Consider the following 57,671-nt stretch of genomic DNA (forward strand, 5'->3'; position numbering starts at 1 on the left):
CCCCTGCGCTGTACAAATCAAATTTTCCTGTACAAGCAGGGATTTGTGAATTTATTCCCAATTCTCAGTAAGATGGAACAACAATTTTTTAACCTGGCATTAAAGATCGGCAGCCCTTTCCGGCCATGCAATCGGCGAGACACCTCCTAAAGATGGACGGGCGAACAGATAGCCCTGGAACTGACTGATACCGGCTGATTCCAGCCACATCCACTCTTCCGCCTTTTCGACGCCAACCGCAGAAATCGCTATTTCCAGCGACGAGCAGCATTTGACGATCGCTTGTACAATGGCCTGCCGGGGCCCGCTTTTGTGGACATCCATAATGAGCTCCCGGTTAATTTTTATGCGATCCGGCTGGAACTGCGACAGCAATAACAAGCCCGCAGACCCGGCGCCAAAGTGGTCAATCGCCACGCTAATTCCGGCACTTTTGAGTAGTCTGACAGAGGCGGTAAATTGCTCAAGCCCCGAGATCACTTCGCGTTCTGTGAATTCAACCGTCACTTGTTCCGGCACCAGGCCGGAACGCTCAATGGCGTCCAGCAACGTTTGTACCGCGTGGGGAATATTGACCAGCGTCATAGGCAACACATTCACCGACAGTGAATATCGCTGCAAATTCAGCCTGCCCGCCAGCGCAAAGGCCTGTGTTTTACTGTGCAGATCCGCTTCGTAAAGTGCCGTCCCGGTAAGCCCGGCGAAATAACGTTCTGGCCCCTGTCCGTCTGGCGTTCGCAGCAAGGCTTCCAGCGCGACAATCTCCCGGGCGAAAGGATCGATTAATGGTTGAAAGGCAAAGCAACATTCTGCGTGGGTATCTTCTTGCACACTCTTTTCCCTGCTTACACCTTCGGCAATAAATTCCCAGGTATTTGCCGGTGGAATGGCAAAATAATTTTCCTTTTCGGTCGCTTCTATAAAAGTGCGAAAGAATTTCAGCGGTCGGTCGTTAAACGCCAATTGATACCGGGTGGTACCTTTATCGAGTACGTGTTGCAAAACGTCATTTTTGGCAAATTCGCGCAGGTCGAAAAGCTCCATTCCCACTTTACCAAAGCGGCGTGACGGCCCATAGTCACGCAATAACTCTACCAGATTATGATGCCTCTCATCGTTGATGATGTGTTGATAGATCTGCTGAACGCCCTCCTCTGGCCCTTCAAGCAGTTGAAAAAAATGTTTTCCGTTAAACAACAGGATCCCGGTGACGTTGGCCTGTTCGTTTTTTACCTTTGCTGCTGCCACCATTTTTTCAAGAGAGATTAGAGAAAAAGTGTCGCAAATATGACTACGGTAGATAACCGTTGTGAGCATGATGAGTCCAGATATACAGGAGGGAACATAAATACCCTACCAGAACCGTGCCTTCCCGTCTCCAGAAAACTCACTTTACGCTAACAATATGTTCACAAAGGAAAATGTTACATTCCTGTTGTCTATATATTGGCATAATTTACCCGATTCCCGCCTAAAAATGTTGTACAGCTATTGATAGCTTAAATTGTAAATTATTGATTTTAATTTATTGATTTTAAACAATTAGCACAAAAAGCTAAAAATTAGTATGCTATTTTGTACGCATTCTATGTACACATTTTCTATATTTGTATAACTTAAATTACAACTTTGTAGATTATTGAAACAAATGGGAGTCACACATGCATCACAACATCAACATGTCCGATTCAGCGAATGCGATTGCCCAGTACTTCAATAAAGCTAGCCTGCCGACTCAGCAGGAAACCCTGGGTCAACTTGTGGTGGAAATCCTCACCGACGGCAAGAGCCTGAACAGGAAGTCGCTTTGTACTAAATTGCTGAGCCGCCTTGAAAAAGCGAATAGCGAAGCGGAGGAACACCACTATCACACGCTGATTGGTCTGCTGTTTGATCGTTAGTGGAGGTTAACGCCAACGCCAGTGTCAGCGTTGGCAACCAGAGATGCGGTTATGAACAGAAGTGAAGAATATGAACGACTGACGGATGAAATCATCGGTGAAGCGGTATTAACGCTGCTGAAAAGCCATGGTCCCATTAGCACCCAGGCACTGATCGTGACGCTGGGAAATATGAAGGCCAACGCGGGAGACAGTAAACGACAAGAGGCCATACAAAGCGTCATTACTGAAGTCACCGCCATGGCGGCCAGAAAGCGTCAACGCGCGCGCCGACCAGATTCACATGCAGGACGACGGGGCAACGTGCTTGAGCTGTTTGGCAGTCGCCAGTCAGACAGCACAAAAAAAATGCACTAACCAACGCCATTTTACAACTTAACGGTGAAAGCACATGAGACAAGCGATGCTTAAGCAGACCGATTTTTACGCAGTTCTTCCAGATACAGCAATGTCCGAATTTTTCCGCAACGCAGGCGCCCGTCTTGCCGAGGAGTCAGCGGTACTGGCGACCGCTATCAGCAGCATTATGGCTTCTGATGGGCATATCACCAATAAAGCGATTATTTTATGGCTGGTCCAGGCACTGGAAACTACGGACAGCGTGGTACAGGCTGATGTGTTACGGAAAACATTGGAAATTGTCGTTGGCTACACCATGGATGATATTTAAGGTTTACCCTCTGTCTTTCTGGCCCATCCTGACACGCTGTCCCGTTGCAGGATGGGCTGTGAACATTACGGCTTTTGTTGATTTTGCTCAGCCTTACCAAAAGAGCGCGTCATGCCATGACCATGCTCCCCCGCGCCGCTGACCCTTTTTAACTGTATCACTTGCCCTTTCTCCCAGGCGTTGGCGCCTTGTGCTACCGGATGCGCCACAATATCCCGCCGCTGTTGTTTAATTTCTTGCGTATTAATACCCAGTCGACGGTCCCGATCGGCTAATAGCGCCGGGTCCAACTGCCCGTCGCCGGTAAAGCCCATCATCAACGCGGGGATCCCCATTGGAAGTGTTTTATCGCGATCGGTATGCCACGTATGCCAGGTTTTGCCGTAGGTGTTGACGATTTTGCTCATCAACGCTTTGTCCGCGACGGCGGGAAGACCCGGCGCCACCAGGCTGCCGGACTTCACTTCATACTGATGGCTGTGCCAGAGTTTTTTTTCCTCTGGCGGCAGCGTATTGAATAACCGCTCGCTAATGATGTATTCAACGCCCATCAGACGCGCGTCTTTGGTATTCCCGTCGTAGATCACCGCCTGCATCACTTCATCATTAAGTACAGTGACATAATGATGCGCTTCCATCTGGCCATTTTTATCGCCACTGTAGAAATGGAAGCCATCCAGATAGGCGCTGATGGCCTCGATCGGCGGCCGGGACTGTATCACTTCCGCCCCGGCTTCCAGCGTACGCAGGCTTGCAGACGTTTCTTTACCGGGTATCGGCGTCTTCGGCGGGGTCGTGTTCGCCCCGCAGGCCGTTAATAACGCAACCGATGCTGCAATGCATAACCCTTTTTTCACTTATGGCCTCCTGAATAATGCGATGCTGCGTCCGGCAAGTTCATAATCCGTTTCATTTTCGATAATCAGTCCCTGTTCAGGGTCATTAGCCGTGTTCAGTTCCAGTACCCAACCGCCATCCCCCGTTTGCGGGATGCTGAACGGCACGCTACATTCGAAGGGATTCAACAGAAGCAGAACCTCGTGCCAGATCCCGTCTTCGGTCTCGAGATCGGGACGACCGATATACACGCCAAGCGTGGAGCCTTCATCCCACTGCTCCGGCTGCTGTAGCCCGCCCCCGGCATTAAACCACTGGATAACCATGCCATCGCGCCAGTTTTCCCGACGCAACAGCGGCTGCTGTTTCCGCAGTTCAATAAGGTGGCGCGTAAATTCCCGCAATTGTTGCGCCGACTCCGGCAAACTTTCCCAGTGGACCCAGGAAATGTCGCTGTCCTGGCAGTAGCCGTTGTTATTCCCGTTCTGGCTGCGGCCAAACTCATCACCGGCCAGCAGCATCGGCGTACCGTGGGACAGCAGCAGCGTGGCGAGGAAATTACGCTTTTGCTGTTCGCGCGTGGCGTTAATGACGGCATCATCCGTGGGACCTTCCGCGCCATAATTGCATGACCGGTTATCGTTATGTCCGTCGTTATTGTCCTCGCCATTCGCCTCGTTGTGCTTCTCGTTATAGGACACCAGATCGTTCAGGGTGAAACCGTCATGCGCGGTAACAAAATTGACGCTCGCCCATGGCCGCCGCCCTCGCAGGTCATAGAGATCGCCGGAGCCAAGCAGACGTGCGGCAAAATCGGTAGAAACGTTGTCGCCCTTCCAGTATTCGCGCACTGTATCGCGGTATTTATCATTCCATTCTCCCCACCCTGGCGGGAAACCGCCTACCTGATACCCGCCCGGTCCAATGTCCCAGGGTTCACCGATCAGCTTGAGTTTCGACAGCACCGGATCCTGCATCATCGCGTCAAAGAAGCCGCCGCGCTGATCAAAACCCTCCGGTTCGCGACCGAGGATCGTCCCGAGATCAAAACGGAAACCATCGACGTGCATCGCTTCCGCCCAATAGCGCAGCGAGTCCATCACCATCTGCAGCACGCGGGGATGAGAGGTATTAACGGTATTCCCCGTCCCCGTGTCATTAATATAATAACGATGCTGATCCGCCAGCGTGCGGTAATAGGAGAAGTTATCAATACCCTTAAATGACAGCGTCGGCCCCAGCTCGTTACCTTCCGCGGTGTGGTTATACACCACATCCAGAATGACCTCGATACCCGCATCATGATAGGCGCGCACCATGTCGCGAAAGCCTTGTATGCCGCGCGGACCGTAGTAGCGCGTCGCCGGAGCGAAAAAGCCCAGCGTGTTATATCCCCAGAAGTTTTTCAGACCTTTGTCCAGCAGATGCTGATCGTCCGGAAACCAGTGAACCGGCAGCAGTTCGACGGAGGTAATGCCAAGACTTTTAATGTAATCCACGCTTGCCGCATGGCCCATCCCTTCAAACGTGCCGCGCAATTCTTGCGGTATCGCGGGATTCAGCCAGGTGAAACCTTTGACGTGAGTTTCATAGACAATGGCGCTGGGCCAGGGAATATCCGGGCGACGGTGATCCTGCCAGTCGAACGCATTCGGGTCGACAACCTTACATTTTGGCGTAAACGGGGCGCTGTCGCGGGTGTCAAAGCTAAGATCCTTTTCTTCGCTTTCCAGATCGTAAGCGAAATGCGCCTCATTCCAGGCGATATCCCCCACCAGTTCCCGGGCATAAGGGTCTATCAACAATTTATGGGGATTGAAACGGTGCCCGTTCTCTGGATCAAAAGGCCCGTGAACCCGATAGCCGTACAGCGCCCCGGGTTCCAGACCCGGCACGTAGCCGTGCCAGATCTCATGCGTAAATTCCGGTAAGGTCAGGCGGGCAATTTCGTTTTGTCCGCTCGGATCATACAGGCACAGTTCTACGCGCTCGGCATGGGCGGAGAAAAGCGCAAAATTAACCCCCTGTCCGTCGTAGTTTGCCCCTAACTGCTGGCTGTGCCCTGCTGTGATATCAAATTGTTTACCTTTTGCTTTTGCCATTATCCATTTTCCCTTTCTGCACTCGTCTGTTCAGACGGGTGTTCGCGTAAAACAGCAATAAGTGGATGACCGGGGAGTTGCGCGACGTCAAGCGTGGCGCCGACATCGACCGTCTCGTGATGAAAGACGTCTTCATACTGACGATTCGCCAGCCGTGCGGGCAACGCGATACGGGTATCTGCCCACAGCGTGCCGCCAGCAGAGGAGAGTTCGCCCTCTATGCGATGGAATACCCAGCGTGGCGCCACCACCACCAGCGCGTTTTTTTCATCTGCTCTGGCATAAGCAATGACGTGCTCCGCGTTGTCCCCCTCGGCGTCGAGCGGCAGATAGTCGCCCTTGCGAAACAGCGTGGGAAACCTTTGTCGCAGATGCAGCAGAACGGCGGTCACATACTGATTCACCTGACCATTCATCCAACACGCTTCCTGCGTAAATACGCGGCTGTCTGCTTGTGCGAGCTGGCGGGCCAACAGGGCAAAGTCCGGCAGGCGACGATTATCCGGGTCAACCAGACTGAAATTGAGCGCCTCGCTGCCCTGGTAGATATCCGGCACGCCGGGGGCGGTCAGTTTAATCAACGTCTGGGTCAGGCTATTCACCAATCCGGCACGAATAAACGGCTGCAACGCAGCGTGAAAATCCTGCAAAAACAGCGTGTTTTCTGGTGACAGCATATGCCGGGCATAATCCAGAACCGCCGTTTCGTAGGCCTCGTTAGTATCCACCCAGTCCGTCCGCAGCTTGGCTTCGCGTAGCGCTTTTTCCACAAATTCAAGGAATCGCTCCTCAAGCGCCTGCAAACCGTTCGCGTCATCCGGACGGAATACCGCGGGCCATACCCCCGCCAGCGCCTGATAGAGCATCCAGGTATCCGCCGCTTTGGGCGCGGTGCCGTCATTGAGAAACCGGACATGGGTCTGGTTCATTTGCCGCCATCGCGCCAGATGCTCCGCCCAACGCGCCGGCGCCTCGGTCAACGTGTATAACCGGGCGCGGGCGTCTTCGCCGCGTTTGGTGTCGTGAGTCGACGTGCTGGACAGCGCATCCGGCTGTAGCCGCATACGGGACTGCATCTCCTGATGAAAGCGCGTGAGTGAGAAAAAGCGTTGAACGGGCTCTGCGCCAACTTCATTTAGCGCCAGATCCATGTTCTGGCGAAAGAACAATGTGTCCTCTACCGATTTGGCCATTAGCGGGCCGGTGAGCTGCTGGAAGCGCGTGCGGAAGGTCGCCGCCGTGGTCGTCAGGCAGGCGTCATCGGCACCGACCAACAACCGAGAGAAAAAACCAAGCGCCTGAGCGTCCGGGGCAAACTCACTGGCGCTCAGCTGTGCGGTGACATGTCGCAGCAGCTCGCGATCCGCCGTGCTGAATCCCTGCGCGGTGCCATACGTTCTGTACACCGGAAAGGCAATCAGCAGTTCTCGCAGCGCGCCGCGCAGCGTCTCGTCATCAATATCGACGCGCTGTTGACGGGCCAGTTCGCTTGCCAGTTTCAACAAGCGGGCAAATTCGCCGGCAAAATTACGCTCTATCATCAGGACCCGCGCCTTACGCAGTTCAGCGCGCATATCCACCTGCTGACCGACTGCATCCTGCCAGACGCGTCGGAGATCGCCCAGCGCGCGATCGTCCACCAGCACTTCGGCCAGAGCCGCAATAAACTCATAGCCGGTGGTACCCGAAATCGGCCATTCCTGCGGTAATTCCTCCCCGCGGGCAAGAATTTTTTCAACGGTGATATAGCACGCCTCACCGACCTTTTGACGTAAACGCTGAAGATAGGCCTGCGGATCGGCAAGGCCGTCAATATGGTCGATACGCAATCCGTCCACAGCGCCGTTTGCCACCAGTTCAAGGATCAGTTGATGGGTGTCATCAAATACCCGATTGTCCTCCACGCGAACGCCAACCAGTCCAGTGACTTCAAAGAAACGGCGATAGCTCAGATTTGTCGCGGCCTCGCGCCAGGACATCAACCGCCAGGGTTGCCGTTGGTGCAAGTCGGCAATAGCCTGTTTATCGGTCATCGCCAGCACATCCGCTTCATTTCCCTGCCAGGTTGACGGATCCAGTGGGTAAAAGGCGTCATAATAGGCCAGCGTCGGTTTACCCGTTTGCGGATCCGCTTTGATGCTGATCTCCCCTTTTTCCAGGACTTTCTCAAAAGTGTCGCCAAGGAACGGTAATGTCAGTCGCTGTGTCCAGTCGATATCGAAATGGCTGGCGTAAGCGCTTTTCTCTCCGTGTTCAATAACGTCACGCCACCAGCGATTTTCCAGCGAACTGGCCATATGGTTAGGGACGATATCGAGGATCAGACCCATTTGCGCAGCGTGAAGCGCTTGCACCATGCGATCAAATCCTTCCCGCCCGCCGATGGTAGGATCGATCTCATTACAGTCTGTGACGTCATAACCGTGGGTCGAGCCCGCTGTCGCCGTAAAAATTGGCGAGGCATATAAATGGCTGATCCCGAGCTTTTTCAGGTACGGTATCCGTTCGCTAACGGCGTCAAAAGTCATGCCGTTGCGAAACTGAATTCGGTAGGTCGATGAAGGGATCATGGTAAAGTTTCTCCCTGTGCGAATCGGACGACAATGGCATTTGGATTAAGACGCTCGCTGGCTTCCGGCCAGGCGAAAACCGTTTTCCCCGGCATTTCCGGCAGCACCACTGGCACATCGCCAATATTGAACGCCAGCGACAAAACGCCTGTCGGGAAACGCCAGCGCACAGCAACAAAACCAGGGGCAGTCTGCACCACTTCGCCTTCACCGCCGCGTGCGGTTTTCAGCAGCGGGACGATAACGCGCCGGCGTCTGCTCAACAGATCCCGGGTGAAGGTCAGCCACGCTTTTCCTTCTTCATGCTGCATTTTTTGCCAGTCGAGTTTCGCGCGCTGGAACGTCTCAGGCGCATTGGGATCTGGTACGTTCTCGCCTTCATGTCCGGCGTGTCCGGCAAATTCCTTCGCCCTGCCTTCACGCACCGCGCGCGCAAGATCGCCATGGAAATCCGTAAAAAATAAAAAGGGATGCGTTTCGCCGTATTCCTCGCCCATAAACAGCAGCGGAATATGTGGCGACATCAGGAGCGTGGCAAGCAGTACCCGTGTTTTCTCGGCTCCCGCCAGCGTAATCAGCCGTTCGCCCTGCGCACGGTTACCAATCTGATCGTGATTCTGAATAAAATCGACAAAGGTAGTCGGTGGCTGCTGTCGACTGCTAACGCCGCGCGCTTCTCCGCTAACGGCGGACATTTCCCCTTGCCAGGCGAACCCTTCGCTCAGTACGCGGGCAACATAGCGTTCGGGCTGAGTGGCGAAGTCGGCGTAATACCCGTGATTTTCCCCGGTCGCCATGACGTGAATGGCGTTATGGAAATCGTCGTTCCACTCACCGGAAAAGAGTGGCGTCGCGCCATCTTCAGAACGCGGATGTAAAAACAAGACATTACGGTTGTCTTCGGTGGTGAGATGTATCGGCCGGTCGCTAATCTCACGACGGATACGTTCGGCTATCTCTACCAGCAGATGCGGTTGCGCGTCATCTTTGATCTGATCGATGGCGTCAAAGCGCAATCCGTCAAGCTGATACTCCACCAGCCAGTACAGCGGCGCGTCAGCAATATAGCGGCGTACCGCGTCGTTTTCATAGGCGATGCCGTTACCCCACGGCGTCATGCGCGCGGCGTCGAAAAAGTTCTCAGATAACAGCGGCAGGTAGTTACCTTCCGGCCCAAAGTGGTTGAGCACGATATCAAGAACCACCGACAAACCGTAACCGTGTGCGGCATCAACAAAGGCTTTAAAATCGTCTGGTGAACCGTAGGCGGAATGCGGCGCATACAGCAACGTGCCGTCATAACCCCAGCCGCGTTGACCGCCAAACTGCGAAACCGGCATCAGTTCAATGACGGTAACGCCCAGTTCCGCGAGATACGGAAGTCTGGCGATTGCCGCCTGGAATGTCCCTTCAGGCGTAAAGGCGCCGAGATGCAGCTCATAGAACACCGCTTCTTCCCAGCGACATCCCTGCCAGTCAGTGTGTTGCCAGCAATAGGCCTCGGGATCGACGACGCGCGACGCGCCGTTCACATCGTCACACTGCGCACGCGAGGCCGGATCGGGAATTGCCGTCCCGTTGTTCAATACAAACTGATAAGGCGTTCCCGCCTTGACGCCGTTAACCTGGCACTCAAACCATCCCTCTCCGCTGGCCGTCATTTCATGGTTTCGATCGTGAATACGGAGATACATCTTTTCCTGACTCGTCGCCCAAATGCGAAAGCGAACGACATCCGCGGCCACAAATTCACACCCCCAACTTCTAATAAAGGATTTTGAACTCATACTGTCGCCCCATTAGACCCGTTTCATCCTCGGGTGAGTTTTATGCAGCAAATACCCCTACCGTTGCTGTATGAAACAGCATACGCAGAACAAGCATAGACCAGCTCTGACGATTGCGAGGTGACAGTGTCACGTATGAAGCGTTTTTTCTGACTCGCGCCCCCCTGAAAAGCGGATCGATAAACGGGGTTTACGCAGGTGTTTGATATTTCTTTCAATGAATAATGACGAACGTTATTTCCTGAAATCAATACGCGAGGGATAGACTAAAATAAATACGTATAAACCATGATGGCTTTTGGTTTTCATTTTGTCTTTTATTCACGCAGGCGCAAAAGGTTATTCATCTAAAAACAGACTAAAAGAACGGGCTTTTTATTGCTTATGGTGATAACGCCGGATTTTCAGGCTTTGCCTGCAGATTTGTATAAAAATATCCCTTAAGTCATGACACTCTTTCTTTCATATGATGATGCTACATTACAGGTGTGACGTATTATTTAATTCGATCTACTATCCATAAAACTGCGAAGACGCCTGTCCCGTGTCTTTCGCGAACGACCGTAAGGATCTGCCTGATGGAGATGTATCTTAAAAGAATGAAAGACGAATGGGTCGCGTTGGTTGAACAAACGGATCCGCATATTCGTAAACTGGCTTCTGAGATTGCGATTCACCACGCGCACACCCTGAGCATCGAGTTTTATCGTATTGTGCTTGCCGACCCACATGCTGAAGAATTTTTAAGTAATGAACAGGTGGAGCGGCAGCTAAAACACGCGCTGGAAAAGTGGATTGTCGATGTGCTCTCCTGCACTAGCGGTGACGTTGATGAGTTAATCAAAGTGCAACATACGGTCGCTGAAGTTCATGCCCGAATCGGGATTCCCGTCGAACTGGTGGAAATGGGTTTTCGGGTTCTGAAAAAATTGCTCTACCCGATCATCATAGACAGTCACCATGAGGCGACAGAGAAACTCCTGATCTACCATTTTTCTATTAACAGCATCGATCTGGCGATGGAAGTCATGTCCCGGGCCTTCTCTTTTAGCGAAAGCAGCGCGGCAAAAGAAGATGAAAACTATCGTATTTTTTCCCTGCTGGAAAATGCCGAAGAAGAAAAAGAGCGCCAGATTGCCTCACTGCTCGCCTGGGAAATGGATATTATCTATAAAATTATGCTCGACGCCGACTTTGGCAACAGTCTGCCGTTAAGTCAGGCGGATTTTGGGTTGTGGTTTAACCATAAAGGGCGTCACTATTTTAGCGGCATCGCTGAAGTGGGCCATATTTCCCGACTGATCCAGGATTTTGACGGCCTGTTTCATCAAACCCGGGGAACCGCAAAAGCGCTGAACAATAAAGCCTCGCGGGTAAAGTTCCTTCTGCAAATCCGCAATACCGTTTCGCAAATCATCACTCTGCTTCGCGAACTGTTTGAAGAAGTTTCGCGCCATGAAGTGGGAATGGATGTATTGACGAAGCTACTCAATCGCCGGTTTCTGCCCACCATTTTTAAACGCGAAATCGCCCACGCCAATCGTGCCGGAACGCCGCTTTCCATTCTGATTATTGATGTGGATAAATTTAAAGAGATTAATGACACTTGGGGACACAATACCGGTGACGAGATCCTGCGGCGCGTTTCCCAGGCCTTTTACGACAACGTGCGCAGCAGTGACTATGTTTTTCGCTACGGCGGCGATGAATTTATTATTGTGCTGACCGAAGCCACCCAGACCGATACCCTGCGCATCGCGGAGCGTATTCGCAGCCGCGTTGAGAAAACCAAAATTAAGTCTCCTGATGGTGAAGCGATCCCGCTTTCGCTTTCCATTGGCGCGGCGATGTTTAACGGCCACCCCGATTATGAACGCTTAATTCAGATTGCTGACGAGGCGTTATACATTGCGAAAAGGCACGGCAGAAACCGTGTTGAACTCTGGAAACCAGGCGCCTGAGTGTTTTCCGGACGCAGAGGTAACACATGAAGCTAACCGACGTTAAAAGCACCGGAGACAGCATTTTCATTCCCGCGCTTGAGCAAAGCATGATGGGCGCCGTGCTGATCAACGACAACGACGAAGTGCTGTTTTTTAATCCGGCGGCGGAAAAGCTGTGGGGGTACAGCCGTGATGAAGTGCTCGGGAAAGGCATTTCGATGCTTATTCCCCGGGATTTGCGCGCGGTGCATCCGGACTATATTCGCCATAACCGCGAAGGCGGGCAGCCGCGCGTCGTCGGCATGAGCCGGGAACTGCTGCTGGAACGCAAAGACGGCAGCAAAGTGTGGACCCGCTTTGCGCTGTCGAAAATTAGCGTGGAGGGCCGGATCTTTTATCTGGCGTTTGCCCGTGACGCCAGCGTAGAAATGGAACAAAAGGAGCAAACGCGTCTGCTGCTGTTAGCCGTCGACCACCTTGATCGTCCCGTTATCGTTCTTGACCATGAGCGGCGCATCGTCCAGTGCAATCGCGCCTTCAGCGAAATGTTCGGATACAACATTCAGGAGGCGTCAGGCCAGTTGCCGGACAGCCTGCTCCACATTCCCGAAACGCCGTCAGATAATCGTCTGCGGCTGCAACAGTTGCTCTGGAAAACCACCCGCGACCAGGACGAGTTCCTGGTCATTACCCGTTCCGGCGAGGAAATCTGGATCAAAGCCTCCATCAGCCCGGTATATGGCAAAGAAACCGATCTGCCCAATCTGGTGATGACCTTCTCTGACGTCACGGAAGAACGGCAAATTCGCCAACTGGAAGGCAATATTCTTGCGGCGATGTGCGCCAGCCCGCCGTTCCAGGAAATGGGAGAAATCATCTGCCGCAATATTGAAGCCGTTCTCAGAGACACCCACGTCTCGCTGTATGCGCTAAAAGATAGCGCCCGGCATTTCTGGGCCTCATCTTCTGGAAAAGCGGCGCGCAAAAACCTCGACGTCTGGTCGTTGACGATCCGCCAGCGCGACGGCTCCCCCGCCGGTACGCTGTTAATTAAAACCGTTAAAGGAAAAGAGACCAGCGCCTTCATCCAGCGGGTTGCCGATATCAGCCAGCATCTGGCCGCGCTGGCGCTTGAGCAGGAAAAAAGCCGACAGCAGATTGAGCATTTGCTGCAGTTTGACCCGTTCACCGGTCTGCCTAATCGTAACCATCTGCATGCTTATCTCGATGAAACCACCTGCGAAGAGCCTCTGCGCTCGCCGGTGGTTTTTCTGATAGGCGTGGATCATTTTCAGGACGTGATAGACAGCCTGGGCTACGCCGTGGCCGACCAGGTGCTATTGCAGATCATCAATAAGATCCGTGAACGGCTAAGACCCGACCAGTACCTCAGCCGAATTGAAGGCACCCAGTTTGTGCTGGTCAGCCATGACAGTGAAATGAGCAACATTACGCACTTCGCCGACGAGCTTATTAGCATTGGTAATGAAGCGACGCTGTTTGACGATAAGCCCTTCCCGTTGACGTTTAGTATTGGCATCAGCTATGAAGCGGGTAAAAACCGTGATTACCTGCTGTCGACGGCGCACAATGCAATGGACTTTATCCGCAAGGCAGGCGGTAACGGCTGGCAATTCTTTGACCCGGAGATGAACCGCGCGGTTAGAGAACGCCTGCGGATGGGCGCAGCGTTAAAAAGCGCCATTGCCAACAACCATCTGCGTCTGGTCTATCAGCCGCAGATTTTCGCCGAAACCGGTGAGCTTTACGGTTTCGAGGCGCTGGCCCGCTGGAGCGACCCGAAGCACGGGAATGTTCCTCCAGGCCGCTTTATTCCGCTGGCGGAAGAAATTGGGGAAATCGAAAACATCGGACGCTGGGTGGTTCGGGAAGCCTGCCGTCAGTTGGCCGAATGGCGCGCGCAGTCGCTGACCATTCCCACCTTATCGGTTAACCTCTCGGCCCTGCATTTTCGCAGCAATCAATTGCCCAACCAGGTGTCGGAAGCGATGCTGGAATTCGCCATACCGGGCGAACAGCTGACGGTGGAAATCACGGAAAGCATGATGATGGAGCAGGATGAAGAGATCCTCAAACGCATCACGGTGCTACGTGATATGGGCGTTGGGCTGTCGGTCGATGATTTTGGCACCGGCTTTTCCGGTCTGTCACGGTTGGTCAGTCTGCCCGTGACCGAGCTGAAAATTGATAAATCGTTTGTTGACCGCTGCCTGACGGAAACACGGATCCAGTCGCTGCTGGAAGCCATTACCCGTATCGGACAAAGTTTAAATCTGGTGGTGATCGCGGAAGGGGTGGAAACCAAAGAACAGTTTGAATTTTTACGTTCGGTCAGATGCCCAGTGATTCAGGGATATTACTTCTCGCGTCCGGTTGCGGCAGAGGAGATCCCAGGGTGGATGAACAGTACGCTTCCCGTCAGCCTCTGATGCGACCCGGCGGCACGTTTTCCGCCGGGCCTGAAGCACTGCCATAGATTTAAGGCAGCGTAAAAGAAGAGACCTGCTTCGCCAGTTGATCCGCCTCAGCTTTCAGAATTTGAGTACGCGCGGCGGCATCGTCAATCAGCGACGCGTTTTGCTGCACGGTTCCGTCCATTTCGGTCACCGCCAGCGTCACTTCCGCCACGCCCTTACGCTGTTCTTCCCCGGCCACACGAATTTCGCCCATCAACTGACGAACCTGACGGACGTGCCCCACCAGCTCCTGTAGCCGATCTCCCGCGTGATGGATTTGCTGGCTACTGCTGTCAACATGTGAAACCGACTCGTCTATCAAGGCTTTGATCTCCTGAGCCGCCGTTGCGCTACGCTGTGCCAGCGTGCGAACTTCCGAGGCAACGACGGCAAAGCCCCGTCCCGCATCCCCGGCTCTCGCCGCTTCCACCGCCGCATTGAGCGCCAGAATATTGGTCTGGAAAGCGATACTGTCGATTACCGACACAATTTCTACCATCCGCCCGGACGACGCGCTGACGTTATCCATAGTGGAAATCACCTCGTGCATCACATCGCCACAGCGGTTGGCGGTCTGCGCGGTATTTTCCGAAAGCTCATCCGCCAGTGCGGTATTGGCGGCATTCTGCTGTACCGTGGCGTTAAGCTGCTCCATTGCGGCAGCGCTCTCTTCCAGCGCCGCCGCCTGTTGCGTGACGCGGGTGGACAGTTCGGTGTTGCTGTCAGCGAGGCTTGTGGCTGTACTGGCGACCACTTCGCTGCTTCCGCGTACCGTGACCAGGATTGCGGCGATTTTATCGACAAAGAGATTAAAGGCTTCAGCGATAGCGGAAATCTCGTCTTTACCTTTTACCGCCAGACGACGCGTAAGATCGCCTTCCCCTTGCGCAATATCATCCAGCGCTTTGCGGGTATCATCCAGACGGGCAATCAACCGGCGCACCAGCAGCCACGCGCCCAACAGCAGCAACGCCATCAGCGGGATCAATACCACCAGAACGTCACGCATCATTTCCTTTGCCAACCCGACAATCCGTGCTTCTGGCGTAACCAGTCCGACCACCCAGCCGGTATCCGCCATTGGAAACAGCATGACCCGCGAAGCGGCGTTAAGAATGCCGTCGTGCTCCAGCGCGACGGACGCAGTGCTGGTCTTCGCTACGCTGAGCGAGCGTAACTGGCTGGCGACAGGCGCGAGCCATGGCGAGGCGTTGACCAGCTCACTGACGGTTTTAAATTGTTGCTGCTCGATCGGTGGGAAATAGAGGATCTGCCCCTGCTTATCCACTACAAAGGCATAACCACCGGTGTGACCGCCCTCTTTCTGCATAAAGCGGGCGACGTTATCAAGGCGTATATCCGTGGTGGCAACCCCGGCGAACTGACCCGACAGCAGATAAGGCACACTGCAGGTCACCATGTTAATCCCGGAAATGGCGTCCTGATAAACGTCAGACCACAGGCAGTTTTCCGCAGAGCGTCCTTTCGCCTGTTGATACCAGCTTTCGTTATGGTACCCATTACCGGTAGCAGCGTTATATTCATCCGAATACACCAGCTTATTATCGGTATTACGCGCCCAGAAAAAACTGCGTCGCTCCAGGCCAGGCGTAAAAGCGTTCGGCTCCGGCCAGATACCGCCTCCGGTAATAATGCTGTCGCTGTCGATGCCCAGTAACTGCGGAGCAACGGTGCGATACAGTGTTTCATCATTGGGCAAGACCTCTGCCAGACGCGCCAGGCTGACAGTTTCCCCCTCTACCCGTGACAGGACGGTACTGAGCTGGCGCGTCAGGCCATGTCCTGTCTGCTCTATTAGCGCAGTGTTAATCTCCACAACGCGAGGCTGACCTCGCCAGAGCATAATCACCACAATCACCAGCGTCGTAACAATCAGCAGCACGATCCCGCCGAGCGTCAGGCGCGTGGAAATACGTGACGGATACCAGTCCATACAAACTTCCTTATCATTCAGGCTAATTTGTATTCAGTATCGGCACGCCGGAGAAGAGCTTTATTATTTATTTCCGGGATGAAGATGATTGACATGTGACGTTGTCACAAATAACAAAACCCAGCACTCTGGCTGGGTTTAAATAACGACTCAGATTTATTTGCTTAATTCTTTTTTGATTTCGTCTTTGATTTTTGTTAATTCGCTCTGAGGATGTTTTTTGCATATTTCGACAGCAAGCGGCACCGCCGTGGTGACGGTTTCGTCAAAGGTCACGTAATCCCCGCCTTTAAAATCTTCATCTTCGTTCAATACCCAGAAAGCCACGGGCGCCATGGTTTGCGGGTTCAGGTCAACAAACTCCTGGCAGCTCATCCCCCTGGGGGTAACGTCTGTTTTTGTGTTACTGGTCGCCGCATTGACGCTGAGACTGGTTAACAGCGCTGCCGCTAAAATACCTGCTGTCGCGAAGGAAAATGTGTTCATTATTCTTACTCCATTTATGAGATCAATAATCTCTACATGCGCGCTTAAACCGTTAATGTAGAACGAAAGAAATAATACCCTTCACGAACATGAAATAAATATGCGCTCTGATGTTATGGCTATTTTTTATATTTTTGGATGCTAATCCTGCTGTTTGCAAAGAGGCGGCTCTCCGTGAACTACCCCGCCGGGCAACCGGGACTAACCTGACGCTTAACTATATGCCTTCTTCAACGTATCTAACAATGCCTGGGCGGCGGTAGAGAGCTTATGATGGGCCGATCGCAGCACGCCCACTCTGCGTTCGATCACCGGACCGTCCAGTTCCAGGCACACCGCGCCAAGCTCGGTCATCTGCGTACGGCAGAGCGCGGGCACCGCGCTACCGCCGAGGCCGTTTGCCACCAGACGCCCCACGGTAACCAGTTGATGACTTTCCAGCGCCACCTCCAGCGGGCGGCCGCTTTGCGCCAGTTGTTCTTCCAGCATCAGACGCACAGCCGAAGGACGCTGGAGAGCGATAAAATCCAGGCTCAACAGCTCGCGCCAGCAAAGCCGTTCCCGCGTCGCGAGGCGGGAATCCGGCGGGACTATCGCCACAAAGCGGTCCAGACCGAGCGGGGTAAAGTGCAGATGCCCGGAATAATCCGGTTCGAAGGCAATCCCCATTTCCACCCGCCCTTCACTTACCATTTCAATCACCTGTTCATTGATCACATCATGAACGGTAACGTTGATCCCGGCGTAGCGGTCACGAAAGGCTTTCAGCACCGGCGGCAGGACGTTCGCCGCAAAGGACGGCATCGCCGCTACCGACACTTTTCCCCGCTGGAGTGTAAAGCGCTGGCGCATGGCTTCTTCAGTGTTATCCCAGTCGGCAATAAGCTGACGCGCCATCGTCAGCAACGTTTCCCCTTCCTGGGTCAGCGTGACTCTCCGCGTTGTTCGCAACAGTAATGGTCCCCCCAGCGATTCCTCCAGACCTTTGATCGTCAAACTCAGCGCGGGCTGGGATATATTCAGCCGTTCGCTGGCGTGGGCGAAATTCAGAGTGTGAGCTACCGCTAAAAATGCGCGTAACTGTTTGATGCTCATTCTCATTTTGCGCCCCATTAACTGTTTGAATACATTTAATTAACATCAAATTGATAAAAAAACCAAATGAGTGAGTCACAAATTTAAAATTAACAAATCATTTTCCGCCCCTAATGATGTCGGCAAGGACAACTGGAGGGGCAATGATATGTCTGGACTGGATAAACGCGTCGCTACGTATCAAGAGGCGCTGGACGGGATCACCGACAACATGACGCTGCTGGCGGGCGGCTTTGGACTCTGTGGTATACCGGAAAACCTGATTGCCGAGGTTCGCCGTCGCGGGGTTCAGGGACTGACAGTGGTGTCAAACAATTGCGGCGTCGATGGCTTCGGTCTGGGCGTACTGCTGGAAACACGCCAGGTACGCAAAGTGGTGGCCTCTTACGTCGGTGAAAACGCCCTCTTTGAACAACAGGTACTGAGCGGCGAACTGGAAGCGACGCTGACGCCCCAGGGCACGCTTGCGGAACAGTTACGCGCAGGCGGCGCGGGGATCCCTGCTTTCTTCACCGCCACCGGTTACGGTACGCCAGTGGCCGAGGGTAAAGACGTGCGGGAGTTCAACGGTCGCCCGTACATTATGGAACGCGCGATTACCGGTGATTTCGCGCTGGTTAAAGGCTGGAAGGCCGACTGGTACGGTAACGTTATCTATCGCCATACCGCGCAGAATTTCAATCCGCTAATGGCTGCCGCCGGACGCATCACGGTCGTCGAAGTCGAAGAAATCGTCCCCCCTGGCGAACTTGATCCTGCCGCGATTCATACCCCTGGCATCTTCGTCGATCGCCTGATTCAAGGCCATTTCGAAAAACGCATTGAGCAACGCACATTACGCCGCTAAGGAGACAGAACATGTTAACCCGCGAACAAATGGCTATGCGCGTCGCCCGGGAACTGCGCGACGGCTATTACGTCAACCTGGGGATTGGCATCCCCACCCTTGTCGCCAACTACATCCCCGAGGGCATGGACGTGATGCTGCAATCGGAAAATGGACTGCTGGGAATGGGGGCGTTCCCGACGGAGGACGAACTGGATGCCGATATGATCAACGCCGGAAAACAGACCGTCACCGCACGCAAGGGCGCGGCGATTTTCGACTCAGCGCAGTCGTTCGCCATGATCCGCGGCGGACACGTTGACCTGACCGTGCTGGGCGCGTTTGAAGTTGACGTTAACGGCAACATCGCCTCATGGATGATCCCCGGCAAGATGGTGAAAGGGATGGGCGGCGCGATGGATCTGGTCGCGGGGGCGGAAAACATCATCGTGGTCATGACCCACGCGTCTAAAAGCGGCGAATCCAAGCTGCTTCCGGCCTGCACATTACCGCTCACCGGCGTCAGTTGTATCAAACGTGTCCTCACCGACCTGGCGCTGCTGGACATTGCCGATGGCCGCTTCATCCTGCGCGAACGTGCGCCAGGCGTGAGCGTCGAGGAGATCGTCGCGAAAACCGCCGGCAAGCTGGTTGTGGCGGAAAACGTGCCTGAAATGCAGTTCACCTGAGGAGATGACCATGCAGGATGTTGTTATCGTTGCGGCCACCCGCACGCCCATTGGCAGCTTTCACGGCGCTTTAGCCCCGCTCCCGGCGGTAGAACTCGGCGCGTGCGTCATTCGCGCATTGCTGGAGAAAACCGCCCTGCCAGCCGATGCGATCGACGAAGTCATTTTCGGGCAGGTACTGACCGCAGGCTGTGGACAAAACCCGGCGCGGCAAACAGCCCTCCGCGCCGGACTGCCGGTCACGACGCCGGCGGTGACGCTGAATCTGGTTTGTGGATCGGGATTAAAAGCGGTGCTGCAAGCGGCTCAGGCCATTCGCTGCGGTGATGCGGAGATTGTTATTGCAGGCGGACAGGAAAGTATGAGCAACGCCCCCTACCTTCTGGACGGCGCACGGACGGGGCTGCGCCTCGGCCACGCCAGCATGAAGGACAGCGTGGTACATGACGGCCTTTGGGACGCGTTTAATGACTACCACATGGGCATCACTGCCGAGAATCTGGCAGAGAGGTTTGTCATTAGCCGTGAGCAACAGGATGCGTTTGCCCTTCGCTCACAGCGAAAAGCGACGCTGGCGCTCGAGGCTGGTTACTTTAGCGCCGAAATCACACCGCTAAACGTTCCGCAGGGTAAGAAACCGCCGCGACGGGTTGAGCGAGACGAACAGCCGCGTGCGGACACACAGGCTGAGAAACTGGCCCAACTAAAACCGGCCTTTCGTCCGGGAGACGGGACGGTTACCGCCGGGAACGCCTCGTCGATTAACGATGGCGCCGCCGCCGTGATGCTGATGAGCGCCAGCCGCGCCGCGGCGCTGAATTTACCGGCGCTGGCGCGCATTGCTGGCTACGCCGTTTCTGGCGTCGATCCGGCGGTCATGGGGATCGGTCCTGTTGAGGCCTCGCAGCAATGCCTGCAACGCGCGGGCTGGACGCTGGCGCAAGTCGATCTGATCGAAGCGAACGAGGCCTTTGCCGCACAGGCGCTGGCGGTCGGTCAAGCACTCGACTGGGACGAAAGCAAAGTTAACGTTAACGGCGGCGCTATCGCGCTCGGTCATCCGATTGGCGCGTCCGGCTGCCGCATTCTGGTCACATTGCTGCACGAGATGGCGCGACGCAACGTCGGCAAAGGACTCGCAACCTTGTGCGTCGGCGGTGGTCAGGGTGTGGCGCTGGCGGTGGAACGCACCAGAGGGGATCGCCATGCAAACTAACCGTTTCGCTGTCCTGGGCGCAGGACTGATGGGCGTAGGTATCGCCTGCCATTTTGCCCGTTCCGGGCATGAGATTTGGCTGTACGACACCGACAGAGCACGTACTGCGGAAATAACGTCCGTTGCTGGCGAGATCCTGGAGGAATTGATCGCGGCCGGGCAGTTTTCCGCGGCAGATAAAGCCACTGTCCTGTCCCGGCTGCAGGGGACCACATCGCTTGCCGATATTGCCGCTTCATCGCTGCTGATCGAAGCCATTCCCGAGCGCCTTGAACTTAAGCACGCGCTGTATGCGCAGCTGGAGCAGGTTATCGATCCGCAGGCCATCATCGCCAGCAATACCAGCGGGTTGCCGCCGGACGCGCTGGCGGAAAAGCTTCGCCATCCACAGCGCTTATTGATCGCCCACTTCTGGCATCCGCCGCATTTTATCCCGCTGGTTGAGATTGTACCGGGCAGCGCAACTGCGCCACGGTATATGCAGGAGGTTCAGGCGCTGCTGAGCGGTATGCAACTGGAAGCCGTGATCCTCGATCGCGCCGCGCCGGGCTTTGTCGGCAACCGTCTGCAGTTTGCGCTGTTGCGCGAAGCGCTGCATATCGTCAAAAGCGGCATCGCCAGCCCGGACGTGGTGGATCGGGTGATGCGCGCCTCATTGGGTCGACGTTATGGCATGGTCGGCCCGCTGGAAGCGGCGGACATGACCGGACTCAACACCGTTCAGGATATCTGCCGCCATCTGCTGCCGGAACTGGCTAGCGGCAGCGACATGATGTCGCTGGTCGCGGATATCGTCGCCAACGGTGACACCGGGATGCGCAGCGGCCAGGGGTTTTACCGTTGGGACGAGACGCGAAAAGACAGTATCCGCGAACGCAGACGGCATCAGCTGCGTTTTGCCCTGAAACCGTAACTTCTCTTTCTGTACCCCACAATAACAACGATACCGAGGAGTCATGATGAGTGTGTTAATTGCCCTGGCCGCGTTGGGTCTGCTGATGCTGGCAGCCTATCGCGGTTACAGCGTTATCCTGTTTGCGCCTATCGCGGCATTAGGGGCGGTCTTACTGACCGAGCCTGCCGCTGTCGGCCCGGCCTTTACGGGCCTGTTTATGGAAAAGATGGTTGGCTTTGTAAAGCTGTATTTCCCCGTTTTCTTACTGGGGGCGGTGTTTGGCAAGCTGATTGAACTGTCCGGTTTTTCGCGTTCAATCGTTGCCGCGGCGATCAATCTGCTTGGACGGCGTCATGCGATCCCGGTGATTGTGCTGGTCTGCGCCCTGCTGACCTACGGCGGCGTGTCGCTGTTTGTGGTGGCTTTCGCCGTGTATCCTTTTGCCGCCGAACTGTTTCGCCAGAGCCAGATACCCAAGCGACTGATCCCCGCGACGGTGGCGCTGGGCGCATTCTCTTTCACCATGGACGCGCTGCCGGGAACGCCGCAGATCCAGAACATCATTCCGACCAGCTTTTTTGGCACCAATGCCTGGGCCGCGCCGTGGCTTGGGTTGATCGGCTCCCTGTTTATCATTTTTGTCGGGCTTTTGTACCTTGAGCGCCAGCGGCGAAAAGCGCTAGCCAGGAATGAAGGTTATGGTACCGAGCTGCAAAACGAACCGGAAACACCGGACAATATCAATTTGCCCAATCCCTTCGTCGCCATTTCACCGCTGATCCTGGTGGGCGTGCTCAATCTGCTGTTTACCCGCTGGATCCCGGTCTGGTACGGCAGCACTCACCAGCTTGACCTGCCCGGACTGGCTACGCCGGTGACGACCGAAATCAGCAAGATAACCGCCATCTGGGCCGTTGAGGCGGCGCTGGTCTCAGGGATCCTGATGGTGGTGATTTTCGGCTATCGCAATATACAGGGGCGTCTGGCGGAAGGCAGCCGAACCGCAGTAGGCGGCGCGATCCTGGCGGCCATGAACACCGCGTCCGAATATGGCTTTGGCGCGGTGATCGCCGCCCTTCCCGGTTTTCTGGTGCTGTCTAACGCGCTGGCGGCCATCCCCGATCCGCTGTTGAATGAGGCAATCAGCATCACCACCCTCGCCGGGATTACCGGTTCCGCTTCCGGCGGGATGAGTATTGCGCTGGCGGCGATGTCAGATACCTTTATTGCGGCGGCAAACGCCGCCAACATTCCGCTGGAAGTGCTTCACCGCGTGGCGTCAATGGCCAGCGGCGGAATGGACACCCTGCCGCACAATGGCGCGGTCATTACCCTGCTCGCCATTACCGGGCTGAGCCACCGTCAGGCCTACGGCGGAATATTCGCCATTACGATCATCAAAAGCCTGGCGGTACTGTTTGTGATTGGTGTGTTCTATACCACCGGAATTGTCTGAGGAGAATGCGATGACTTTGAACGGAAAAACGGCGCTGATTACCGGCTCCACCAGCGGCATCGGGTTGGGCATTGCGCAGAGCCTGGCAAAAGCCGGGGCACGGATTATCCTGAACGGCTTTGGTGATGTTGAGGCCGCCAAAGACGCCATTGACGCCTGTGGCGTCAGCGCGGGCTACCACGGCGCAGATCTCAGCAATGCCGGACAAATTGAAGAGATGATGCGCTACGCCGAACGGGAATTCGGCGGCGTGGATATCCTGATTAACAACGCCGGGATCCAGCACGTCTCGCCGATTGAACATTTTCCCGTAGAGAAGTGGAATGCGATTCTCGCCATTAACCTCTCCTCGGTTTTTCACACCACGCGTCTGGCGTTACCCTCTATGCGCGCCCGAAACTGGGGCCGCATCATCAATATCGCCTCGGTGCATGGGCTGGTGGCCTCAAAAGACAAAGCGGCCTACGTCGCGGCCAAGCACGGCGTGGTGGGGTTCACGAAGACCACCGCTCTGGAAACCGCGCAGACCGGCATAACCTGTAACGCGCTCTGTCCAGGATGGGTGCTGACTCCGCTGGTACAACAGCAGATCGACAAACGCATCGCGGAAGGCGCAGACCCCAGTGACGCGCGGGAAGCGTTATTAGCGGAAAAACAACCCTCGCGGGCGTTTGTCACACCCGAGCAATTAGGGGAACTGGCTCTGTTTTTATGTTCCGAAGGCGCGGCCCAGGTTCGCGGCGCGGCGTGGAATATGGATGGAGGGTGGGTGGCGCAGTAATGCGGTTTGGCGTCGCCCGGAGACGTTTTGTTTACCGGGTGACGCCCCGTCACCCGGTAACAGGGCTTGTCAGGCTTTCAGCTGATAATCGAGGGTGATTTCCGCTTTCAGCACCTGAGACACCGGGCATCCCGCTTTGGCTTTCTGGATAATGCCGTCAAAAGTTTCCGCATCAATCCCTGGCACGCGCACTTCGCTGTGCAACGCGATTTTGGTAATTGCAAACCCGTTATCCACTTTGTCCAGTGACACATCGGCAGTGGTATCAATCGCCTCTGGCGTAAAGCCCGCTTCACCCAGCATCAACGAAAGCGCCATAGAAAAGCACGCCGCATGCGCCGCGCCAATCAGCTCCTCCGGATTCGTGCCCTTTGCGCCTTCAAAACGGGTATTGAAGCCATAAGGCTGTTGATTCAGGACACCGCTTTCGGTAGAAACAGTGCCTTTTCCACGTTTAATGTCGCCTTCCCAGTGTGCCTGACCTTTTTTATGGATTGTCATTGCTGCTCTCCTGTTGGCTCAAAAATGCAAGTATAGACCATGGCTGGCAGGTCTGATGGACTATTCAATAAAATTCAGAATACGATTAAAATGAAAAATAACGCTTGCCCCAATACCATATAGATTATATTTACAGGCATATTAAATATATATTAAAGCGTGATGAACGCGAATTAAAACCCTTTTAAACACCGGCAAATCAGAGAGTTAAAATAGTTTTATTATCTTCCAGGACTTTTCTGAGCTACAGCGATAAAAATATTTGCCATTCTGAATGTGAATTAAATTTCTGCGAGCCGTACTTATAAATACACCGACACGGAGGCATCCTATGTTTACTTATTACTCAGCAAATACCTCAAACGCACAACCGGCTTTGGTTCATGCTATTGAGCAAGGTCTCCGCGCAGAACATGGCGCTGTCACCGAAGATGACATTTTAATGGAACTGACCAAATGGGTGGAAGCCACCGACAATGACATCCTCAGTGACATCTACCAGCAAACGATCAATTATGTGGTCAGCGGCCAGCACGCTTCTGCATAAGGTGCTATGCTGATACCGCAACCTAAGGGGTTACGTTTCTTTCGCATTGGCGAATTTGTCCTTAAAACTTGGAACAGGATTGAGGAGTTAAAATGAAATCGAACCGTCAGGCCCGTCATATTCTTGGACTGGACCATAAAATTTCCAATCAGCGCAAACTGGTGACGGAAGGCGACACGTCCAGCGTGGTGAACAACCCTACCGGCAGAAAGCGTCGTCCGGATAGCAAAAAGTAACCGCGTAGTCAGAATCTGATGATAAACACCATCGCAAAAGCGATGGTGTTTTTGTTTCCAGGGGGCATGATGCTTTATACTCGGTGTCCGATGCCCTGGTTGAACGGCACAGTATTATAAAAGGAGCCAGGGACGGAAATTCAAAAAAGAGTGAGTGACATGGAAACCAAAAGCAAAAAAATGCGTTCCCTTTATATTCCTTACGCTGGCCCGGTACTGCTGGAGTTCCCCCTGTTAAATAAAGGGAGTGCTTTCAGCATGGAAGAACGTCGTAACTTCAACCTGCTGGGGTTACTGCCGGAAGTGGTCGAGACGATCGAAGAACAGGCTGAACGCGCGTGGATCCAGTATCAGGGATTCAAAACCGAAATCGACAAGCACATCTACCTGCGCAACATTCAGGATACCAACGAAACCCTATTCTACCGCCTGGTAAACAATCATCTTGATGAGATGATGCCGGTTATTTATACCCCGACAGTCGGCGCGGCATGTGAACGCTTTTCCGAGATTTACCGTCGCGCCCGCGGCGTTTTTATCTCGTACCAGAACCGTCACAACATGGACGACATCCTGCAAAACGTACCAAACCACAATATCAAAGTTATCGTGGTGACCGACGGCGAGCGGATTCTGGGCCTGGGTGACCAGGGGATCGGAGGGATGGGCATTCCTATCGGTAAGCTGTCGCTGTACACCGCCTGCGGCGGCATCAGTCCGGCGTATACCCTGCCTGTTGTGCTTGATGTGGGTACCAACAACCCGCAGTTGCTCAACGATCCGCTGTATATGGGCTGGCGTAACCCACGCATCACCGACGATGACTATTATGAATTTGTCGACGAATTCATCCAGGCCGTTAAGCACCGCTGGCCGGATGTGCTGTTGCAGTTTGAGGATTTCGCGCAGAAAAACGCAATGCCGCTGCTGAACCGCTATCGTAATGAAATATGTTCCTTTAACGACGACATTCAGGGTACTGCGGCGGTGACCGTCGGGACGCTGATTGCCGCCAGCCGTGCGGCAGGCAGCCAGCTCAGCGAACAGAAAATCGTCTTTCTCGGCGCAGGCTCCGCCGGTTGCGGCATTGCCGAGCAGATCATTGCCCAGACTCAGCGCGAAGGCCTTAGCGAAGAAGCCGCGCGGCAGAAAGTGTTTATGGTGGATCGTTTTGGTCTGCTTACCGATCAGATGCCGAACCTGCTCTCCTTCCAGACCAAACTGGTGCAGAAGCGTGAGAATCTGAAGACGTGGGACACCGACAGTGAAGTGCTGTCGCTGCTGGATGTGGTGCGTAACGTTAAACCGGATATTCTGATTGGCGTCTCCGGGCAAACCGGTCTGTTTACCGAAGAGATCATTCGCGAGATGCACAAGCACTGTCCGCGCCCCATCGTCATGCCGCTGTCAAACCCGACTTCACGGGTGGAAGCCACGCCGCAGGACATCATTACGTGGACCGAAGGTAACGCGCTGGTCGCGACCGGCAGTCCGTTCGCGCCGGTCGTCTGGAAAGATAAAGTCTTCCCTATCGCCCAGTGCAACAACGCTTATATCTTCCCGGGCATTGGTCTGGGGGTTATCGCCTCAGGCGCGTCGCGTATTACCGATGAAATGCTGATGTCGGCCAGCGAGACGTTGGCGCAGTACTCGCCGCTGGTGCTTAACGGTGAAGGTCTGGTGCTGCCGGAACTCAAAGATATCCAGACGGTATCCCGCGCCATCGCTTTTGCTGTCGGCAAAATGGCGCAGCAGCAAGGCGTGGCGGTGAAAACCTCTGCCGAAGCGCTGCAACAGGCTATCGACGACAATTTCTGGCGCGCGGAATACCGCGACTATCGCCGCACCTCTATCTGATGTTTTGCCCGGTGGCGCTTGCGCTTACCGGGCCTACGCTTTTGCCTTCAGAAATTTTCTACAGATAAAAAAAGGCGCGACCGCAGTCACGCCTGTTGGACTATGAGGGGATTAACGTAACCCTTCCTCACTCTCTTTTTTCGCTTCGGCTTTCTCGATCTGGCGATACCAGCGCGGATGGTGTTTCTTCGCCCAGCGACGACTCACCTTTCCTTCAATCATCCCCTTGATCGACCCTTTCACCCAAAATGCCATATACATATGGATAAGGATCGCGTGCATCAGGATGATGCCGGCAGCGGCATGGATCAGCAGACTGTAACGCACTACCTGCATCGGGAAATACTGCGCGAAGTACGGGCGCCAGATGATCACGCCGGTGACCAGCAGCACAAAAATCATGCTCATGATCGACCAGAACATCATCTTCTGCCCGGCGTTGTATTTGCCGACATCCGCCACTTTGTGTTCGTTGCCTTTCAGCACTTCCACAATGTTTTTCAGCCACGGAATGTCTTTCTTATCCGGAATGTTGTGGTGGACAAAACGCACAAACATGAACATCAGGACGATAAAGATCGCCACGCCGAAGAACGGGTGCAGAATGCGTCCCATCTGCGGCGTCCCGAAGGTCTGCGTCAGCCATTGCAGGGTCGGAAAGAAAAACGAAATCCCCGACAGCGCCACCAGGAAGAAGCAAATGACCACCGTCCAGTGACAGGCGCGGTCGATAAACTTCGTGCGCACAATCATTTTCGACTTACTCATGATGCTCCTCCTCGTCATCGTCCACTTCTTTGTTCGGGCCAATACCAATGTAGTGATAGATAAGCCCGGCAAAGGTGGCGATAAAGCCAGCGGCAGCTAACGGTTTCAGCGCCCCTTTCCACAGATTGATTGAGGTGTCGACCTTCGGCTCATTCGGCAGACCATGATACAGCTCCGGCTGGTTCGCGTGGTGCAGCACGTACATTACGTGCGTCCCGCCGACGCCCTGCGGATTGTAGACGCCTGCGTGTTCATAGCCGCGCGCTTTCAGCTTCTCGACGCGCTGCTCGCCCAGCTCCAGCATCTCTTTCTTGGTGCCGAAGTGGATTGCCCCGGTCGGACAGGTTTTCACACAGGCCGGTTCCTGACCCACGCTCACCCGATCGACGCAAAGCGTACATTTATAGACGCGGTTATCCTCTTTATTGAGGCGCGGCACATTAAATGGACACCCGGCGATGCAGTAGCCACAGCCGATGCAGTGCTCTGACTGGAAATCGACGATCCCGTTGGCGTACTGGATGATCGCGCCGGCAGACGGGCACGCCTTCAGACAGCCCGGATCTTCACAGTGCATACAGCCGTCTTTGCGGATCAGCCATTCCAGTTTGCCGTTCTGCTCGGTTTCGCTAAAGCGCATCACCGTCCACGACTTGGCGCTGAGATCGGCGGGGTTGTCGTACACCCCGACGCAATGGCCCACCTCATCACGAATGTCGTTCCACTCTGAACACGCCACCTGGCAGGCTTTACAGCCTACGCAGGAGGAGACATCAATGAGCTTGGCGACTTCAGCCTTGTAATCACGCGCCCGTGGGGGCGGCGTGATGGAGTTGGTTGCGGACTGTTTGATAATGTCCTGCGTTTCCAAAGACATATGCTAGCCCCCTTACGCCTTCTCGATGTTAACTAAAAACGCTTTGTATTCCGGCGTTTGCGAGTTTGAATCACCGACGTTTGGCGTCAGGGTATTGGCGATATAACCTTTACGCGCCACCCCTTCAAAGCCCCAGTGCAGTGGGATCCCAACGGTTTCAACCTGCTGACCGTTCACGTTCAGCGTACGCAGGCGGCGGGTAACAACCGCTACCGCACGGATAAACCCACGCTTGCTGCTCACCGTAACGCGATCGCCATTGGCGATGCCTTTGGCCGCCGCCAGCGTTTCGCTGATCTCCACGAACTGTTCCGGCTGCGCGATGGCATTCAGCAGCGCGTGTTTGGTCCAGGTGTGGAAGTGTTCGGTCAGACGATAGGTTGTTCCCACATACGGGAATTTATCCTTCTTGCCTAAGCGCAGTACGTCGTCTTCATAGATGCGAACCACCGGGCTGGAAACCACGTTCGGATGCAGCGGGTTGGTCCCCAGCGGCGTTTCCATTGGCTCGTAGTGTTCCGGGAACGGCCCTTCCGCCAGTTTATCCAGCGCGAACAGACGCCCAACGCCCTCCGGCTGCATAATGAACGGACCGGTTTTGCTTCCCGGCGGCGCGGTGTTGAAGTCCGGGATATCGTTCCCCGTCCACTTCGTCCCGTTCCACTGGATCAGCATTCGCTTCGGATCCCACGGTTTACCGTTGATGTCCGCCGATGCGCGGTTATACAGTACGCGGCGGTTCAGCGGCCACGCCCATGCCCAGCCCAACGTATTACCCAACCCGGACGGATCGGCGTTATCGCGGTTGGCCATCTGGTTGCCCTGCTCGGTCCAGCTACCGGTGTAGATCCAGCAGGAGGAAGACGTGGTGCCGTCGTCACGCAACTGCGCGAAACTGCTCAACAGTTGCCCTTTCTTCGCAATCAGCGCGCCGTTGGCGTCATAGAGATCGGCCAGCGCGTAGCCGTTGTTCTCTTTCGCCACTTCTTCCGATTCCGGATGATCCGGCTGTTTGTAGCTCCAGCGCATTTTGAGCAGCGGTTCTGCGCCTTTACCGCCTTCTGTGCGATACATCTCGCGCAGACGGTGGTAAATACCCGCCAGAATTTCGCCGTCGTTACGCGCTTCACCCGGCGCGTCCTGCCCTTTCCAGTGCCACTGCAGCCAGCGACCGGAGTTGGCAATCGAACCATCTTCTTCTGCAAAGCAGGTGGATGGCAAACGGAACACTTCAGTCTGAATCGCTGCCGGATCGACGTCGTTCGACTCGCCGTGGTTCTGCCAGAAAGTCGAGGTTTCGGTCACCAGCGGATCGATCACCACCATGTACTTCAGCTTGCTCAGGCTGCGGACCACTTTGTTTTTGTCCGGGAAGGACGCAACCGGGTTAAAGCCCTGGCAAATGTAGCCGGTGACTTTTCCGCTATCCATCATATTGAAATATTTGATAACGTCATAAGCTTGGTCCCACTTCGGCAACCAGTCGAAGCCCCAGTTATTCTCTTTTTGCGCGTCGTCGCCATAGAATGCTTTCATCAGACTGACGGCAAACTTCGGATAGTTGCTCCAGTAGTTCACCTGATCGGCCTGGGTCGCTTTAGGCGTGTTGGCGTCAAGCCAGCTCTGCCAGTCGCCGTGCTTTTCGGACGGCAGCGTCAGATAGCCAGGCAGGCTGGTAGACAGCAGACCGAGATCGGTTAAGCCCTGAATGTTGGAGTGACCGCGCAGGGCGTTAACCCCGCCGCCTGCCATCCCCATGTTGCCGAGCAGCAGCTGAATCATCGCCATCGTACGGATGTTCTGTGCGCCGACGGTATGCTGCGTCCAGCCCAGCGCGTACAGGAACGTGGTGGTTCTGTCGGCGGCACTGGTGGAAGCCAGCACTTCACAGACCTTCAGGAAGTCAGCTTTCGGTGTACCGCAGATGTTTTCCACCACGTCCGGCGTATAGCGGGAAACATGCTGTTTCAACAGGTTCCATACGCAGCGCGGATGCGTCAGCGTGTCGTCGCGTCTGGCATAGCCGTTTTCATCGAACTGGTAGTTCCAGGACGACTTATCGTACTGCCTTTTTTGCGCGTCGTAACCGCTGAACAGTCCATCTTCAAAAGCAAAATCATCACGCACCAGCAGGCTGGCGTTGGTGTAATGCTTAACGTACTCCGCGTTGATTTTGTTATTTTCGATCAGGTACAGCAACACGCCGGACAGGAACGTAATGTCCGTGCCGGAACGAATCGGCGCGTAAATATCCGCTACCGAGGCTGTACGCGTAAAGCGTGGGTCAACAACAATCAACGTGGCGTCATTGTTGTTTTTCGCTTCCATCGCCCAGCGGAATCCCACCGGATGGGCTTCAGCGGCGTTACCGCCCATCACCATCACGACGTTAGCGTTTTTAATATCGACCCAGTGGTTGGTCATCGCACCGCGACCAAATGTTGGAGCAAGACTTGCTACCGTTGGTCCGTGTCAGACGCGCGCCTGGTTGTCGACAGCCAGCATGCCGAGCGAGCGCACAAACTTCTGCGTCAGCATGCCGGTTTCATTACTGGCGGCTGAGGCGCACAGCATCCCTGTTGAAAGCCAACGGTTAACCGTAACGCCCTGCTCGTTCTTTTCAATAAAGTTGGCGTCGCGGTCAGCTTTCATCAGTTTTGCAATGCGGGTAAACGCTTCATCCCAACTGATGCGTTGCCATTTATCGGAACCCGGCGCACGGTATTCCGGATAGCGCAGACGGTTTTCACTGTGAACATAATCCAGCAGGCCTGCGCCTTTTGGACACAGCGCACCACGGCTTACCGGATGATCCGGGTCCCCCTCAATGTGATAAATCGCTTCCTTCGCGTTTTTAGCTCCATCCCCCAGGCTATACATTAATAGCCCGCAACCCACGGAACAGTATGTGCAGGTGTTTCGGATCTCTTTCGCGCGCAATAGCTTATAATTTCGCGCCTGAGCCAGTGCCATTTTTGGGGTGAATCCCAGCGCTGCCACTGTGGTTCCGGCCATACCGCCCGCGCAGATTTTAAAAAACTTTCTGCGGCTGACGTCCATTGCTTTCCTCTTTTTTCCAGAGTGAGATACCCGCCATCTTTCTTCCTGCACGAAAGCAGGGTGAAAAATGTCGCGTATAAACTTCCGCGAGGAAACTAACAGCAATAACCTTACGCATATTGCGTCAAATCAATAACGAAACGCTTCCGCTACTAAATAGTGCCTTTTGCCGGTTTTATATACCACCTTAGTGGTAACTCGTATGCGCATTGACCTGGCATCCTCCGCTAAAAAAGTGCTATATATTTCAGCTTATTTTTTTGCAGGGTTAGGGAAACGGCAAACAGAATGACAAGACAAAAAGCAACGCTCATTGGACTTATCGCGATCGTGCTGTGGAGCACAATGGTGGGGCTGATTCGTGGCGTAAGTGAAGGGCTGGGGCCAGTGGGTGGCGCGGCGGCAATCTATTCCCTCAGCGGGTTGCTGCTGATTTTTACCGTCGGTTTTCCCAACATTCGCCGTTTTCCTGTGCGCTATTTGATTGCCGGTAGCGTTCTGTTTGTCAGTTATGAAATTTGCCTTGCGCTTTCGCTTGGCTATGCGGCGTCACGTCATCAGGCGATTGAAGTCGGCATGGTCAATTATTTGTGGCCCAGCCTGACTATTTTGTTCGCCATTTTATTTAACGGACAAAAAACCAACTGGGTGATTGTTCCTGGGTTGCTGCTGGCATTGGTCGGCGTCTGCTGGGTACTGGGCGGTGAGAATGGACTGAATCCCGCCGAAATTATCAACAATGTTACAACCAGTCCGCTGAGCTATTTTCTCGCCTTTCTCGGTGCGTTTATCTGGGCAACCTACTGCACAGTGACCAATAAATATGCACGTGGCTTTAACGGCATTACGGTTTTTGTTTTGCTCACAGCGTTGAGCTTATGGGCGCATTATTTTATGACGCCGCAGCCTGTAATGGTCTTTACCACGCCGGTGGTGATAAAACTGTTTTCCGCCGCCCTGACGTTAGGTTTTGCTTATGCCGCCTGGAACGTGGGTATTCTGCACGGAAATGTCACCATTATGGCGGTGGGCTCCTATTTCACGCCGGTGCTTTCCTCTGCGCTCGCAGCCGTACTGCTGAGTGCTCCGCTCTCTTTCTCTTTTTGGCAAGGCGCGGTGATGGTCTGTGTGGGGTCGTTGCTGTGTTGGTGGGCGACCCGCCGGGCGTGAACGTCATCACAACTGGCGACCGCTTTTTCTCTGTCTGGCAACCTTTTTGAATTTGGTTTAGTCTTTATTAAGATTAAACCAAAATATTTCCTCGAATTTAGCAATCTGTTAAATTAATGATACTAAAATGATGCTTAACTATTAAATTCCTGCCTGTCAAATTCATTTATCCCGATATAGTTAGCCTGCGTAATTTACCGCAAAATAACCACTTCATCGCACATTGTTAGCCTAATAAATATTTCACTTAAGCCTAATCCCATTTGTAACTAATTTATTTCAGGATATTAAGGAGATCTGGATCACACATCTGTAAATATCCAGCAATAAGATGAAACTTATTATTGAATTGGTGCTACTGCGTAATTTAAAAATAGCTTGCCATTGATGAGAAGCCTCGTTTAGCAATGGTTTAGGAAACACATTAAGAAAATTATAAGGATTATCTAAAATGAAACTTAAATTAGTCGCAGTGGCAGTGACCAGCCTGTTGGCAGCAGGCGTTGTTAATGCAGCAGAAGTGTATAACAAAGACGGCAACAAACTGGATCTGTACGGCAAAGTTACCGCTCTGCACTACTTCTCTGACAATAACGGCGATGATGGCGACAAAACTTACGCACGTCTGGGTTTCAAAGGTGAAACACAAATCAATGACCAACTGACCGGTTTCGGCCAGTGGGAATACGAATTCAAAGGCAATAACTCCGAATCTAACGGCACCAAAGGTAATAAAACCCGTCTGGCGTTTGCCGGTCTGAAATTCGGTGAGTACGGTTCTTTTGACTATGGCCGTAACTATGGCGTCGCGTATGACGTTGGCGCATGGACCGACGTTCTGCCTGAGTTCGGTGGCGACACCTGGACCCAGACCGACGTGTTCATGACCCAGCGTGCTTCTGGCGTGGCGACCTACCGTAACACCGACTTCTTCGGTCTGGTTGACGGCTGGAACTTTGCCGTTCAGTACCAGGGTAAAAATGGCGCCAGCGACGAAACGAACAACGGTCGTTCTAAGCTCACCGAACAGAATGGCGACGGCTTTGGTCTGTCTACCAGCTACGAGTACGAAGGCTTCGCCGCAAGCGCCGCTTACGCGAAATCTGACCGTACCGATTCTCAGACTGCGGGTGACAACGTGTTCTACGCTCGCGGCAAGAACGCAGAAGTGTGGGCTGCGGGTCTGAAATATGACGCGAACAACCTGTACCTGGCGGCAACCTATGCAGAAACCCGCAACATGACCACCTTTGGTGATGTAAACGGTATTGCTAACAAAGCGCAGAACTTCGAAGTGGTAGCACAGTACCAGTTCGACTTCGGTCTGCGTCCGTCCCTGGCTTACCTGAAATCCAAAGGTAAAGATATCGGCGGTTACGGCGACCAGGATCTGGTTGAATACGTTGACGTTGGCGCGAGCTACTACTTCAACAAAAACATGTCCACCTACGTTGATTACAAAATCAACCTGGTTGACGAAAACAACTTCACCCGCGCTGCTGGTATCTCCACTGACAACATCGTTGCTGTGGGTCTGACCTACCAGTTCTAATTCATTTAGAATTGAGCGGTATAGAAGCCAGCCCACGTCGGGCTGGCTTTTTTTACCGATGCATAAACCGGTCATAAGGAGTATGCCGTGCAAACCTATACAGGACGTTGTCTCTGTGGGCAGAGCCATTTTACCGTTGATATCGAATCGCTCGATGTTTACGCTTGTCACTGCACGCTGTGCCAGAAATGGTCAGGCGGCATTGCAATGTACCTGGAGGCCAGCGGTCATCCGATGATGGATCCCGACGCGCCTGAACCGGCCTTTTTTACCTCCTCCTCGCGGGGGGAACGCTACTTCTGTTCCGGCTGCGGCTGTCCGCTGTGGTTTAAGCTCACCGATACGCTGCGCTATTTTATCCCCTGGACGCTGCTTGAACTGAACGAAGGCGATCGCCGTCGTTTGATCCTCGCCGCTGAAATCTACACCGAAACCCAACCCGCGTTCTGGCGGCTGACCGGACAGTACGCCCGGTTAAGCGGCAAAGAGGTCGAAGCGCTGGACAGCCTGTGCCAGTTAACCCACTAAACTAGTCGCGGTTGACGTTTGCGAGGCTAAACCACATACCCACCGCCAGCAGAATCAGCATACTGCCGGCGCTGCTTAGCGCCACGCTGTGTGACCAGGTAAACGCCTGTTTCGCGGCATCAATAATGTGTTCTCCCAGCGCGTCAGGCAGCGTCTGCGCCAGTTGCACCGCTTCCCCCATCGACGACGATGCGCGGGTCATTTCTTCGGCGTTCAGCCCTTCCGGCAAGCTAATCGAGGCAGAAAAGCTACGACTCAGTAACAGACCGAAAATGGCGATGCCCAGTCCAGCGCCCAGCTCATAGGCCATTGTCTCTATCGCCCCTGCCGCTGCCGCTTTCTCGCCCGGCGCCGCGGCCATAATGGCTGCCGTTGACGCCAGCAGCGCGCTGGCAGCGCTAAATCCCAGCAGCGCCATCAGTGCCCAGGCCTGCAGTCGCTGTGTGCTGAAATCAGTCATCGCCAGGCCATAAAAACTCAGCGCACTCAATGCCATACCTACCGTCGCCACGCTGCGTAGTCCAAATCGGGACACCAACATACCGGCGATGGGGCCGCTGAAGCCGCTGGCAAGCATGACAGGTAACATGAACAACCCCGCCTGATACGGTGTGAAGCCATGCACAAACTGCAATTCCTGCGCCATTAATAGCTCAAAACCGACCAGCGTGATCATGGCGGTCATCGCCATCACTACGCCGCTTAAAATGATGCGATGCGTAAACAGCCGCAGGTCGATCATCGGACGCGAGGCCGCAAGCTGGATACGGATAAACTGTATCAGCAGCAGCGCGCCGCTAATGACGGTTAAGGCAATTGCGCCAATGGCGATATGCCCTTTCAACGCGGTCTTCGCGCTGTAAACCAGCAATAAGATGGCCATAATCAGCATGATGGCGTGCCCCAAATTCAATGACTGATCGCGGCGTCCCGTCTGACGCGGCACATAGCGCGCGGTAAGGGTCAGCACAACCAGTACGACAGGCACGTTGATCAAAAATACCGAGCCCCAATAAAAGTGCTCCAGCAGTATTCCCCCCACCAGCGGCCCGAACGCAGCGCCGCCGGAACCTACCGCCGCCCAGACGCCCAGCGCCATATTACGATGGCGTGCGTCGCTGAAGGTCGCGCGGATCCCGGCAAGCGTTGCCGGAACGATCATCGCCGCACCGATCGCCAGAATGGCGCGCGTGGCGATCAGCCAACTGGCGCTGTGTGCGAATGCGGCAGCGAGCGAAGCCAGACCAAACAGGCCCCCGCCAAGTAACAGCAAACGTTTAAAACCGATGCGATCGCCCAGCGCGCCCATCGGCAATACCATCCCTGCCATCACCAGCGAGTAAATATCAATGATCCACAGCAGCTCGTTACCGCTGGCGCCCAGCGTCATACTCAGCGTGGGAGCGGCCACATGCAGCACCGTCGCGTCGATAGCAACCGGAATGTAGACCAACACAATAATCACTAACGTTAACCACTGACGAAACATAACGCTTCCCTTAAGACAAACTGGACACGCGTCCAGATTTACCGATCCTACGGAAAATTGAACATATGTCCAACTTTTTATTGAGCGCCGTGATTATCTGAATTCGTGGGTATCAGGGAAAGCAAGACAGGAAAAAAGCGCCATCCGACCAGCCAGCCGGATGGCGAGAATAAACTCAGCCCAGGTCGCCCCCAGCCACCGGCAGGATCACACCGGTGATATAGCTCGCCTGGTCGCTTGCCAGAAACAATATCGCCTGCGCCTGTTCTTCAAGCGTGCCATAGCGGTGCATCAGGCTGCTGTCCAGGGTCTGATCCACAACCTGCTGATACCAGATTTTTTCCTGCGCGGTGGGCGTTTCGGTATTACGCGGCGTGACACGCTCTGGCGCCTCTGTTCCTCCCGGCGCCACGGCGTTTATCCGGATCCCCTGGTGGCTGTATTCCATGGCAATGGAGCGGGTTAAGGCGTTGACCCCGCCTTTCGCTGCCGAATAAGGCACCCGATTCACCCCAGATGTCGCTACGGACGATACATTGACAATGCTGCCAGTCCCCTGTTTCAGCATCCACGGCAGCACAGCACGACAGCCCCACAGCGTAGGAAACAGAGAGCGGCGGATCTCCTTTTCGATCTGCTCTGGCTGATAGTCGGCAAAAGGCCGCGCCCAGATCGTCCCGCCGACGTTATTAATCAATACGTCTATACGACCAAAATGTGCAACGCCTGCTCCGAAGGCCTGTTCGGTACTTTCCCACTGCTCAAGATCGGCCTCCAGCGCCAGCACCTGAACGCCCTCAGCGGTGAGTGTCGCAGCCAGTTCATGAACGTGACGGGAACGATCGATCAGTAACAGCGTTGCGCCCTCTTTTGCCGCCTGCTCTGCGGTCTGGCGACCAATCCCTTGCGCCGCGCCGGTAATCGCGACGACTTTAGTGTGAAATCGCATCCTGTTCTCCTTATGCCGCGGCGCTTTGACTGGCGATAAACTTCTCATACCAGAATCCGGCGGGATCGATTCCCCTTTCCCGCAGCGTAGCAGCGACCGCGTTGACCATCGGCGGCGGCCCGCACAGGTAAATATCCACATCCCCCTGATTCAGCAAGGCGTCATTGAGATACGCGGTGACATAACCCCGCTGCGGACAGGCGCTGTCGGCATCCGCAACCACCGGTAGCCAGTGGAAATTGACCAGCCCCTCGCGAAATGCCTCCAGCCGGGCCGTTTTGACAAGATCAATGTCATAAGTCACGCCATACAACAGCGTCACCGGACGCTGACTTCCCTGCGCCGCCAGCGCTTCCAGCATGGAGAGCATGGGCGCCAGCCCGGTTCCGCCCGCCAGCATCAACAACGGACGCTCGCCGCCGCGCAGATAAAAACTGCCCATCGGGCCGCTGAGGGTCAGACGGTCGCCAGAACGTGCGCGCTGGGTCAGCCACTGGCTCATCAGCCCGCCCGGCACATTGCGGATCAAAAACCGGCATTCGCGGTTATCCGGCAGCGAACTGAATGAATAGGCGCGCACCTGGTTCGTGCCGGGAACCTGAATATTGACGTACTGTCCCGGCAAAAATGCCAGCGGTTCATCGGCGTCTATCACCAGTTCAAACGCCGTAGCCGACAGGGCGTCCACTGCCCGTACCGTCGCGTCCAGCGTCGTAAGCCCGGTTTTACACTGCGCGGCGGCAACAGGCACATCGATCACGCAGTCGCTACACGGCACCATCTGGCAGGTCAGTACCTGTCTTGCCTGGGCTTCATCGTCGCTCAAAGCGTCTTCGATGAAATCGTCACCGAGGGCATATTCCCCACTGGCGCAATGACATTTACAGGTGCCGCAGACGCCATCTGAGCAATCCATTGGCAGATTAACCTTCTGCCGGTAAGCCGCATCAAGCACCTTTTCGCCCGCGTTGCACTGAATAAAACGGGTGATGCCGTCCTCAAAATTAAGGGCAATCGTAAAACTCATAAGCACCTCTTAAATGTGATACACGTCAATCACCTGACGGATATAGTCATTGTTCAGCCGCACTGTTTTACGCACAATTTGCGGGACGCCGCTTTCTTCAATCAGCGTGCAGTGCGTCGTGCCAAAATACGCATCGGTATGCTGATACCGGTGGCTGTAGGTCACCCAGTTGTAGCGCACCGCCAGGCCTTCCGCCGTTTCGCCCAACAGTTCGACATTCGCGATCATATGTGTGGTACGCGGTTCCGGCGTGCTGGCGCCGGACCGTTCCGTTTTGATGCGATACACCCGATCTTCCAGCCCCTCGCGGTTCGGGTAATAAATAAGCGAGATTTCACGTTGCGGATCGCGGGTCGGTTTATCATCATCTCCCCACGCGGGCATCCAGAACACCACGCCGGGGCTATAGCAGTTCAGCCACGCATCCCACTGGCGATCATCCAGCAACCGCGCTTCGTAATACAGAAACTGACGCACCTGTTCCAGGGTTAACATCAGACTACCTCCACGCGTTGGGTGATCGACTGCTCGTAACGTTGCCGCTCTTTTTCGACTGCCGCGAGCATCACGTTTTGCCAGTGATGGTGATGCGCGATGTACAGCGCCTCGTCTTCGGACTTCACCCCGCTCAACAGTGGCGTAAAACCGGCGTGACGGGCGTGCTCGTCCGGACCGTCGACCCAGTGCAGCGCGCCGCGGCTCAGATCGCTCCAGGCCAGATTTTCCCCCAGGTATCCACGCTGGCAGGCGCTGAACTCTTCGAGATCGTCAGGGGTTCCCATACCGCTGACATTAAAGAAATCCTCGTATTGACGAATACGTAGCGCCCGCGCTTGATCAGATTCCCCTTTTGGCGCGAAACACCAGATCGTGACTTCCGTTTTGTCTACCGCCAGAGGACGAATAACGCGAATTTGTGTCGAAAACTGATCCATCAGATAGACGTTGGGATACAGGCATAAATTGCGGGTTTCGTTGACCATCTGGTCCGCTCGCCGTTCTCCGAATGTCGCCTGAAGCCGCGCCCGATGATCATAAACCGGGCGCACTTCCGGGTTGATGGCGCGCGTCCAGAGCAGCATGTGGCCATTTTTAAAGCCATAGCCGCCACCGAGGCTTTTTGACCAGCCGTTGGCGTCCACCGCGCGCGTACCGTCCGCTTCATAGTTGCGTCGCGACATCGTCGAGGCATAGTTCCAGTGCACGACGCTGACATGGTAGCCGTCGGCGCCGTTTTCCGCTCCCAGCTTCCAGTTCCCTTCGTAGACATAGCTGGAAGACCCCTTCAGCACTTCCAGCCCTTCCGGCGCCTGGTCGACAATCAGATCGATGATTTTCCGTGTCTCGCCAAGATACTCCTCCAGCGGTTGTACCTCGTCATTGAGGCTACCGAATAAAAATCCACGATAAGACGCAAAGCGTGGCAGGGCTTTTAAATCATGCGATCCGTCCTGCTTAAAAGAGTCTGGATACCCGCCGGTACTTTCATCTTTCGCCTTAAGCAGCTTGCCGTTATTACTGAACGTCCAGCCATGAAACGGACAGGTAAACGAGTTTTTATTTCCGGTTTTACGTCGGCATAACATCGCCCCGCGGTGCGCACAGCTATTAATTAACGCATGGAGGGTCTGCTGCTTGTCGCGCGTAATAATAACGGGCTGGCGGCCCAGCGTCAGAGTATAATAATCGCCGGGTTGCGCGATCTGACTTTCATGCGCCAGAAATACCCAGTTGCCTTCGAATATATGCTTCATTTCAAAATCAAATAATTGGCTATCGGTAAAGATGGAGCGATGACAGCGATAAATATGGTTTTCCCGATCGACAATTAAGGCCTGAGAAATTTTATCTTTTAATGCCGAGAGCGTTTTTTGCATGTGTCTGGTCCTCCTGCATCATTCAGGATTAAGCGTTCAGTGAATCTTTATTGGGCGGTGAATTATTCCAGCGCGCGCAGGCGAGTAATACGCTGTTCTTCTTCGGCGCGCTGCGCCTTGCAGAGCGTAAAGTCGAATCGCACCTCGGTATGTTCTCCTGCCAGTTGACGCTGCGCAATTAATGCGGGATCGGTAACCTTCACCGGATCGGCGATCAGACCATCGCGAGTGGCAAACGCAAAATCGTCCCACAGGTAGCGATCGCCATTAAGGTTAATCTGGCTGGTAAGGTGCTTAAAGCCCGGCGCAGAGACAAAGAAATGGATATGAGCAGGTCGGTTACCGTGGCGGCCCAGACGATCGAGTAACGCCTGGGTAGGGCCATCAGGAGGACAACCGTAGCCGGAAGGCAAAATACTCCGCACGCTGTAGCGTCCTTCCGCGTCGGTGCGAATACGGCGACGCAGGTTATATTCGCTCTGGCTGGGGTCGAAAAATGAATAGTTGCCGAGCGTATTGGCGTGCCAGATGTCCACGATCGCGCCTGCGACGGGGTGTCCCTGCACGTCTTTTACTTCACCGTACAGCCACATGACTTCTCCGTCGTCCAGACCGTCATCCATCCGGTCATGCCCGTCAGCCAGCGGCGCGTTTGCAACATACAGTGGCCCTTCAATGGTGCGTGGGGTTCCCGTTTCGGATGACTGGCTGGCTTCGATCGCTTCCTGGCGCAGATCGAGAAAGTGCTCCAGACCCAATCCGGCCGCCAATAACGCCGCTTCCTTACGTCCGCCAAGTTCATGCAGATAATTCACCGCATGCCAGAATTCTTCCTGTGTCACATTGTAGTCGTCAATTAATGTACAGATATTCGTGAGCAAGCGATGAATAATCGATTTAAAACGTTCGTTTCCATCGGTCGAGTTTAATCCGGCGCTTTCACGCAATAAATCCTGAACAGTGTGTTGGTTGATAAATGAATGGCTCATAATATTTCTCGCTTCTTATTTTCTGTAGGGTCATACCAGAACGATTTCCGGCGTTCGGCGTAAGGATTATTTATCGCTGTCATGAATCGACGACGGGTGGCGACACAGCGCTTCCACATGAATCTCCATGAAAGGATAAAGCGGCAACCCCATAAGTATTTGATGTAATTCTTCAGCATCCTGAACATCGAAAACGCTGATATTGGCGTACAGCCCTGCGACGCGCCAGATATGGCGCCATTTCCCTTCCCGTTGTAACCGTTGGGAATACGCTTTTTCGCGGGCTTTCATCTCTTCTTGTTCTTTAACCGGCAGTCCGTACGGAATATTGACCGTCATTTCCACTTTAAATAGCATGTTGACCTCCTGTTATTCCCGCTGTGCGCGGGCATAAAAGCGTAATTTATCCTCATCCAGTTCCACGCCCAGTCCGGGCGTTTGCGGCAGCGCCACGTGGCCATTCGCGAAAGACAGCGGTACGCAGACAATGTCATCCTTCAGGAGCAGCGGCCCAAACATCTCCGTTCCCCACGGTAATGACAACGTCGACCAGGCGTGCAGCGACGCGACAGTGCCGATCGTTCCTTCCAGCATGGTGCCGCCATACAAACTGATTCCGGCAGCCTGCGCGACGTGCGCCAGTTTCAACACGCTGGCGGGACCACCCGCTTTGGCGATTTTTAACGCCCAGGCGCCGCTAAACCCCTGCTGTGCCAGACGGTAACCGTCAAAATGGCTGGCGACGGACTCATCGGCCAGAATGGCGGCGTCAGTTTGCTGACTCAGGCGTACCAGCGCCGCGCTGTCCTGCGCGCTGACCGGTTGCTCAATCAGATCGACCCCCATCGCCGCCAGTTCCCGACAGCCTTTCGCGGCGACGGTCGCGTCCCATGCCTGATTGACATCTACCCGAATGCTGGCGCGATCGCCAAGCGCCTCGACAATGGCCCGCGTGTGGCCAAGATCGTCATCAAGCGCATTGGCGCCAATTTTCAGCTTAAACGCCTGGTGTCGACCTTCCTCCAGCAGTCGCTGCCCTTCGGCAATGTCGTTTGCGGTATTCCCGCTTGCCAGTGTCCAGAGTACGGGCAGCGCAGTATTCAGCGCGCCGCCCAGTAGCGCAGAAACGGGCAACCCAAGCGCTTTTGCCTGCGCATCCAGTAGCGCCGTTTCGAGGGCCGATTTCGCAAAAGTATTGCCCTTCACGGCTGCGTTCATCCGCGCCGTCAGCACATTGAGATTATCTGCGGGCTGACCTTTGAGCAGCGGGGTCAGATAATGGCTAATCGCAGACTGGATTGCCTCCGGACTCTCTACGCCGTAGCTCAGCCCGCCGATGGTTGTCGCCTCTCCCAGGCCCTGAATGCCGTCCGAACGGGTGATACGCACGATAACCAGACTCTGACAGCCCATCGTGGTCATCGATAATTTATGGGGGCGGATGGTCGGAACATCGACCAGCCAGCTTTCAATCTCTTCAACGGTTGCGCTCATCATTTCTTCCTGAGAATGCGTGTCATAACTTTTGCGATCGTCATCAATAACGAACGGTGACGGTGCTTTTGACAATAGGGGTCAGCCGGGAAGTGGGTCAACGGCGATAATCGAAATGGTGTGCGATTATCGGCGCGAATGTTACATTGAAGTTAATAATGTGATCCCCGTGGGAAAACGGGGATATTCCGCCTTCCGTCCCCGCACGCGAGGTATAGTGAGTGCGCTATGGCTTCGAATTGCAGCGGAGAGGAATTCAATGAGCGATGAACATCAGCCGACGATCGGCACGCGACAGGCCGCATCGGACCCGAATTTCATGCTGTCGCTGGCGCGCGGTCTGGCGGTACTGAACGCCTTCACCCCGCAGCGTCAGCGCCTGACCATCTCACAACTCAGTCAAAAGACGCAGATTTCACGCGCCGCGGTCAGGCGTTGTCTGTACACTCTCGCCGCACTTGGCATGGTGCACACGCCTGATGGCCGCAGCTATGAGCTGCTTCCGCGCGTTCTGGCCGTAGGCCATGCCTATCTGGCCGGTACGCCGCTGGCGAAAGTGGCGCAGGCGGCATTAGATGATCTTGCCAGAACGCTCGGCGAGTCGTGCTCTGCGGCCACGCTGGACGGCGACAACGTGCTTTACATCGCCCGGGCAGCCATGAACAATTTGCTCAGCGTCGATATCGGGCGCGGGAGTCGTTTACCGGCGTGGGCTACGTCAATGGGACGGGTACTGCTAAGCGCGCTGCCGGAAGAGCAGTTAGAGGTGACACTGTCACGAGCAAGTTTACTGCGTTATACCCCGTATACCCTTTGCGATCGTTCTGCGCTACGCGATGAAATCAGACGGGTGCGGATGCAAGGGTACGCGCTCGCCGATCGTCAGATCGAAGTGGGCTTATGCTCGCTGGCGGTACCGCTGCTTTCGCGTAGCGGCACCCTTGTCGCCGCGTTAAACGTCGGCGTACCGGCTTCATCGATGAGCGCCGACGCACTAAAGCTAAAAGCCCTCGCGCCCTTGCGTCGCGCTGCGATGGAGCTGTCGCTTAAGCTATAAACTGCCGTAATTGAACAGGCGTCCAGCTTTTTGTTACACTGCCATTTTTCGGGAAGATACAGGTACATATGGGCTATCTGCATAAAGATGAGCGTCGTGAAGTGATTTTGCAGGCGGCAATGCGCGTGGGGCTGGAAGACGGATTTAAAGCCATGACGGTCCGACGTATTGCCACCGAGGCGAAAGTCGCCGCTGGTCAGGTACATCATCACTTTACCTCTGCCGGCGATCTGAAATCGCAAGCATTTGTGCGCATTATCAGTACGTTGCTTGACGCAGACGTCCCGGGCGAAGATGCCAGCTGGCGCGCGCGCCTGCATGCTATGCTTGGCAGCGACGACGGCGGTTTCGAACCTTATATCAAACTCTGGCGTGAAGCGCAGATCCTTGCCGACCAGGACGCGGATATCAAAAGCGCCTACCTGCTCACTATGCGCATGTGGCATGAAAAGACCACGGCCATTATTGAAGGTGGACTGGCAGAAGGGGAATTCTCGACGGCAGATGGCCCTGCGGATATTGCCTGGCGTTTGATTGCCCTGGTGTGCGGCCTGGATGGCATGTATGTGCTTGGTCTTCAGGAAATGGCGGATCCCGCTTTTGAACGTCATCTGGATCGTATGATCAGCCTGGAGCTGTTTTCCTGAACCGTAGATGTAAAAACAGTACATCTTTTGTTTACATTTAGTAACACTTAAGCAACTTTTTCTTCCCCTTCGCGCCGCCCGGTTGCGCGTTTTCTATCTATCCTTTCATCAATATTCCTAAAAACATCAATAAATTCTAAAAAGGGCGAATGCACAGCGTGCGTTATGCGCCCTTTGGCCTGCTTTTTTATTTTTTTATGAACGACATGTGCATGCGAGGGGCAATATGGCGCTACAAAATGAGAAAAATAATCGTTATCTCTTGAGTGACTGGAAGCCTGAAAATCCCGCTTTCTGGGAAAATAAAGGAAAACACATCGCACGACGAAATCTCTGGATTTCAGTGGCTTGTCTGTTACTTGCCTTCTGTGTCTGGATGCTTTTTAGCGCGGTGGCGGTCAATCTTAATAAAATTGGTTTTAATTTCACCACCGATCAACTGTTTTTATTAACGGCATTACCCTCTCTCTCTGGCGCAATATTACGCGTCCCCTACTCCTTTATGGTGCCTATATTTGGCGGACGTCGCTGGACAGTTTTCAGCACCGCGATCCTGATTATTCCCTGCGTCTGGCTCGGTTTTGCCGTTCAGAACCCGAATACCCCTTTCGGGGTGTTTATTATTATTGCGCTGCTCTGTGGATTTGCCGGGGCCAACTTTGCTTCCAGCATGGGCAATATCAGCTTCTTTTTTCCAAAGGCGAAACAGGGAAGCGCGCTGGGCGTTAACGGAGGGTTGGGCAACCTCGGGGTGAGCGTAATGCAGTTGGTCGCGCCGCTGGTGATCTTCTTGCCCCTTTTCACCTTCCTCGGCGTGCAGGGCGTTCCGCAGCCTGACGGCAGTCTGCTCTCCCTGGCGAATGCCGCGTGGATCTGGGTGCCGCTACTGGCTATCGCCACTGTCGCCGCCTGGATGGGCACCAACGATATCGCCAGTTCAAAAGCCTCCATCGCCTCGCAGTTACCGGTGCTCAAGCGTTTTCATCTTTGGCTGCTCAGCCTGCTGTATCTGGCGACCTTCGGCTCGTTTATCGGTTTTTCAGCAGGCTTTGCCATGCTGTCCAAAACGCAGTTTCCGGAGGTCGACATTCTGAATCTGGCGTTTTTCGGCCCGTTTATCGGCGCACTGGCGCGCTCTGCTGGCGGTGTGATTTCCGATAAGTTCGGCGGCGTTCGCGTGACGCTGATCAACTTCATCTTTATGGCGCTGTTTTCCGCGCTGCTGTTCCTGACATTGCCCGGTACAGGTTCAGGAAGTTTTATCGCCTTCTACCTCGTCTTTATGGGGCTATTTTTCACGGCGGGCCTGGGCAGCGGCTCCACCTTCCAGATGATTGCCGTGATCTTCCGCCAGCTCACCCTTTACAAAGTCAAACTTCGCGGCGGCACAGATGAGCAGGCGCAGCGTGAAGCGGTGACCGATACCGCGGCGGCATTGGGCTTTATTTCCGCCATTGGCGCGGTCGGCGGCTTCTTTATCCCGAAAGCCTTTGGTACGTCACTGGCAATGACCGGCTCCCCCGTCGGCGCCATGAAAATTTTTCTGGTGTTCTACATCGTCTGCGTACTGGTGACCTGGCTGGTCTACGGTCGCCGCAAACCCACACAACAATAACAACATATTCATCGCTGTTATCAGGCCGGAGAAGGCGCTTGCCCCATCCTCCGGCTTGCAGAACGACGGCAACATTATCGAAGCAGGAGAAATGTCATGAGCAAGCTGTTGGATCGCTTCCGCTATTTTAAATCTAAGGGCGACACCTTCGCTGACGGTCACGGTCAGGTGATGCACACCAACCGCGACTGGGAAGACAGTTATCGTCAACGCTGGCAGTTCGACAAGATTGTGCGTTCCACCCACGGGGTGAACTGTACCGGCTCCTGTAGCTGGAAAATTTATGTGAAAAACGGCCTGGTCACCTGGGAAGTCCAGCAGACCGACTATCCGCGTACCCGTCCGGATCTGCCCAACCACGAACCGCGCGGTTGCCCACGCGGGGCCAGCTATTCGTGGTATTTATACAGTGCCAATCGTCTGAAGTACCCGTTAGTGCGCAAGCGCCTGATCGAACTGTGGCGCGAAGCGTTGACCCAGTGCAGCGACCCGGTACTGGCCTGGGAATCGATCATGAACGACCCGCAGAAATGCATGAGTTACAAACAGGTGCGCGGGCGTGGCGGATTTATCCGGTCCAACTGGAAAGAGTTGAATCAACTGATCGCGGCGGCCAACGTCTGGACGATAAAAACCTACGGTCCGGACCGCGTTGCCGGATTTTCGCCGATCCCGGCCATGTCGATGGTGTCCTATGCCGCCGGAACCCGTTATCTCTCGCTGCTCGGCGGGACCTGCCTGAGCTTCTATGACTGGTATTGCGACCTGCCGCCTGCATCGCCCATGACGTGGGGCGAACAGACCGATGTGCCGGAATCCGCCGACTGGTACAACTCCAGCTACATCATTGCCTGGGGATCAAACGTCCCCCAGACCCGAACCCCGGACGCCCACTTCTTTACCGAAGTCCGCTACAAAGGCACGAAAACCGTTGCCATTACGCCTGACTTTTCGGAGGTCGCCAAGCTGAGCGACCAGTGGCTGGCGCCGAAGCAAGGCACCGACAGCGCGCTGGCGATGGCGATGGGCCACGTCATTCTCAAAGAGTTCCATCTCGATAACCCCAGCGACTACTTCCTCAACTATTGCCGCCGCTATACCGACATGCCGATGCTGGTTTTGCTGGATGCGCGCGAGGATGGCAGCTTCGTTCCGGGCCGCATGATGCGTGCGTCCGATTTGGTCGGCGGTCTCGGCGAAGCCAACAATCCGGAATGGAAAACCGTGGCATACAACAGCGTCGGTGAGTTAGTTGCGCCCAACGGCTCAATTGGCTTCCGCTGGGGTGAAAAAGGCAAATGGAACCTCGAGCCGCTGGCGGCAGGCCACGAAACCGAACTGACACTGTCGCTGCTCGGTCAACATGACGAGGTCCTGGGGGTGGCGTTCCCCTATTTCGGAGGGAACGAAAACCCGCATTTCCGTAGCGTGAAGCAGGAACCGGTGTTGGTCCGTCAGTTGCCAGTGAAACGCCTGACGCTTGCTGACGGCAGCAGTTGTCCGGTGGTAAGCGTCTATGATCTGGTGCTCGCCAACTACGGCCTCGATCGTGGGCTGGACGATGCGTACGGCGCGAAAGATTATGCGGAAGTGAAAGCCTATACGCCCGCCTGGGCGGAACAGATCACCGGCGTACCGCGTTACCATATTGAAACCATTGCCCGCGAATTTGCCGATACGGCGCATAAAACCCACGGGCGTTCGATGATTATCCTCGGTGCCGGCGTTAACCACTGGTATCACATGGACATGAACTACCGCGGAATGATCAACATCCTCGTGTTCTGCGGCTGTGTCGGACAAAGCGGCGGCGGCTGGGCGCACTACGTCGGCCAGGAAAAACTGCGTCCGCAGACTGGCTGGCTGCCGCTGGCCTTCGCGCTGGACTGGAACCGTCCGCCGCGCCAGATGAACAGCACCTCATTCTTCTATAATCACGCCAGCCAGTGGCGTTATGAGAAGCTCACTGCGCAGGAGCTTCTCTCACCGTTAGCCGACCCGGCGAAATTTACCGGCCATTTAATTGACTTCAACGTGCGGGCTGAGCGTATGGGCTGGCTGCCGTCCGCGCCGCAGCTCAATCTTAACCCGCTGACGCTAAAAACCCGTGCGGAAAAAGCCGGTCAGTCACCCGTGGATTACACCGTGCAGGCGCTGAAATCGGGCGATATCCGCTTTGCCTGCGAACAGCCGGACAGCGGCAATAACCACCCGCGCAACCTGTTTGTCTGGCGCTCGAACCTCCTCGGCTCATCCGGCAAAGGGCATGAATACATGCTCAAATATTTGCTCGGGACCGAAAGCGGCATTCAGGGTGAAGCGCTCGGCTCTAGCGAGGGGATTAAACCGGAAGAAGTGGAATGGCAGTCTGCCGCCATTGAAGGCAAGCTGGATCTGCTGGTCACGCTCGACTTTCGCATGTCCAGCACCTGCCTGTTCTCCGATATCGTGTTGCCGACCGCCACCTGGTACGAAAAAGATGATATGAACACGTCGGATATGCACCCGTTTATTCACCCGCTGTCGGCGGCGGTGGATCCCGCGTGGGAATCGCGCAGCGACTGGGAGATCTACAAGGGCATCGCTAAGGTCTTTTCCGAGGTGTGTGTCGGCCATCTGGGTCAGGAAACCGACGTGGTGTTGCAGCCGTTGCAGCACGACTCCCCGGCAGAATTGTCGCAACCGTTTGATATCCTCGACTGGCGCAAAAACGAGTGCGATCTGATCCCCGGCAAAACCGCGCCCAACCTGGTGGTCGTGGAACGCGACTACCCCGCCACTTACGAGCGCTTCACCTCGCTCGGCCCGCTGATGGATAAACTGGGCAACGGCGGCAAGGGCATCACCTGGAATACCGAGGCGGAAGTCGAATTCCTCGGTAAACTGAACTATACCAAGCGCGAAGGCCCGGCTAAAGGCCGACCGCGGATCGACACCGCGCTGGACGCGTCCGAAGTGATCCTTGCGCTGGCGCCGGAAACCAACGGTCAGGTGGCGGTGAAAGCGTGGGAAGCGCTCGGCGCGATGACCGGGCGCGAACATACCCATCTGGCGCTGAATAAAGAAGATGAGAAGATCCGTTTTCGTGATATTCAGGCGCAGCCGCGCAAAATCATCTCCAGCCCCACCTGGTCCGGTCTGGAAAGCGAACATGTCTCTTATAACGCGGGTTACACCAACGTCCACGAACTGATCCCCTGGCGCACCCTTTCTGGCCGCCAGCAGTTGTATCAGGATCATCAGTGGATGCGCGCATTCGGTGAAAGCCTTGTCGCCTATCGACCGCCGATAGACACCCGCAGCGTCAGCGAAATGCGCGAGATCCCGCCCAACGGCTTCCCGGAAAAAGCGCTCAACTTCCTGACGCCCCATCAGAAATGGGGCATCCACTCTACGTATAGCGAAAACCTGCTCATGCTGACGCTGTCACGTGGGGGACCGATTGTCTGGATAAGCGAAACCGACGCCCGCGAGCTGGGCATTGAAGACAACGACTGGATTGAAGCCTTCAACGCCAACGGCGCACTGACCGCTCGCGCGGTGGTCAGCCAGCGTGTACCGCCGGGGATGACCATGATGTATCACGCCCAGGAACGCATCATGAATATTCCGGGGTCAGAAATTACCGGGATGCGTGGCGGTATTCATAACTCGGTAACCCGCGTCTGTCCGAAACCCACACACATGATCGGCGGCTACGCTCAACTGGCCTATGGCTTTAACTACTATGGCACCGTCGGCTCTAACCGCGACGAGTTCATCATGATTCGAAAAATGAAAAATATCGACTGGCTGGATGATGAAGGTCGCAATCAGGTACAGGAGGCGAAAAAATGAAAATACGCTCACAGGTTGGGATGGTGCTTAACCTCGATAAATGCATTGGCTGCCACACCTGCTCTGTCACCTGTAAAAACGTCTGGACCGGACGTGAAGGGATGGAATACGCATGGTTTAACAACGTCGAAACCAAACCGGGTATCGGGTATCCGAAAAACTGGGAAGACCAGGAAGAGTGGCAAGGCGGCTGGGTTCGCGACGTGAACGGTAAAATACGCCCGCGCATGGGCGGAAAAATGGGCGTCATCACCAAAATCTTCGCAAACCCGGTTGTGCCGCAGATAGACGACTACTATGAGCCCTTTACTTTTGACTATCAGCACCTGCACAGCGCGCCGGAGGGTAAACACCAGCCGACCGCCCGCCCGCGCTCGTTGATTGACGGTAAGCGGATGGACAAAATTATCTGGGGGCCAAACTGGGAAGAACTGCTTGGCGGCGAGTTTGAAAAGCGCGCCCGTGACCGTAACTTCGACAAGATCCAGAAGGAAATGTACGGGCAGTTTGAAAACACCTTCATGATGTATCTGCCCCGCCTTTGCGAACATTGTCTGAACCCAAGCTGCGTCGCCACTTGCCCGAGCGGCGCGATCTATAAGCGTGAAGAAGACGGCATCGTGCTGATCGACCAGGACAAGTGCCGCGGCTGGCGTCTGTGCATTAGCGGCTGCCCGTACAAAAAAATCTACTTCAACTGGAAGAGCGGCAAGTCTGAGAAATGCATCTTCTGCTATCCGCGCATTGAGTCCGGGCAGCCAACCGTGTGTTCTGAAACCTGTGTTGGGCGCATTCGCTACCTCGGCGTGTTGTTGTATGACGCAGACCGCATCGAAGAAGCCGCCAGCACCGAGCATGAAACCGATCTGTACGAGCGTCAGTGCGACGTGTTCCTGAACCCGAACGACCCGGCGGTGATTGAAGAGGCCTTGAAACAGGGTATTCCGCAGAACGTGATCGACGCGGCGCAGCGTTCCCCTGTCTATAAAATGGCGATGGACTGGAAACTGGCGTTGCCGCTGCATCCGGAATACCGCACCTTGCCGATGGTCTGGTACGTCCCGCCGCTGTCGCCGATTCAGTCTTACGCCGACGCCGGAGGGCTGCCGCCGTCAAATGGCGTACTGCCGGCGATCGAAAGCCTGCGCATTCCGGTGCAGTACCTTGCGAATATGCTCAGCGCAGGCGATACCGGCCCGGTGCTGCGCGCCCTGAAGCGCATGATGGCCATGCGTCATTACATGCGTTCGCAAACAGTGGAAGGCGTGACGGATACCCGCGCCATTGAGGAAGTGGGCCTGAGCGTCGAACAGGTTGAGGAGATGTATCGCTATCTGGCGATCGCCAACTACGAAGACCGTTTCGTGATCCCGACCAGCCATCGCGAGATGGCGCGCGACGCCTTCCCTGAGCGCAACGGCTGCGGCTTTACCTTTGGCGACGGCTGCCACGGTTCCGACACCAAGTTCAACCTGTTCAACAGTAGCCGCATTGACGCCATCAACATCACCGAAGTGCGTGATAAAGCGGAGGGAGAATAATGCAAATCCTCAAAGCGATCGGTCTGTTGATGGAATACCCGGATGAGTTTCTCTGGGAATGCAAAGACGAAGTGCTGGCGATGGTGCGTCACGACGCGCCTGCGCTCAACGGCTTCGCCACCGACATGCTCAACGCCCCGCTGCTGGATAAGCAGGCCGAATGGTGTGAAGTCTTTGACCGGGGCCGCGCCACGTCGCTACTGCTGTTTGAACATGTCCACGCCGAGTCCCGCGATCGCGGCCAGGCGATGGTCGATCTGATGACCCAGTACGAGAAAGTGGGTCTGCAACTCGACTGTCGCGAACTTCCCGACCATTTGCCGCTGTATCTCGAATATCTCAGCATTTTGTCGGAAGCCGATGCGCGCGAAGGTCTGCAAAACGTCGCGCCGATTCTGGCGTTACTGGGAGGGAGGCTGAAACAGCGCGGCGCCCCGTGGTATCAATTATTCGATGCCCTGCTGAACCTCGCCGGAAGCCCGCTTTCAAGTGACAGCGTCACGCCACAGGTAACGCAAGAAAGCCGTGATGACACTCGTCAGGCGCTTGATGCCGTCTGGGAAGAAGAACAGGTGAAGTTTATTGAAGATAACGCCACAGCCTGTGACAGCTCACCGTTACACCAATATCAACGACGCTTTAGCCAGGACGTGGCGCCTCAGTACGTCGACGTCAGTGCGGGAGGCCCGAAATGATACAGTACCTGAACGTCTTTTTTTACGATATCTACCCTTACATCTGCGCGACCGTTTTTTTTCTCGGTAGTTGGCTGCGGTATGATTATGGTCAGTACACCTGGCGCGCCTCGTCCAGCCAGATGCTGGATAAGCGCGGCATGGTGGTCTGGTCGAACCTGTTCCACATCGGCATACTCGGCATTTTCTTCGGCCATCTTTTCGGCATGTTGACACCGCACTGGATGTACGCCTGGTTTTTGCCGATCGCGGTCAAACAGCAAATGGCGATGGTTCTCGGCGGCGTGTGCGGTGTACTGACGCTCATTGGCGGCGCTGGTTTGCTCTGGCGTCGTCTCACCAACCAGCGCGTCCGCGCCACCTCGACCACGCCGGACATTATCATCATGAGCATCCTGCTGATCCAGTGCCTGCTTGGGCTGAGTACTATTCCGTTTTCAGCCCAATATCCTGACGGCAGTGAAATGATGAAGCTGGTTGGCTGGGCACAGAGTATTGTCACCTTCCGTGGCGGCTCGTCAGAAATGCTTAATGGCGTTGCCTTCGTTTTCCGCGTCCATCTGGTGTTGGGGATGACCATTTTTCTGCTGTTCCCGTTCACCCGTCTGGTACACGTCTGGAGCGCGCCGTTTGAGTATTTTACCCGCCGATACCAGATAGTCCGTTCTCGCCGATAAGTTTTTTCGCCCGGTAGCGCCTCGCCTGCCGGGTTTATTTCCTTAAGTATCATTCTCTGTTTCCTTAACACGGCGGCGCTGTATTTAAGAAATGACGAAGATTTGCGTGCCACAGTTTAAAATTCTCTTAAATACTTTAAATACCGCATCTCTGACCAGCACTCGGCGCCCGCCCGAGCCATTAATGCTGGTGACGAGTTAAAATCATTTCATTTGCCTTCGCTTAAGCAGAATTAGACAATTTTCCTGCCGTTCTACCTTTCTTTCTATGAAATAAATAACAGACGCCAGGACTGGTGTCTTATCTACGCATTACTCAAGGATACTGGAATTTATCTATGAAGATACCTGCCTTATCACCCCAAATTAAACCCAAAAAAATTGCTTTATTATTAAGTGCATTATTAGCCACTACAACCTTTTCTGCTTTTTCCGCGCCAGTAAAATATACTCTCGACGCCAGCACGCCCAGCGACCAACGCACGGTGAATATCACCAATGGGGATGAAATCTCAAGAATTGATATTAACGTTGCTGATGGTCGCGTTGATTTCGCCGACAATATCACAATGAACAGTACCGGCGTAGTTAACGCAACAGGTTCCCGAAACGTCTGGTTCGCTTACCTTAAAGCCGGTGAGATAAATCTGGGTAATCATTTTACCCTTAACTTCGACCCGCGCTCGAATGGGACCTATTCGACTTCCGATGGTATTGCCCTGTATGGCACCGGCAAACTGACCGCCGAAAATTACACCTTCATTAACATGAATGACAGCGAAGAATCGAACGGGCTGTACGTTGGCGATAATGCCCGGGCCGACCTGAAAGGCCTGACCACCATCAGAGGCGGCGGTATCAGCGCCGGATCGCAGGGGATTTTAAACGCCGAGAATATTGATATCGCGTATACCCGTCCCGGCATCCGTGAATCTGGCGACTCAACCGATACCGGCATGGCGTTATGGGGCGGGAAAGTCACCGTCACCGGTAACACCACCATTAATATTGTCTCCCCCACCTTTTATCTGGAAGGGATTCGCACATATACCGACCTGGAGTTGGCCGGACATACGGATATTCAGTTAACCAGTAATTCAACTGACCGCTACTCTGATGTCACAGGCATTCTTATTTTCGACTCGTTCACCAGTTCCTCCCTGAGCGGTAAGCGTGTTTTCAACGATGTCAGTATCAAAATTAAAAGCACCACCGAGGAAGGCTACGCTGATGGCCTGACATACCTCGGCGGCAACGGTAAACATACCGATCTGATTATCAATAAAATTGATATTGATAGCTCGGGAAATGATATTGTCCGCGGTATTTATTTGTGGGGTGACGATCCCGCTGAGACGGCTACGCATCGTATCAACGATGCGAAAATAACGTTATCCGGCAATGATAAGGCAACGCTGTGGGGCTTTTTTAGCGCCAACGTGAATCAGGATGACGGTATCGTGCAATGGGACGCCGATACGATCGTCGGCAACATCGCCATTACCTCTAAGGGGGGTAAAGAGTCATATCTGCTTTATCAGGCGGACGCCCTGTTTACTGGCGATGTCATTTTAGGTGATCGGAACGCCTATGAGTCTGTCGCCGATACGCTGTACTCCATTTATGGACGCTGGGGTTCAACGGATATCACTAACAATAATAAGCTGGTTGCATGGGGTAAAATGCTGGTCCGCGGCGACCATGCGATTAACATTGTGTCTGGCGATAACTCCTACATTTATGGCGACACGGCTATTGAAGAACAAGGTTCCATCAATATGGAACTGAATGGTAGCAACAGCCGCTGGGATATGGTTGCCAACTCTACACTGACCACGCTGACCCTGAACGACGCCACGCTGAATTTCATGCCTGGCGACACCGCCTCCCGCACGCTGACCCGCGACGCGGCAACGTTCAAAACCCTGACGGTGAACGGTGATTACGCCGGTAATAACGGTAATCTCGTGATGAACACCCAACTGGGCGATGATGCATCACCCACCGACAAGCTGGTTGTGCAGGGCAATACCTCCGGTAACACGAACGTGACGGTGCTGAACGCGGGCGGCGCAGGCGGCCTGACAACGAACGGTATCGAACTGATCAGTGTGGCGGGTAATTCTGACGGCGTGTTTACCCAAAACGGACGTATCGTGGCGGGTGCCTATGACTACACCCTGGCGCGTGGTGAAGGCCAGAACGACAAGAACTGGTATCTGACCAGCGCGCTATCGACAGAACCGCAACCAGAGCCGCAAGAGCCGCTGGCGCCTGTTGATCCGGTAGAGCCTTCCCCAACCCCGCGCGAAAACGCGGTGCGTCCGGAGGCGGGTCTGTACGGCATGAACCTGCAGGCGGCGAACACGATGTTTAACACCCGTCTGCACGACCGCCTGGGCGAAACCCACTACGTCGACGCCCTGACCGGTGAGAAAGCGGTGACCAGCCTGTGGCTGCGCAACGTCGGTGGTCATACCCGCCAGAAAGACAGCAGCGGCCAGCTGGATATGCAGGCCAACCGCTATGTGATGCAGCTTGGCGGCGACATCGCCCAGTGGTCTTCCGACAACACTGACCGTTTCCACCTTGGTCTGATGGCGGGCTACGCCAACCAGAAAGCGCGGGCGGAAAACCAGCGTAACGGCAACCGCGCCGACAGCCGCATCAGCGGTTACAGCGTCGGTCTGTACGGCACCTGGCTGCAGGACAACGCCACCCACGAAGGCGCGTATGTCGATACCTGGGCGCAGTACAGCTGGTTTGACAACACCGTTTCCGGTCGCGGCGTCGAATCCGAAGAGTACGACTCAAAAGGCTTCACCGCGTCGGTGGAATCCGGCTACACATGGAAACTGGCGGACATCAGCGAGCGTAACGCGCTGTATATCCAGCCGAAAGCGCAGGTCACCTGGATGGGCGTAAAGGCGGACGAACACCGCGAAGCCAACGGCACCCGCGTAACCGGTCACGGTGACGGTAACGTGCAGACCCGCGTCGGCGTGCGTCTGTTCGGCAAGGGCCACAACAAACTGGATGACGGTAAAGGCCGCACCTTCCAGCCGTTTGTCGAAGCGAACTGGATCCACAACAGCAAGGAGTTCGGCGTGTCGATGAACGGTGACAACGTGAATCTGGACGGTACCCGCAATATCGGCGAGCTGAAGGCCGGTGTGGAAGGCCAGCTGACAAAGAACGTCTCCCTGTGGAGCAACGTCGCGCAGCAGGTCGGCGATAAAGGCTACAGCGACACCTCGGCGATGCTCGGCATTAAAGCGTCGTTCTGATAAATACGGCCCGGTGGCGCAATGCTTCCGGGCCTGTGACTTACTTCCCCGCCTCCGGATGCGTATCAAACGCCGCCATCACCCTTGCCAGTTCAGCTTCACTGATCCCATGCTTTGCATCGTCTACCCCGAGCCCAAAACGATCCTGGAGTAAGACATACAGTGACGCGACGTCCGGACAGTGAATCTGCTCAACCGCGTGCCCGTGTTCATAATGGGTAAAGTAGAAATTGGTGAGCGTCAGCTTGCCGCCATCAGGCAAATGACGGCACATCAGCAAATGATGGCGAAAATGCGACTGCGGCCAGTGAGCAGACCAGAAGTTGCCCATCACATAATCGCTCTGATGCTGAGTAACCAGATCGAAACGGTACATCGACTGCCAGTGCGTGTGATGACGAAATTGCAAAATCCAGTCTTCGCCTTCCTGCAACAGTCGGTACTCACCGTGCGGCGTCTGCTGTGGGATGTCCGCAAGCAGGCGAATCGGCGCAGTCAACGTCTGTCCGCCAAAACCAACATCCGCGATCCACGCTTCGCCGTCCACTTCGACTAACAGCAGACGATGGGTTCGCGGCGGCAGGCTCGGCGGATTCGACAGCACAACCCGCCCCAGCAAGCTGCGAACGGTAAACCCCAGTTCGCGTAAGACCCGCTCGAATACGCCATTTTGCTCAAAACAGTAGCCGCCACGGCGGGCGCCGATCAGTTTCTCCGCCAGCGACTGTTCGTCCAGCTGCATTTCGCGCGGCAGCAGAACGTCCAGGTTTTCAAAAGGAATGGTACAGTTATGCTGTAAGTGCAGCGCCCGCAGCGTCTCAAGCGTGACGTCGGTCGGCCCGGACCAGTTCAGGCGGGCGAAGTAGGCATTCAGGATGGGGGTCATCGGGGTTCCTGCGGTGATCCGGTAAGGTGCGAAAGAGTATAAACGATGGATCCCGAAAGAGACGCCACTTATTGTGCAAATTGGCGCCCAGCCACTTATCATTAATACTCAGAAAACACGTTGCGAGACAACCCGATGAGTCGATTCCGCCCTGTCGAATTACGCCACGCCAGCCGCCTGCTCAATCACGGTCCCACGGTGTTGATCACCAGTCGCGACGACGCCAGCGCAAGACGCAATATCATGGCCGCCGCCTGGTCAATGCCGGTTGAATTTGAGCCGCCTCGTATCGCGATAGTGGTGGATAAATCAACCTGGTCACGCGAGTTGATTGAGCGCAGCGGCCTGTTCGGCATCGTCATACCCGGCGTAGCGGCGACCAACTGGACATGGGCTGTCGGCAGCGTTTCCGGGCGCGACGAGGACAAGTTCAACTGTTATGGTATTCCGGTGGTAAACGGCCCGGTGCTTGGCCTGCCGTTAGTCGAAGAAAAATGCCTTGCGTGGATGGAATGCCGCCTGCTTCCCGCCACCGCAGCCCAGGAAAAATACGATACTCTGTTTGGTGAAGTGGTTTCTGCCGCTGCGGATGCGCGGGCGTTCACGGAAGGCCGCTGGCAGTTCGATGACGATAAACGTAATACCCTGCACCACCTCGGCGCGGGTACGTTTGTAACCAGCGGTAAACGCGTCACTGCGGGCTAATTACGCCTTTATTACCGTCACGCCTTTCGCCCGCATGGCGGTGATCCAGCCGTTATCGGTGTTATCTTCCACCACGACGGTGTTGATCAACGACACATCGCCAATGGCGAAGGGCGAG

Annotated in this window: 48 protein-coding genes (1 of these 48 cut by a window edge); 26 read left to right on the forward strand and 22 right to left on the reverse strand. The window is 54.9% G+C overall.

The annotated features are described in order from the left end of the window. Window positions 1-99: 99 nt before the first annotated feature. Complete coding sequence (locus CSE01S_RS00840) at window positions 100-1,317, reverse strand: diguanylate phosphodiesterase (RefSeq protein WP_042282990.1); 1,218 nt, start codon at window positions 1,315-1,317, stop codon at window positions 100-102. Window positions 1,318-1,661: 344 nt separating this feature from the next. Here CSE01S_RS00840 and ycgZ point away from each other — a divergent pair, with 344 nt between their 5' ends. From ycgZ to CSE01S_RS00855, 3 genes are read left to right on the forward strand one after another with little or no spacing between them, the layout of a single operon-like run. Then, window positions 1,662-1,901, forward strand: a complete 240-nt coding sequence (gene ycgZ, locus CSE01S_RS00845; protein ID WP_042282993.1) for a regulatory protein YcgZ — start codon at window positions 1,662-1,664, stop codon at window positions 1,899-1,901. A gap of 51 nt (window positions 1,902-1,952) precedes the next feature. Next, complete coding sequence (locus CSE01S_RS00850; RefSeq protein WP_042282994.1) at window positions 1,953-2,258, forward strand: hypothetical protein; 306 nt, start codon at window positions 1,953-1,955, stop codon at window positions 2,256-2,258. A 46-nt stretch (window positions 2,259-2,304) separates the two neighbouring features. Then, window positions 2,305-2,571, forward strand: coding sequence for a biofilm development regulator YmgB/AriR family protein (locus CSE01S_RS00855; RefSeq protein WP_042282997.1), 267 nt, complete (start codon window positions 2,305-2,307; stop codon window positions 2,569-2,571). 65 nt (window positions 2,572-2,636) lie between these two features. Here the strand turns inward: CSE01S_RS00855 and CSE01S_RS00860 are convergent, their stop codons facing one another. Genes CSE01S_RS00860 through treZ form a run of 4 tightly spaced genes read right to left on the reverse strand, consistent with a single transcriptional unit; the run spans window position 2,637 to window position 9,867 of the window. Then, window positions 2,637-3,428 (reverse strand): OBAP family protein, encoded by a 792-nt coding sequence (locus tag CSE01S_RS00860; protein ID WP_042282999.1) that lies wholly within the window; start codon window positions 3,426-3,428, stop codon window positions 2,637-2,639. Then, the gene (gene glgX, locus CSE01S_RS00865) at window positions 3,429-5,510 is read right to left on the reverse strand and encodes a glycogen debranching protein GlgX (RefSeq protein ID WP_042283002.1); all 2,082 of its coding nucleotides are present in this window, start codon (window positions 5,508-5,510) and stop codon (window positions 3,429-3,431) included. Next, the gene (gene treY / locus CSE01S_RS00870) at window positions 5,510-8,080 is read right to left on the reverse strand and encodes a malto-oligosyltrehalose synthase (protein ID WP_042283006.1); all 2,571 of its coding nucleotides are present in this window, start codon (window positions 8,078-8,080) and stop codon (window positions 5,510-5,512) included. The genes glgX and treY overlap by 1 nt, the downstream gene beginning before the upstream one ends. Beyond that, window positions 8,077-9,867 (reverse strand): malto-oligosyltrehalose trehalohydrolase, encoded by a 1,791-nt coding sequence (gene treZ / locus CSE01S_RS00875; RefSeq protein WP_042283009.1) that lies wholly within the window; start codon window positions 9,865-9,867, stop codon window positions 8,077-8,079. Before treZ ends, treY begins: the two co-directional genes overlap by 4 nt. Window positions 9,868-10,445: 578 nt before the next feature. On the opposite strand from treZ, the gene CSE01S_RS00880 reads away from it, so the two are divergent. Then, on the forward strand, window positions 10,446-11,828 hold the full coding sequence (locus CSE01S_RS00880) for a diguanylate cyclase (protein ID WP_042283011.1): 1,383 nt from the start codon (window positions 10,446-10,448) through the stop codon (window positions 11,826-11,828). Between the two features lie 26 nt (window positions 11,829-11,854). Next, window positions 11,855-14,260: an oxygen-sensing cyclic-di-GMP phosphodiesterase DosP gene (gene dosP, locus CSE01S_RS00885; RefSeq protein WP_042283014.1), complete on the forward strand. Its 2,406-nt coding sequence runs from the start codon at window positions 11,855-11,857 to the stop codon at window positions 14,258-14,260. A gap of 49 nt (window positions 14,261-14,309) precedes the next feature. Here dosP and CSE01S_RS00890 read toward each other — a convergent pair whose 3' ends face one another. From CSE01S_RS00890 to CSE01S_RS00900, 3 genes are all read right to left on the reverse strand, one after another. Next, window positions 14,310-16,241 carry a methyl-accepting chemotaxis protein gene (locus CSE01S_RS00890; protein ID WP_042283016.1) on the reverse strand — a complete coding sequence of 644 codons (1,932 nt, stop codon included), beginning with the start codon at window positions 16,239-16,241 and terminating at the stop codon, window positions 14,310-14,312. A gap of 156 nt (window positions 16,242-16,397) precedes the next feature. Continuing rightward, complete coding sequence (gene hdeB, locus CSE01S_RS00895; protein ID WP_042283018.1) at window positions 16,398-16,727, reverse strand: acid-activated periplasmic chaperone HdeB; 330 nt, start codon at window positions 16,725-16,727, stop codon at window positions 16,398-16,400. Between the two features lie 213 nt (window positions 16,728-16,940). After that, window positions 16,941-17,828 (reverse strand): LysR family transcriptional regulator, encoded by an 888-nt coding sequence (locus tag CSE01S_RS00900; RefSeq protein ID WP_042283020.1) that lies wholly within the window; start codon window positions 17,826-17,828, stop codon window positions 16,941-16,943. A 142-nt stretch (window positions 17,829-17,970) separates the two neighbouring features. Here CSE01S_RS00900 and CSE01S_RS00905 point away from each other — a divergent pair, with 142 nt between their 5' ends. From CSE01S_RS00905 to CSE01S_RS00930, 6 genes are read left to right on the forward strand one after another with little or no spacing between them, the layout of a single operon-like run. Then, window positions 17,971-18,669 carry a CoA transferase subunit A gene (locus tag CSE01S_RS00905; protein ID WP_042283023.1) on the forward strand — a complete coding sequence of 233 codons (699 nt, stop codon included), beginning with the start codon at window positions 17,971-17,973 and terminating at the stop codon, window positions 18,667-18,669. 11 nt (window positions 18,670-18,680) lie between these two features. Beyond that, window positions 18,681-19,337, forward strand: coding sequence for a CoA transferase subunit B (locus CSE01S_RS00910; protein WP_042283025.1), 657 nt, complete (start codon window positions 18,681-18,683; stop codon window positions 19,335-19,337). 10 nt (window positions 19,338-19,347) lie between these two features. Next, window positions 19,348-20,553: an acetyl-CoA C-acetyltransferase gene (locus tag CSE01S_RS00915; protein ID WP_042283026.1), complete on the forward strand. Its 1,206-nt coding sequence runs from the start codon at window positions 19,348-19,350 to the stop codon at window positions 20,551-20,553. Next, the gene (locus CSE01S_RS00920; protein WP_042283028.1) at window positions 20,543-21,466 is read left to right on the forward strand and encodes a 3-hydroxyacyl-CoA dehydrogenase family protein; all 924 of its coding nucleotides are present in this window, start codon (window positions 20,543-20,545) and stop codon (window positions 21,464-21,466) included. The genes CSE01S_RS00915 and CSE01S_RS00920 overlap by 11 nt, the downstream gene beginning before the upstream one ends. A gap of 43 nt (window positions 21,467-21,509) precedes the next feature. After that, on the forward strand, window positions 21,510-22,904 hold the full coding sequence (locus tag CSE01S_RS00925; RefSeq protein WP_199957257.1) for a GntP family permease: 1,395 nt from the start codon (window positions 21,510-21,512) through the stop codon (window positions 22,902-22,904). Window positions 22,905-22,914: 10 nt separating this feature from the next. Continuing rightward, the gene (locus CSE01S_RS00930) at window positions 22,915-23,685 is read left to right on the forward strand and encodes a 3-hydroxybutyrate dehydrogenase (RefSeq protein ID WP_042283033.1); all 771 of its coding nucleotides are present in this window, start codon (window positions 22,915-22,917) and stop codon (window positions 23,683-23,685) included. A gap of 69 nt (window positions 23,686-23,754) precedes the next feature. Here CSE01S_RS00930 and osmC read toward each other — a convergent pair whose 3' ends face one another. Next, a complete protein-coding gene (osmC, locus tag CSE01S_RS00935; protein WP_042283036.1) occupies window positions 23,755-24,186 on the reverse strand; it encodes a peroxiredoxin OsmC in 432 nt (143 codons plus the stop codon). Between the two features lie 331 nt (window positions 24,187-24,517). Between osmC and bdm the strand changes: the two genes are divergently transcribed. The 3 genes from bdm (at window position 24,518) to maeA (ending at window position 26,826) form a co-directional block, all read left to right on the forward strand. Then, window positions 24,518-24,733, forward strand: coding sequence for a biofilm-dependent modulation protein (gene bdm / locus CSE01S_RS00940; RefSeq protein WP_042283038.1), 216 nt, complete (start codon window positions 24,518-24,520; stop codon window positions 24,731-24,733). A 92-nt stretch (window positions 24,734-24,825) separates the two neighbouring features. After that, window positions 24,826-24,969: a stationary-phase-induced ribosome-associated protein gene (sra, locus tag CSE01S_RS00945; RefSeq protein WP_042283041.1), complete on the forward strand. Its 144-nt coding sequence runs from the start codon at window positions 24,826-24,828 to the stop codon at window positions 24,967-24,969. Between the two features lie 159 nt (window positions 24,970-25,128). Then, a complete protein-coding gene (gene maeA, locus CSE01S_RS00950) occupies window positions 25,129-26,826 on the forward strand; it encodes a malate dehydrogenase (RefSeq protein ID WP_042283043.1) in 1,698 nt (565 codons plus the stop codon). A 111-nt stretch (window positions 26,827-26,937) separates the two neighbouring features. Here maeA and fdnI read toward each other — a convergent pair whose 3' ends face one another. Genes fdnI through fdnG form a run of 3 tightly spaced genes read right to left on the reverse strand, consistent with a single transcriptional unit; the run spans window position 26,938 to window position 31,531 of the window. Next, a complete protein-coding gene (gene fdnI, locus CSE01S_RS00955) occupies window positions 26,938-27,594 on the reverse strand; it encodes a formate dehydrogenase-N subunit gamma (protein ID WP_042283045.1) in 657 nt (218 codons plus the stop codon). After that, window positions 27,587-28,471 carry a formate dehydrogenase subunit beta gene (gene fdxH, locus CSE01S_RS00960; protein WP_042283047.1) on the reverse strand — a complete coding sequence of 295 codons (885 nt, stop codon included), beginning with the start codon at window positions 28,469-28,471 and terminating at the stop codon, window positions 27,587-27,589. Before fdxH ends, fdnI begins: the two co-directional genes overlap by 8 nt. Window positions 28,472-28,483: 12 nt before the next feature. Next, window positions 28,484-31,531, reverse strand: a complete 3,048-nt coding sequence (gene fdnG, locus CSE01S_RS00965; RefSeq protein ID WP_084588966.1) for a formate dehydrogenase-N subunit alpha — start codon at window positions 31,529-31,531, stop codon at window positions 28,484-28,486. Between the two features lie 288 nt (window positions 31,532-31,819). Here fdnG and yddG point away from each other — a divergent pair, with 288 nt between their 5' ends. The 3 genes from yddG to CSE01S_RS00985 all read left to right on the forward strand — a co-directional run bounded on the left by yddG (window position 31,820) and on the right by CSE01S_RS00985 (window position 34,781). Then, window positions 31,820-32,701 carry an aromatic amino acid efflux DMT transporter YddG gene (yddG, locus tag CSE01S_RS00975; RefSeq protein WP_042283052.1) on the forward strand — a complete coding sequence of 294 codons (882 nt, stop codon included), beginning with the start codon at window positions 31,820-31,822 and terminating at the stop codon, window positions 32,699-32,701. Window positions 32,702-33,152: 451 nt separating this feature from the next. Continuing rightward, window positions 33,153-34,253: a porin OmpC gene (gene ompC / locus CSE01S_RS00980; protein ID WP_042283054.1), complete on the forward strand. Its 1,101-nt coding sequence runs from the start codon at window positions 33,153-33,155 to the stop codon at window positions 34,251-34,253. Between the two features lie 87 nt (window positions 34,254-34,340). Next, complete coding sequence (locus CSE01S_RS00985) at window positions 34,341-34,781, forward strand: GFA family protein (protein ID WP_042283057.1); 441 nt, start codon at window positions 34,341-34,343, stop codon at window positions 34,779-34,781. Between the two features lies 1 nt (window position 34,782). Here CSE01S_RS00985 and CSE01S_RS00990 read toward each other — a convergent pair whose 3' ends face one another. From CSE01S_RS00990 to CSE01S_RS01025, 8 genes are all read right to left on the reverse strand, one after another. After that, window positions 34,783-36,270 (reverse strand): MFS transporter, encoded by a 1,488-nt coding sequence (locus tag CSE01S_RS00990; protein ID WP_042283060.1) that lies wholly within the window; start codon window positions 36,268-36,270, stop codon window positions 34,783-34,785. 175 nt (window positions 36,271-36,445) lie between these two features. Further along, the gene (gene benD / locus CSE01S_RS00995) at window positions 36,446-37,219 is read right to left on the reverse strand and encodes a benzoate diol dehydrogenase BenD (protein WP_042283062.1); all 774 of its coding nucleotides are present in this window, start codon (window positions 37,217-37,219) and stop codon (window positions 36,446-36,448) included. 10 nt (window positions 37,220-37,229) lie between these two features. After that, window positions 37,230-38,246, reverse strand: coding sequence for a benzoate 1,2-dioxygenase electron transfer component BenC (gene benC / locus CSE01S_RS01000; RefSeq protein ID WP_042283064.1), 1,017 nt, complete (start codon window positions 38,244-38,246; stop codon window positions 37,230-37,232). Window positions 38,247-38,255: 9 nt separating this feature from the next. Beyond that, window positions 38,256-38,741 (reverse strand): benzoate 1,2-dioxygenase small subunit, encoded by a 486-nt coding sequence (gene benB / locus CSE01S_RS01005; RefSeq protein WP_042283068.1) that lies wholly within the window; start codon window positions 38,739-38,741, stop codon window positions 38,256-38,258. Continuing rightward, window positions 38,741-40,123, reverse strand: coding sequence for a Rieske 2Fe-2S domain-containing protein (locus CSE01S_RS01010; RefSeq protein ID WP_042283071.1), 1,383 nt, complete (start codon window positions 40,121-40,123; stop codon window positions 38,741-38,743). Before CSE01S_RS01010 ends, benB begins: the two co-directional genes overlap by 1 nt. A gap of 62 nt (window positions 40,124-40,185) precedes the next feature. Further along, window positions 40,186-41,112 carry a catechol 1,2-dioxygenase gene (catA, locus tag CSE01S_RS01015; protein WP_042283073.1) on the reverse strand — a complete coding sequence of 309 codons (927 nt, stop codon included), beginning with the start codon at window positions 41,110-41,112 and terminating at the stop codon, window positions 40,186-40,188. Window positions 41,113-41,178: 66 nt separating this feature from the next. Continuing rightward, window positions 41,179-41,469 carry a muconolactone Delta-isomerase gene (catC, locus tag CSE01S_RS01020; protein ID WP_042283075.1) on the reverse strand — a complete coding sequence of 97 codons (291 nt, stop codon included), beginning with the start codon at window positions 41,467-41,469 and terminating at the stop codon, window positions 41,179-41,181. 12 nt (window positions 41,470-41,481) lie between these two features. Then, a complete protein-coding gene (locus tag CSE01S_RS01025; protein ID WP_167333849.1) occupies window positions 41,482-42,654 on the reverse strand; it encodes a muconate cycloisomerase family protein in 1,173 nt (390 codons plus the stop codon). 211 nt (window positions 42,655-42,865) lie between these two features. On the opposite strand from CSE01S_RS01025, the gene CSE01S_RS01030 reads away from it, so the two are divergent. From CSE01S_RS01030 to CSE01S_RS01065, 8 genes are all read left to right on the forward strand, one after another. After that, window positions 42,866-43,663 carry an IclR family transcriptional regulator domain-containing protein gene (locus tag CSE01S_RS01030; RefSeq protein ID WP_042283082.1) on the forward strand — a complete coding sequence of 266 codons (798 nt, stop codon included), beginning with the start codon at window positions 42,866-42,868 and terminating at the stop codon, window positions 43,661-43,663. Between the two features lie 68 nt (window positions 43,664-43,731). Continuing rightward, window positions 43,732-44,310, forward strand: a complete 579-nt coding sequence (locus tag CSE01S_RS01035; protein ID WP_042283084.1) for a TetR family transcriptional regulator — start codon at window positions 43,732-43,734, stop codon at window positions 44,308-44,310. Window positions 44,311-44,536: 226 nt separating this feature from the next. Continuing rightward, on the forward strand, window positions 44,537-45,925 hold the full coding sequence (locus CSE01S_RS01040) for a NarK family nitrate/nitrite MFS transporter (protein WP_042283087.1): 1,389 nt from the start codon (window positions 44,537-44,539) through the stop codon (window positions 45,923-45,925). Between the two features lie 96 nt (window positions 45,926-46,021). Then, window positions 46,022-49,762 carry a nitrate reductase subunit alpha gene (locus CSE01S_RS01045; RefSeq protein ID WP_042283090.1) on the forward strand — a complete coding sequence of 1,247 codons (3,741 nt, stop codon included), beginning with the start codon at window positions 46,022-46,024 and terminating at the stop codon, window positions 49,760-49,762. Continuing rightward, the gene (gene narH / locus CSE01S_RS01050) at window positions 49,759-51,303 is read left to right on the forward strand and encodes a nitrate reductase subunit beta (protein WP_042283092.1); all 1,545 of its coding nucleotides are present in this window, start codon (window positions 49,759-49,761) and stop codon (window positions 51,301-51,303) included. The genes CSE01S_RS01045 and narH overlap by 4 nt, the downstream gene beginning before the upstream one ends. Then, a complete protein-coding gene (narW, locus tag CSE01S_RS01055; protein ID WP_042283094.1) occupies window positions 51,303-51,998 on the forward strand; it encodes a nitrate reductase molybdenum cofactor assembly chaperone in 696 nt (231 codons plus the stop codon). The genes narH and narW overlap by 1 nt, the downstream gene beginning before the upstream one ends. Next, window positions 51,995-52,675, forward strand: a complete 681-nt coding sequence (gene narI / locus CSE01S_RS01060) for a respiratory nitrate reductase subunit gamma (protein WP_042283097.1) — start codon at window positions 51,995-51,997, stop codon at window positions 52,673-52,675. Before narW ends, narI begins: the two co-directional genes overlap by 4 nt. A gap of 338 nt (window positions 52,676-53,013) precedes the next feature. Next, entirely contained in the window at window positions 53,014-55,962 is a 2,949-nt protein-coding gene (locus CSE01S_RS01065) for an autotransporter outer membrane beta-barrel domain-containing protein (protein WP_052406266.1), read from the forward strand. A 40-nt stretch (window positions 55,963-56,002) separates the two neighbouring features. Here CSE01S_RS01065 and nhoA read toward each other — a convergent pair whose 3' ends face one another. Beyond that, on the reverse strand, window positions 56,003-56,848 hold the full coding sequence (nhoA, locus tag CSE01S_RS01070) for an N-hydroxyarylamine O-acetyltransferase (RefSeq protein WP_042283099.1): 846 nt from the start codon (window positions 56,846-56,848) through the stop codon (window positions 56,003-56,005). Window positions 56,849-56,983: 135 nt separating this feature from the next. Between nhoA and CSE01S_RS01075 the strand changes: the two genes are divergently transcribed. Then, window positions 56,984-57,553 carry a flavin reductase family protein gene (locus CSE01S_RS01075; protein ID WP_042283101.1) on the forward strand — a complete coding sequence of 190 codons (570 nt, stop codon included), beginning with the start codon at window positions 56,984-56,986 and terminating at the stop codon, window positions 57,551-57,553. On the opposite strand, the gene CSE01S_RS01080 is transcribed toward CSE01S_RS01075, so the two are convergent. Further along, window positions 57,554-57,671 carry the end of a DeoR/GlpR family DNA-binding transcription regulator gene (locus CSE01S_RS01080; protein ID WP_042283104.1) on the reverse strand. It continues 638 nt past the right edge of the window, so the window shows 118 of its 756 coding nt (coding positions 639-756); its start codon lies beyond the right edge, outside the window; it ends in the stop codon at window positions 57,554-57,556.

This window comes from Citrobacter sedlakii NBRC 105722, from assembly GCF_000759835.1.
GTDB lineage: Bacteria > Pseudomonadota > Gammaproteobacteria > Enterobacterales > Enterobacteriaceae > Citrobacter_A > Citrobacter_A sedlakii.

Coding starts and splice junctions, on each gene's coding strand:
- fdnI (WP_042283045.1), bottom strand. CDS start 27,594: ATGAGTAAGTCGAAAATGATTGTGCGCACGAAGTTTATCGACCGCGCC.
- narI (WP_042283097.1), top strand. CDS start 51,995: ATGATACAGTACCTGAACGTCTTTTTTTACGATATCTACCCTTACATC.
- CSE01S_RS00900 (WP_042283020.1), bottom strand. CDS start 17,828: ATGAGAATGAGCATCAAACAGTTACGCGCATTTTTAGCGGTAGCTCAC.
- treZ (WP_042283009.1), bottom strand. CDS start 9,867: ATGAGTTCAAAATCCTTTATTAGAAGTTGGGGGTGTGAATTTGTGGCC.
- maeA (WP_042283043.1), top strand. CDS start 25,129: ATGGAAACCAAAAGCAAAAAAATGCGTTCCCTTTATATTCCTTACGCT.
- CSE01S_RS00920 (WP_042283028.1), top strand. CDS start 20,543: ATGCAAACTAACCGTTTCGCTGTCCTGGGCGCAGGACTGATGGGCGTA.
- CSE01S_RS01065 (WP_052406266.1), top strand. CDS start 53,014: ATGAAGATACCTGCCTTATCACCCCAAATTAAACCCAAAAAAATTGCT.
- benD (WP_042283062.1), bottom strand. CDS start 37,219: ATGCGATTTCACACTAAAGTCGTCGCGATTACCGGCGCGGCGCAAGGG.
- narW (WP_042283094.1), top strand. CDS start 51,303: ATGCAAATCCTCAAAGCGATCGGTCTGTTGATGGAATACCCGGATGAG.
- fdxH (WP_042283047.1), bottom strand. CDS start 28,471: ATGTCTTTGGAAACGCAGGACATTATCAAACAGTCCGCAACCAACTCC.
- CSE01S_RS00905 (WP_042283023.1), top strand. CDS start 17,971: ATGTCTGGACTGGATAAACGCGTCGCTACGTATCAAGAGGCGCTGGAC.
- catA (WP_042283073.1), bottom strand. CDS start 41,112: ATGAGCCATTCATTTATCAACCAACACACTGTTCAGGATTTATTGCGT.
- glgX (WP_042283002.1), bottom strand. CDS start 5,510: ATGGCAAAAGCAAAAGGTAAACAATTTGATATCACAGCAGGGCACAGC.
- catC (WP_042283075.1), bottom strand. CDS start 41,469: ATGCTATTTAAAGTGGAAATGACGGTCAATATTCCGTACGGACTGCCG.
- yddG (WP_042283052.1), top strand. CDS start 31,820: ATGACAAGACAAAAAGCAACGCTCATTGGACTTATCGCGATCGTGCTG.
- CSE01S_RS00850 (WP_042282994.1), top strand. CDS start 1,953: ATGAACAGAAGTGAAGAATATGAACGACTGACGGATGAAATCATCGGT.
- narH (WP_042283092.1), top strand. CDS start 49,759: ATGAAAATACGCTCACAGGTTGGGATGGTGCTTAACCTCGATAAATGC.
- CSE01S_RS01035 (WP_042283084.1), top strand. CDS start 43,732: ATGGGCTATCTGCATAAAGATGAGCGTCGTGAAGTGATTTTGCAGGCG.
- bdm (WP_042283038.1), top strand. CDS start 24,518: ATGTTTACTTATTACTCAGCAAATACCTCAAACGCACAACCGGCTTTG.
- nhoA (WP_042283099.1), bottom strand. CDS start 56,848: ATGACCCCCATCCTGAATGCCTACTTCGCCCGCCTGAACTGGTCCGGG.
- CSE01S_RS01010 (WP_042283071.1), bottom strand. CDS start 40,123: ATGCAAAAAACGCTCTCGGCATTAAAAGATAAAATTTCTCAGGCCTTA.
- sra (WP_042283041.1), top strand. CDS start 24,826: ATGAAATCGAACCGTCAGGCCCGTCATATTCTTGGACTGGACCATAAA.
- CSE01S_RS00990 (WP_042283060.1), bottom strand. CDS start 36,270: ATGTTTCGTCAGTGGTTAACGTTAGTGATTATTGTGTTGGTCTACATT.
- CSE01S_RS00925 (WP_199957257.1), top strand. CDS start 21,510: ATGATGAGTGTGTTAATTGCCCTGGCCGCGTTGGGTCTGCTGATGCTG.
- osmC (WP_042283036.1), bottom strand. CDS start 24,186: ATGACAATCCATAAAAAAGGTCAGGCACACTGGGAAGGCGACATTAAA.
- CSE01S_RS01030 (WP_042283082.1), top strand. CDS start 42,866: ATGAGCGATGAACATCAGCCGACGATCGGCACGCGACAGGCCGCATCG.
- CSE01S_RS01075 (WP_042283101.1), top strand. CDS start 56,984: ATGAGTCGATTCCGCCCTGTCGAATTACGCCACGCCAGCCGCCTGCTC.
- benC (WP_042283064.1), bottom strand. CDS start 38,246: ATGAGTTTTACGATTGCCCTTAATTTTGAGGACGGCATCACCCGTTTT.
- CSE01S_RS01040 (WP_042283087.1), top strand. CDS start 44,537: ATGGCGCTACAAAATGAGAAAAATAATCGTTATCTCTTGAGTGACTGG.
- treY (WP_042283006.1), bottom strand. CDS start 8,080: ATGATCCCTTCATCGACCTACCGAATTCAGTTTCGCAACGGCATGACT.
- CSE01S_RS00910 (WP_042283025.1), top strand. CDS start 18,681: ATGTTAACCCGCGAACAAATGGCTATGCGCGTCGCCCGGGAACTGCGC.
- CSE01S_RS00890 (WP_042283016.1), bottom strand. CDS start 16,241: ATGGACTGGTATCCGTCACGTATTTCCACGCGCCTGACGCTCGGCGGG.
- CSE01S_RS00880 (WP_042283011.1), top strand. CDS start 10,446: ATGGAGATGTATCTTAAAAGAATGAAAGACGAATGGGTCGCGTTGGTT.
- CSE01S_RS00930 (WP_042283033.1), top strand. CDS start 22,915: ATGACTTTGAACGGAAAAACGGCGCTGATTACCGGCTCCACCAGCGGC.
- hdeB (WP_042283018.1), bottom strand. CDS start 16,727: ATGAACACATTTTCCTTCGCGACAGCAGGTATTTTAGCGGCAGCGCTG.
- CSE01S_RS00915 (WP_042283026.1), top strand. CDS start 19,348: ATGCAGGATGTTGTTATCGTTGCGGCCACCCGCACGCCCATTGGCAGC.
- CSE01S_RS01045 (WP_042283090.1), top strand. CDS start 46,022: ATGAGCAAGCTGTTGGATCGCTTCCGCTATTTTAAATCTAAGGGCGAC.
- ycgZ (WP_042282993.1), top strand. CDS start 1,662: ATGCATCACAACATCAACATGTCCGATTCAGCGAATGCGATTGCCCAG.
- CSE01S_RS00840 (WP_042282990.1), bottom strand. CDS start 1,317: ATGCTCACAACGGTTATCTACCGTAGTCATATTTGCGACACTTTTTCT.
- dosP (WP_042283014.1), top strand. CDS start 11,855: ATGAAGCTAACCGACGTTAAAAGCACCGGAGACAGCATTTTCATTCCC.
- benB (WP_042283068.1), bottom strand. CDS start 38,741: ATGTTAACCCTGGAACAGGTGCGTCAGTTTCTGTATTACGAAGCGCGG.
- CSE01S_RS00855 (WP_042282997.1), top strand. CDS start 2,305: ATGCTTAAGCAGACCGATTTTTACGCAGTTCTTCCAGATACAGCAATG.
- ompC (WP_042283054.1), top strand. CDS start 33,153: ATGAAACTTAAATTAGTCGCAGTGGCAGTGACCAGCCTGTTGGCAGCA.